The organism is Mucilaginibacter sp. P2_A5 (assembly GCF_056404995.1).
In genome coordinates, this window is the sequence record NZ_JBFUCY010000045.1 from 1 (window position 1) to 49,450 (window position 49,450).

Annotated in this window: 34 protein-coding genes and 1 pseudogene; 25 read left to right on the forward strand and 10 right to left on the reverse strand. The window is 43.1% G+C overall.

Going from position 1 to position 49,450, the window contains the following annotated elements; genetic code table 11:
* The first annotated feature begins 412 nt into the window (after nt 1-412).
* The 6 genes from AC1DXF_RS27265 to AC1DXF_RS27290 all read left to right on the forward strand — a co-directional run bounded on the left by AC1DXF_RS27265 (nt 413) and on the right by AC1DXF_RS27290 (nt 10,660).
* Nucleotides 413-712: a hypothetical protein gene (locus AC1DXF_RS27265; protein ID WP_477451849.1), complete on the forward strand. Its 300-nt coding sequence runs from the start codon at nt 413-415 to the stop codon at nt 710-712.
* 258 nt (nt 713-970) lie between these two features.
* Complete coding sequence (locus AC1DXF_RS27270) at nt 971-1,594, forward strand: TetR/AcrR family transcriptional regulator (RefSeq protein ID WP_477451850.1); 624 nt, start codon at nt 971-973, stop codon at nt 1,592-1,594.
* A 136-nt stretch (nt 1,595-1,730) separates the two neighbouring features.
* Nucleotides 1,731-4,613: a TonB-dependent receptor gene (locus AC1DXF_RS27275; RefSeq protein WP_477451851.1), complete on the forward strand. Its 2,883-nt coding sequence runs from the start codon at nt 1,731-1,733 to the stop codon at nt 4,611-4,613.
* Between the two features lie 23 nt (nt 4,614-4,636).
* On the forward strand, nt 4,637-5,455 hold the full coding sequence (locus AC1DXF_RS27280) for an SDR family NAD(P)-dependent oxidoreductase (protein ID WP_477451852.1): 819 nt from the start codon (nt 4,637-4,639) through the stop codon (nt 5,453-5,455).
* Nucleotides 5,456-5,570: 115 nt separating this feature from the next.
* On the forward strand, nt 5,571-7,247 hold the full coding sequence (locus AC1DXF_RS27285) for a TolB family protein (RefSeq protein WP_477451853.1): 1,677 nt from the start codon (nt 5,571-5,573) through the stop codon (nt 7,245-7,247).
* Nucleotides 7,248-7,291: 44 nt separating this feature from the next.
* Complete coding sequence (locus AC1DXF_RS27290; RefSeq protein WP_477451854.1) at nt 7,292-10,660, forward strand: glycosyl hydrolase; 3,369 nt, start codon at nt 7,292-7,294, stop codon at nt 10,658-10,660.
* 129 nt (nt 10,661-10,789) lie between these two features.
* On the opposite strand, the gene AC1DXF_RS27295 is transcribed toward AC1DXF_RS27290, so the two are convergent.
* Together AC1DXF_RS27295 and AC1DXF_RS27300 are read right to left on the reverse strand one after the other, a co-directional pair.
* The gene (locus AC1DXF_RS27295; RefSeq protein WP_477451855.1) at nt 10,790-11,695 is read right to left on the reverse strand and encodes a helix-turn-helix domain-containing protein; all 906 of its coding nucleotides are present in this window, start codon (nt 11,693-11,695) and stop codon (nt 10,790-10,792) included.
* 237 nt (nt 11,696-11,932) lie between these two features.
* Complete coding sequence (locus AC1DXF_RS27300; protein WP_477451856.1) at nt 11,933-12,637, reverse strand: SDR family NAD(P)-dependent oxidoreductase; 705 nt, start codon at nt 12,635-12,637, stop codon at nt 11,933-11,935.
* A 294-nt stretch (nt 12,638-12,931) separates the two neighbouring features.
* On the opposite strand from AC1DXF_RS27300, the gene AC1DXF_RS27305 reads away from it, so the two are divergent.
* The 7 genes from AC1DXF_RS27305 (at nt 12,932) to AC1DXF_RS27335 (ending at nt 20,987) form a co-directional block, all read left to right on the forward strand.
* Nucleotides 12,932-14,155 (forward strand): efflux RND transporter periplasmic adaptor subunit, encoded by a 1,224-nt coding sequence (locus tag AC1DXF_RS27305; RefSeq protein WP_477451857.1) that lies wholly within the window; start codon nt 12,932-12,934, stop codon nt 14,153-14,155.
* A 41-nt stretch (nt 14,156-14,196) separates the two neighbouring features.
* On the forward strand, nt 14,197-17,358 hold the full coding sequence (locus tag AC1DXF_RS27310) for an efflux RND transporter permease subunit (protein WP_477451858.1): 3,162 nt from the start codon (nt 14,197-14,199) through the stop codon (nt 17,356-17,358).
* Nucleotides 17,359-17,391: 33 nt separating this feature from the next.
* Entirely contained in the window at nt 17,392-18,789 is a 1,398-nt protein-coding gene (locus AC1DXF_RS27315) for an efflux transporter outer membrane subunit (protein WP_477451859.1), read from the forward strand.
* Between the two features lie 59 nt (nt 18,790-18,848).
* Nucleotides 18,849-19,310 (forward strand): hypothetical protein, encoded by a 462-nt coding sequence (locus AC1DXF_RS27320; RefSeq protein ID WP_477451860.1) that lies wholly within the window; start codon nt 18,849-18,851, stop codon nt 19,308-19,310.
* A 41-nt stretch (nt 19,311-19,351) separates the two neighbouring features.
* Nucleotides 19,352-19,957, forward strand: a complete 606-nt coding sequence (locus tag AC1DXF_RS27325; RefSeq protein ID WP_477451861.1) for a TetR/AcrR family transcriptional regulator — start codon at nt 19,352-19,354, stop codon at nt 19,955-19,957.
* A 250-nt stretch (nt 19,958-20,207) separates the two neighbouring features.
* A complete protein-coding gene (locus AC1DXF_RS27330; RefSeq protein WP_477451881.1) occupies nt 20,208-20,645 on the forward strand; it encodes a peroxiredoxin family protein in 438 nt (145 codons plus the stop codon).
* A 195-nt stretch (nt 20,646-20,840) separates the two neighbouring features.
* The gene (locus AC1DXF_RS27335) at nt 20,841-20,987 is read left to right on the forward strand and encodes a hypothetical protein (protein WP_477451862.1); all 147 of its coding nucleotides are present in this window, start codon (nt 20,841-20,843) and stop codon (nt 20,985-20,987) included.
* Nucleotides 20,988-21,420: 433 nt separating this feature from the next.
* Here the strand turns inward: AC1DXF_RS27335 and AC1DXF_RS27340 are convergent, their stop codons facing one another.
* The 7 genes from AC1DXF_RS27340 to AC1DXF_RS27370 form a co-directional block, all read right to left on the reverse strand.
* On the reverse strand, nt 21,421-22,233 hold the full coding sequence (locus tag AC1DXF_RS27340; RefSeq protein WP_477451863.1) for a 5'-nucleotidase, lipoprotein e(P4) family: 813 nt from the start codon (nt 22,231-22,233) through the stop codon (nt 21,421-21,423).
* Nucleotides 22,230-23,468 (reverse strand): alkaline phosphatase family protein, encoded by a 1,239-nt coding sequence (locus AC1DXF_RS27345; RefSeq protein ID WP_477451864.1) that lies wholly within the window; start codon nt 23,466-23,468, stop codon nt 22,230-22,232. Before AC1DXF_RS27345 ends, AC1DXF_RS27340 begins: the two co-directional genes overlap by 4 nt.
* A 136-nt stretch (nt 23,469-23,604) precedes the next feature.
* A complete protein-coding gene (locus AC1DXF_RS27350) occupies nt 23,605-25,107 on the reverse strand; it encodes a SusD/RagB family nutrient-binding outer membrane lipoprotein (protein ID WP_477451865.1) in 1,503 nt (500 codons plus the stop codon).
* Between the two features lie 4 nt (nt 25,108-25,111).
* On the reverse strand, nt 25,112-28,630 hold the full coding sequence (locus AC1DXF_RS27355; protein ID WP_477451866.1) for a SusC/RagA family TonB-linked outer membrane protein: 3,519 nt from the start codon (nt 28,628-28,630) through the stop codon (nt 25,112-25,114).
* A 300-nt stretch (nt 28,631-28,930) separates the two neighbouring features.
* On the reverse strand, nt 28,931-30,055 hold the full coding sequence (locus AC1DXF_RS27360; protein ID WP_477451867.1) for a FecR family protein: 1,125 nt from the start codon (nt 30,053-30,055) through the stop codon (nt 28,931-28,933).
* Between the two features lie 128 nt (nt 30,056-30,183).
* On the reverse strand, nt 30,184-30,759 hold the full coding sequence (locus tag AC1DXF_RS27365; RefSeq protein WP_477451868.1) for an RNA polymerase sigma-70 factor: 576 nt from the start codon (nt 30,757-30,759) through the stop codon (nt 30,184-30,186).
* A 638-nt stretch (nt 30,760-31,397) separates the two neighbouring features.
* Nucleotides 31,398-32,606, reverse strand: coding sequence for a hypothetical protein (locus tag AC1DXF_RS27370; RefSeq protein WP_477451869.1), 1,209 nt, complete (start codon nt 32,604-32,606; stop codon nt 31,398-31,400).
* A 173-nt stretch (nt 32,607-32,779) separates the two neighbouring features.
* Between AC1DXF_RS27370 and AC1DXF_RS27375 the strand changes: the two genes are divergently transcribed.
* The 5 genes from AC1DXF_RS27375 to AC1DXF_RS27395 are packed head-to-tail and all read left to right on the forward strand — an operon-like array spanning nt 32,780 to nt 38,195.
* On the forward strand, nt 32,780-34,372 hold the full coding sequence (locus AC1DXF_RS27375; protein ID WP_477451870.1) for a carboxylesterase/lipase family protein: 1,593 nt from the start codon (nt 32,780-32,782) through the stop codon (nt 34,370-34,372).
* Nucleotides 34,373-34,384: 12 nt separating this feature from the next.
* Entirely contained in the window at nt 34,385-35,248 is an 864-nt protein-coding gene (locus tag AC1DXF_RS27380) for an alpha/beta hydrolase (protein WP_477451871.1), read from the forward strand.
* A gap of 3 nt (nt 35,249-35,251) precedes the next feature.
* Nucleotides 35,252-36,547: a CitMHS family transporter gene (locus AC1DXF_RS27385; protein ID WP_477451872.1), complete on the forward strand. Its 1,296-nt coding sequence runs from the start codon at nt 35,252-35,254 to the stop codon at nt 36,545-36,547.
* On the forward strand, nt 36,548-37,882 hold the full coding sequence (locus AC1DXF_RS27390; protein WP_477451873.1) for an acyclic terpene utilization AtuA family protein: 1,335 nt from the start codon (nt 36,548-36,550) through the stop codon (nt 37,880-37,882).
* Nucleotides 37,872-38,195: an AtuA-related protein gene (locus AC1DXF_RS27395; protein WP_477451874.1), complete on the forward strand. Its 324-nt coding sequence runs from the start codon at nt 37,872-37,874 to the stop codon at nt 38,193-38,195. The genes AC1DXF_RS27390 and AC1DXF_RS27395 overlap by 11 nt, the downstream gene beginning before the upstream one ends.
* 8 nt (nt 38,196-38,203) lie before the next feature.
* On the opposite strand, the gene AC1DXF_RS27400 is transcribed toward AC1DXF_RS27395, so the two are convergent.
* A complete protein-coding gene (locus tag AC1DXF_RS27400; protein ID WP_477451875.1) occupies nt 38,204-38,980 on the reverse strand; it encodes an NUDIX hydrolase in 777 nt (258 codons plus the stop codon).
* 120 nt (nt 38,981-39,100) lie between these two features.
* Here AC1DXF_RS27400 and AC1DXF_RS27405 point away from each other — a divergent pair, with 120 nt between their 5' ends.
* The 7 genes and pseudogenes from AC1DXF_RS27405 to AC1DXF_RS27435 form a co-directional block, all read left to right on the forward strand.
* Nucleotides 39,101-41,605 carry a glycoside hydrolase family 2 TIM barrel-domain containing protein gene (locus AC1DXF_RS27405; RefSeq protein ID WP_477451876.1) on the forward strand — a complete coding sequence of 835 codons (2,505 nt, stop codon included), beginning with the start codon at nt 39,101-39,103 and terminating at the stop codon, nt 41,603-41,605.
* Nucleotides 41,606-41,624: 19 nt separating this feature from the next.
* Nucleotides 41,625-42,002 (forward strand): hypothetical protein, encoded by a 378-nt coding sequence (locus tag AC1DXF_RS27410; protein ID WP_477404114.1) that lies wholly within the window; start codon nt 41,625-41,627, stop codon nt 42,000-42,002.
* 35 nt (nt 42,003-42,037) lie between these two features.
* The gene (locus AC1DXF_RS27415) at nt 42,038-44,338 is read left to right on the forward strand and encodes a beta-glucosidase (RefSeq protein ID WP_477451877.1); all 2,301 of its coding nucleotides are present in this window, start codon (nt 42,038-42,040) and stop codon (nt 44,336-44,338) included.
* 4 nt (nt 44,339-44,342) lie between these two features.
* Nucleotides 44,343-46,721, forward strand: a complete 2,379-nt coding sequence (locus AC1DXF_RS27420) for a glycoside hydrolase family 3 C-terminal domain-containing protein (RefSeq protein ID WP_477451878.1) — start codon at nt 44,343-44,345, stop codon at nt 46,719-46,721.
* A gap of 5 nt (nt 46,722-46,726) precedes the next feature.
* Nucleotides 46,727-47,533 carry an SDR family NAD(P)-dependent oxidoreductase gene (locus tag AC1DXF_RS27425; RefSeq protein WP_477451879.1) on the forward strand — a complete coding sequence of 269 codons (807 nt, stop codon included), beginning with the start codon at nt 46,727-46,729 and terminating at the stop codon, nt 47,531-47,533.
* A 123-nt stretch (nt 47,534-47,656) separates the two neighbouring features.
* Nucleotides 47,657-48,436: a DUF3667 domain-containing protein gene (locus AC1DXF_RS27430; RefSeq protein WP_477451880.1), complete on the forward strand. Its 780-nt coding sequence runs from the start codon at nt 47,657-47,659 to the stop codon at nt 48,434-48,436.
* Between the two features lie 757 nt (nt 48,437-49,193).
* A pseudogene (locus AC1DXF_RS27435) lies at nt 49,194-49,450 on the forward strand (hypothetical protein); the annotation flags it as partial.

A 49,450-nucleotide genomic window follows, 5' to 3' on the forward strand; every position in this document is an offset into this window, starting at 1 on the left:
GAACTTTTTATACGGCTTTTTATACGGCCTTTTCTCATAGTCTTATGCAGGATAACAGAAACTCAGTCTGCTTCCTTAAGTACTGTCCGGGCTTGGTAAAAAGAAACTAAAGGCAGGTTTATCTTGCGGCCGACATCCGCGTTGCGGTGTCTGTAGGCTCCCGTCAAAGTGCTGCCCTTAGTCCTGTTTATTAATATTTACAAAGATATGAGGCTCCAGCCTTGTGGCCCGCTGATAGGTAAACGCCATGCTAAGTAATAAATATGCAAATCCCGGATGTTCGTTTCATCCGGGATTTTGTATTTTTAACGTATGAGCCGGAATCATAAGTCAAAAATCCTGAAGGAGCATGTTTTGTAAGTTTTGCCACGTTGTTTTGGGTAGATGTGTTTGTTCGGTTGCACTACTTTGATTGTTTGGTGAGAAACCTCAACTTATAAAAATCGGTTTCAAAAATATTCTTCAGAAAAGCCCTGACTATCAAAGATATTACGAGATTAAAAAAAGCGGACCAGATAAGTGGCAGCAATTGGAGCGCTTTATGCCTGCTTTAACTAATGTTTTTGATGTCTATGAAAAGGCCAAGATTTCGGTCAAAATTCTGCTTGATCCCCCTTTTGCTTATAACTCACTGAAAGCCAAAGAAAAAGGGCTGCTCTTTGTAGAACAACCCTTAGTGTCTTCGGGGCAGAATCCCTTTAGTAGCCCGTAGGGGAAATTCTAGAACACTTATTCGAGTTTTTAGGGGCGATTGAGCCAATATTACATGACCAGACCAAATAAATATTAAGATGACCAATCTATTGCGTTATCAGGTGAGTTTGATACACGCGGCTTTCGCCACATAAGATTTTCAGATGAACCTGAATTAGTATAAATAAAAATCATGGAAAATTTGTTTTTATAAATATTTTCCATTTACTTTGATGGAAAATATTTCTCTAAGTATATTTTCCGACCAATTATAATTATGAAAACCGAAATTCTTGAAGTTTCACTTCGGCAATTCCTGCAATCCGGAATCCGGGACACCTCCATTCAAAAGATTGTGGATGGCCTCGGCATTTCAACCAAAACGTTTTATAAATACTTTAAAAACAAAGAGGAACTTTTAGCTGATGCTCTGGAGCTGTTCTTTAACCAGCAGTACCAGGATTTCAGGAAATTAAACGTAGCTCAAAACGCCGCTGCGCGCTTTTTTGATATCTGGTTAACATCTATTGACGTTTCGTACCGGGTTAACAAAATTTTCTTCCATGACCTGTATTACTACTATCCGGACTTAGCCGCTAAGAGCAATGCGACCAACAGCGGAAGGTTTACGCCGGAGTTCTTAAATGTTATTAACCGGGGTATTCAGGAGGGGCTTTTCAGAAAGGATATTGTACCCGAAGTTGTCCTTGAAAGCATTTTTGTATTGTATACCGCTGTTGTCCGTGAAGAGCATTTTAAGAGATTTGACCTGACGCCTTATGATTTGCTGCTAAACACTATCACCTTGGCTGTCAGAGGTATTTGTACCCCTCTGGGAATTATTGCGCTTGATGAACAGATCAGTATAAGAAGTATACAGGCTACAAATAAAGAATCATAAAAGAGTATTCACTTAACCCGATAATATGGATAAATAAACACTCAAAAAAAATACCGGTAATGCGGCAAACATTACCGGCGATATTTTTAATCAACCAAATAACCGATTATTTTATTAATTAAAATTCCCTAAAATTATGAAAAAAACACTTACTCACAAACGTGTTTGGTGTGAACTCGCGAAAAAAATACTGGTGCAGGCGGTATTCTTAATGTTCTGCTGTATTCCGGTATTCGCCCAGCAACAGGTAAAAGGTACAGTTGCTGATGAGAAAGGCAATCCACTGCCCGGGGTAACCATCCATGTAAAAGATGGAAAAAGCAGTACGACTACGGACTCCAAAGGAGCGTTCTCCATTTCAGTGCCTTCCTCTTCTTCTGTATTAGTATTTTCTATGGTCGGATTTAAGAGCGCTGAACAAACCGTTAAAATCGGTAGCTCGATGACTATAACGCTTATAGATAACGTAAGTGAGCTGCAGCAGGTTATTGTAACCGGTGTATTTGATTCAAGGAAACGGCTCGATGCGTCTATCGCGATCTCAATAATCAGCGCTCAGCAAATAAAGATACAGACGCCCCAAAGTGCGGCCGAATTATTAAAAAATGTTCCCGGCGTTTACGTCAATTCATCTGCCGGTGAAATCCGTAACCAGGTTGCCGTCAGGGGTACACCCACCTCAAACGATGTTTCAATCGGTTATTTCTATGTTTCCATGCAGGAGGATGGCTTACCCGTTACCAATTTTACCGGGGCTAATTATGGCCCCGATTATTTTCTGCGTGCAGATGCCACAACTGCAAGGGTGGAAGCCGTTCGTGGCGGCTCTGCTTCAATTACTGGTTCTGATGCTCCTGGCGGACTTTTTAACTACACGTCTAAAACTGGCGGCAATAAATTCGCGGGCGAAGCAATAGTTAAATATGGCCTGGAAGGAAATTCTAATCCCTATTACCGTGCCGATCTCAATGTCGGGGGGCCATTAAATAAAAAGGGGGATTTGACTTATGACGTGGGTGGTTTTTACCGCTACAGCGACGGGGCCAGATATGCAGGCTACCCCCTGAATAAAGGTGGACAATTGAAATTCAACGTAGTTAAAAAGTATGGTACCGGACGGATTAAGCTATATGGTAAGTTCCTGGACGATAAGAATGGCTATTTTGACTTTCTTCCTTTTACAAGTTATTCCAACCCACAACCGGCCGCAGATTTTTCCAACAACGTTACTTTGGCCGGCCCGTCAAGTCAAACGCTCGATTTTAAGTATACCAGTGATGGCAATGTTAACCAGTTTAGGCCATCCAACCTCATTCATAACCTTGATAGGGCAATTGGGCTTGAATTCCAGCAAAACCTGGGAAATAATTGGTCGATCACGAATAATTTTAAATACAGCAATAAGGAAGCGACATGGAACGCTGCAGCGCCTCTTGGCATCCTTTCTGCTGATGGCATACTCTTTTATGGATTGCAGGGCTTAGCCGGAAAATTCGGAACCTATAATTTTACAGATCTGACCACCGGGCAAAAAATGCTCACGGTAGTACAGTCTCCGAACATCTCGCCGACAGGCCAGTTTTTAGGCATCAATTTCATCAAGACCTATAATCAGCTTCCTAACGGCCAGGTGCAATCGGCTCCTGTTTTGTTTGAATTAGCCAATGCGCTCCATAATAAAGTTAAGGAGGTGATGGAACAGTTCAGTGTTCGCAAAGTGGTTGGGAAAACAACTTTCAACGCAGGTGTTTATATCGGCCATTCCAACATCAGCTTTGTAAAAGGTTATGCAGGACAGTCCTTTACTACCCTTGAGGATAAGCCGCATCCTTTGGGTTTAACCTACACCAACTTTTCGGGAGTGGTTACACAGGTAACTGATGCAAACGGCTTTACCGCTTACGGCACGGGATATGGCAATAGTGTTATTACGAACAATAGGTTTGACGCTTTCTTCGGCCAGTCATCCCCATTAGCAGACCGCCTTACGCTTGATTATGGTTTCCGGTATAACTATAATCAATTTACCGGATCCTCCAATAATGCGGTAATTGATGCCAACGCCACTGCAGCAGGCGGTTATGATAAAAACTTACTCACCTATTATGATAATAACGTTTACGTAAGCAATACGCCGTTTCATATTAACAAAACAGTAAAAAGCTTGTCTTATTCGGCAGCATTAAATTATAAGTTTTCCGAAGAGCAAGCAATCTATGTACGTTACTCCGAGGGCCGCAAAGCGCCCGATCTCCAATCGGTGACAGCAGTAAGCTCCCAGGCACAGGCGGATGCGGTATCATTTATCCCGATCCACATAGTGCAGGCCGAACTGGGATATAAGGTTCAGAAAGGGGGATTCACCGGATATTTTACACCATTTTACAGTGACATCTCTAATAAACCGACCTTCGACTATACACAGGATGTACAAGTTAATACCTACTACTACACAAAGGCCGTGTTTAGTGAACAACGCACGATTGGCGTGGAAATGGAAAGTGTTTTTAACATAGGTAGTCATATCAATGTCCGCGGCGCTGTTACACTGCAACATGCAACTTCGGTGGTAGAAAGACACTGGAATGTGGGCAAACCAGGGCCTGCTGATGACCAGGTAGCAGAAACCCGCGGCGGAAAAGTGGGGCTGACACCTGCTGTATTGACAAGCATAACCCCTTCCTATAGGTTAAACAGGTTCATGACTTCTCTCGGGTGGAGGTATGTCGGCTCCTCGGCTGCGAATGCTGCAGATGCATTTGAAATACCCGGATACAGCACCTTCAATTACCAGGCAGGATATCAGATTTCGTCCAGACTATATGTGAATTTAAATATTAATAATGTGTTTAACTCCATTGGTGTTACAGGTTGGTATGCTCCGGGAGGATTCCCCAATAACTTATCGCCCGAGGCTTTAACGAAAGCCCAGGTTGCCGCCAATCCGAATGCAACTTATGGGGCAAGGCCAACGCAACCCAGGTCATACTTCCTGAGTCTTTCCTATAATTTTAACTAAACTTAAATATCAGCAACGAGCATATGAAAGTAAATGGAAAGGTGGTATTGATTACCGGTGGTGGCAGTGGCATTGGCCGGGAACTGGTATTGAACTTGCTATCAAAAGGAGCAAAGGTCATTGCTGTCGATATCAATTGGGCTGCTTTGCAGGAAACTTTAAAGCTTAGCGGAGCGTCTGATCCCAACTTAAGCCTTTTCGCGGCAGATATTACCGACAGTACCGCGGTTGATGAATTGGTTGGGCACGCTATTGCAAAAAATGGTCATGTAGATGCTATTATCAATAACGCCGGGATAATTCAGCCTTTTGTTGATTTAAAAGATCTTGACTATAAGATAATTAAAAGGGTGATCGACGTCAACTTATATGGGACATTGTTTGTCACCAAGGCATTTTTACCACACTTACTGAGCCGGCCAGAAGGTCATATTGTCAACATTTCCAGCATGGGTGGATTTCTGCCGGTTCCAGGCCAAACTGTCTATGGTGCAACCAAGGCAGCTGTTAAGTTGCTTACCGAAGGCCTTCACTCAGAACTACAACATACCAATGTACATGTCACCGTTGTTTTCCCCGGCGCCGTAGCTACCAATATCACGGCAAATTCAGGTGTTACGATGAATATGGTACAAAAAAGTAATCAGGCATCCGCGGAATCGAAGATACTGACACCGGAGAAAGCGGCAGAGATAATAGTCAGGGGGATAGAACATAATGAATACCAGGTATATGTGGGTTCTGATTCCAGGTTTCTGGGGATTTTCAACAGGATTAGCCCGAAAACGGCCGCCTCTTTTATCAATAAGCAAATGAAAAAGTATGGAATTACCAGTCAGTAACAAAGTATTTCATCGTAAGGCTACTTACAGTGTAGATACACTTTACTTGAAGAGGGGTAAAGTAACCATAACAGCTATCATTTATAAACATTAAAAAACTATTAAAATAACAATTATGAAAAGGTTAAACGGGCTACTACCCGGGGTAGTAATTTTAGCATTCCTTATGGGCTTTAAGGGCTATGCACAAGAAAAAAACGAACAAAGAAACTACTCCATTATACCCAAACTCCCCCCGGCCCCGAAGCCGGAACCGTTTGAGGTTACGACTATACCACTTCCGCCAGATGTAAGTGATGCTGTGCTGATTAATTATCTTCCTGATGCAAAGCATCTGATCATGGAGATTCACATGGCCGGAAAAAAAAAGGCGGACCTTGCGGTTATGTCGGATGACGGGAGCGGTTTCAGGTGCCTGACCTGTGAGTTAAAAGAAGAGATCGGCGGCGAAATGCCGGTACCTCTTCCGGATGGAAAACGAGTTTACACTCCTACAGGAATTTTGGAATGCACACCATCGATAGTGGATTGTAAAGAAGCTAAGATTCTGCCACTGGTATATCCGGAAATACCGGGTTCACGTATTCTCATGCGGATAGCTTCTAATATGTCGCCGGATGGGATCCATGTTGCGGGTACGCTTGTAACTACAAAAGGCATGCTTGTTCTGGTAAGTGAGTTAACCAGGGTTGCTGACGAAAAAGGTGAACGTTACGAACTTGCCAAACCCAAGGTAATAGTGGGAGATCAAACGGACCCTGATCCGTTCAGGCCATTCCTGCACGGTGGTGGTGAAGTAAAAAGTTTTGCAGATATGGGACGCGCTCTGATATGCAGCTCTTTATTTGAAGGCAACAACTTTGACCTGGCCAAAATTGATCTTACAACAGGTGAAGTGACCAGGCTTACCAAACATTTCAGCTATGATGAGGGCACCTATCCTTCACCCGATGGCAAATGGGTCATATTTCAGACACACAGGCAAACAACAAGAATGGATGCATTTGAATTAATCCCGCGTCCGCTTATCGCCGGCGCGCCCCAGGTACCCGGAGTGGCCGAGTCGCGGAATGCGCCATTTGAAGGTTTTGAGCCTCCTAAGCGGTTTTATGGCCTTAGTATGGTCGATCGATATGGCGACCGGGCAAGACTGCCCGAGGATGGTTACACGGGGCAGGATCTGACCATTGCCAAAGATAACTTTACGCTGTATAATCATTTTGGAAACTTAACCTGGGATCCTACCAGTACACATGGTGTATTCTGGGAGCAAAAGGATCCAAAGCAGGAAAAACCGGGAGAGCAAAGGGGCCGCCTGAGGATGATCCGATTTACTTCCAGGAAACCTACGACCCCCCTGAAACCGTTTAGTCCGGAAATGAAGTGGGCTACCGATCTGAAAGATATTAAGTGGCCTGACAAGACCATCCCAGAACAAGGAAGGCTTAAGGGCTACGTTTCAGGATATGCAGAAATAAGCACTGTAAAACCGGCGGCAGGAATACCCGGGGAGCCGCGCCGTGTTGTTAAATACTTTAACTTTTCAGATGACGGAGTATATGTTCTGAATGGGAGCGAATCCTCTACCACCGGGCCGTATGGACGTGATGTGTCCTGGGATGCAGATATCCAGGTATCGGGAAAAAGGAAAGGCTTTCTGAAGGCACAGCATGTCATATTCCGTGCCACCAGTAGGTCCTCAGGTACCATACACGCAGAACTGGGAAAACGTAAAGTTTCGGTAGATCTGGCCAAGGGATTACCTACTGGGGTACCTGGAGTGCTGCGGTAAGCGCTTTTGCCAAACATAAAACGAACTATTAAATAAATTAGTAAATGGCATTTAATATTAGGAATCTCGCCGCTAAGGTTTGTATAAGCATAGCGTTTTTAATGCCGGCTTCTGCAGCCGCACAAAGCAGAGAAGTACCTAATGACAGCCTTTACAAAGGTTTTGTACATCCGGATAATACCGCCAGGCCACGTGTCTGGTGGCACTGGATAAATGGAAACATTACCAAGGATGGTATTCGCAAAGATCTGCTATGGATGAAGCGTAGCGGAATCGGTGGCTTCCAAAATTTTGATGCAGGCGTTGTCACTCCGCAAATTGTTGCGAAGCGCTTATTATATATGACGCCAGAATGGAAAGATGCTTTCAGGTTGGCTACCAAACTGGCCGACTCTTTAAAATTGGAAATGGCCATTGCCGGCTCTCCGGGCTGGAGCGAAAGCGGAGGGCCATGGGTATCTGCTAAAGACGGGATGAAAAAGTTGGTTTGGACTGAGGTACGGTTAAAAAGGGGACAGCCTTTTACCGGCAAATTGCCCAGACCACCTGCTACGACAGGGGACTTTCAAAATCTCCCTATTCCAAAGGAAACCTCCGTCATCCGTTTAAAAACATCGGTGCCGCCGGAGTATTACGAGGATGTGGCAGTGGTGGCATACCGTTTACCAGCAGCGGATATTGCATTAAGTGATTTGGCCCCCAAAATTACTTCCAATGCAGGCAGTTTTAGCTTGAACCAACTAACGGACGGAGATTTGGAAACCACCAATCTGTTACCCTCCGATCCGGTAAATGGATATTCCTGGATTCAATATGAATTTGCGCAGGCTCAAACCATCAAAGCAGTTTCTGTGACAGGAGGCGGAAGCCGGTCACCTTTCGGACTACCCGGGCCCTCTGAAGAGCGCAGCTTGGAAGTAAGTGATGATGGTATTGCTTTCCGCAGGGTGGCTTTTATTCCACTTAGCGTTATTTTACAACAAACTATTACCATTCCGCCAACCACTGCCAAGTATTTCAGGTTAAGATTTGAAAACCCTAAAGCCCACCCCAACCTTATTGCAGCGCTGACCGGCGGTGGAATGGCTCCTAAACCGCTTGCCGGAAATGACATTGCAGAACTGGTTTTATATCCTGCCACACGTATCAATCACTTTGAAGAAAAGGCTGGTTTTGTAGCTTCTGCTGATTTAATGAAATATCCCACACCAACAACTGCGGATGCGATTGCACAAGCCGACGTAGTTGATTTAACGGGGAAGATAGATACAAACGGCACCCTGCACTGGACGCCTCCTCTGGTCGGCGGAGAATGGAAAATAGTACGATTTGGCTATTCTTTAACCGGGAAGCAGAATCATCCCGCGTCAGTGGAGGCAACAGGACTGGAAGTGGACAAAATGGATGCAAGGGCGGTGAAAGACTATTTTACGACTTACCTGAACCAATACAAGGATGCAACAGGCAGCTTAATGGGCAGCAAAGGCCTGCAATACATGATAACCGATAGCTATGAAGCGGGACAGGAAACCTGGACTCCCGGAATGATGAGGGAGTTTCAGAAGCGTAGAGGTTATAGTTTATTGCCATGGATGCCGGTGCTGACCGGCCAGGTTATCAGGAGTGCGGAAGCGAGTGAACAATTTCTATGGGACTGGCGTAAGACAATTTCAGAATTGATAACTGAAAACCATTATGACCAGCTTACCGATATTCTTGCGACTTATGGTATGAAGCGTTATTCTGAATCACATGAAAACGGCCGGTTGTACATCGTAGATGGTATGGATGTAAAGCGTACAGCAGCTATCCCGATGTCGGCTATGTGGACACCGGGGCTCGGCGGTTCTCCGCCAAACATGGCCCGGGCCGATATTCTTGAATCTGCTTCGGTTGCACACATATACGGGCAAAATCTTGTCGCTGCTGAATCGTTTACCGCAATTGGTTTTGGGGCTAATGGTGCCTGGTCGTATTCGCCGGAAAAATTAAAACCTACAGCAGACCTGGAGCTGGCCAGCGGCGTGAACCGTTTTGTGATCCATACTTCAGTTCATCAGCCGGTTGATGACAAGATTCCCGGTCTTGGCCTAAGTGTATTTGGCCAATGGTTCAACCGCCATGATACCTGGGCAAATCAGGCAAAAGTATGGACTGATTACCTCGCCCGTAGCAGTTACCTGTTGCAGCAGGGAAAGTTTGTAGCAGACGTAGTATACTACTATGGGGAAGACAATAACATTACCGGCCTATTTGGAAGCAAACTGCCGGATATCCCGACAGGATACAGTTATGATTTTATCAACCCACATGCGCTTGTTAATCTGCTGTCGGTAAAAGATGGAAATCTTATTACACCCAGTGGCATGCGTTATCGTGTATTGGTGCTTGACAGTAATGCGAGACGAATGTCGTTGCCGGTGCTTCGTAAAATAGCGCAGCTGGCGAAACAGGGGGCAGTCATCAGTGGTGTAAAGCCTGAAATAATAGCAAGTTTAAAAGATGATCCATTGGAATTTCAGCGCCTTGTAAATGAAATATGGGGCTCCGGCCGAAACAATGTGCACACTGGAAATACGATTGCCGAAGTGCTTACTTCTTTGAATATCCCTCCTGATTTTGGATACAGCCAATCGCAGGACAAGGCACAATTACTTTACATACATCGTAAAGTAACAAACGGCGATATTTATTGGGTAAATAACCGCAACGACCGCAATGAAACGATTGATGCAACATTCCGTGTTATTGGTAAGGAGCCGCATATCTGGCATCCGGAGACGGGAAAGACGGAACCTGTCTCTTATAAAATAGCAAATGGCTTTACAACCGTTTTCCTGAATTTTACACCAAATGATGCATTCTTTGTAGTGTTTCTGTCGCCGGCAAAAAAAAATGTGGTTATCCTTCCTGCAAAGATGGAAAAGGTAATAACAACAGTGAATGGCCCCTGGAGCGTTGCTTTTCAGCCTGGTCAAGGCGCACCATCAGCGGTTACCTTTGAGAACTTGATTTCTTATACAACGCATACCGACCCAGGCATCAAATACTTCTCTGGGGTGGCCACTTATACGAAGGCCATTAATATTCCTGCAAGCACACTTGTTAAAGGTGTGCCGATCCGTTTAGATTTGGGTGATGTAAAGAATTTGGCGGAAGTAATGGTGAATGGAAAATCATTGGGTACAGTTTGGAAAAGACCTTTCATCGTGGATGTAACCGGCACCTTGAAGCCAGGAGAGAATACGTTGGAAATAAAGGTCACTAATCTTTGGGTAAACAGGCTAATTGGAGACCAACAGGCTGATGCGAAGCAAAAAATAACCTACACCACAATACCATTTTACAATGCAAGTTCAAAATTGCTGCCTTCCGGTTTGTTGGGGCCTGTAAAGTTGGTATGGGTGAAATAATGGGATTAGCAAGAAAAGAAAATTGATTCATACATCAGCATTCAATAAACTCAGGGTATGATCCTATAAGGAAATACATGAAAAAGCGGAGCGTTGTGGGTATTCCTGGCACATTGGCGTTGACAAATCTTATTTTATTGCGCCCTTATACTTACTTGGATTAATGCCTGTATGTTTTTTGAAAAATTTGCTAAAGAAGAACTGATCGCTGAACTGTAGTTGTTGGGCAACAGTTGAAACTGACAGGCCCAGATCATCCAGCATTATTTTTGCCTCTATTATCACAATTTCATCAATCATTTCACCGCAGGTTTTATTCGTTAGTTCTTTCACCATTTTAGTAAGGTGCTTAGGTGTTAAATACAGCGCATCCGCATAGAATTGTACCCCGCGTTCTTCCTTGAAATGCTGAAAAAGCAATTTTACAAACGATGATAATATCTCTTCTTTTCTGGTTAGTTGTACCTGTTTATTTGGCCGGTATTTTTTAAATAAAGCAGCCACTTCAAACATAAAAATATTAAAGCCATGATGAATTATCTCCGTTTTAAATGGATGCTCATATTCCGGTTCATCCAATTTATGCAACATTTTCATTAGGCTATGTAATGCATCTGCTTCTTCCTCCTGCAGCTTTAAATAGGGATTGTTTTGCGAGGAGAAAAAATCAAAAGACGGTATATGTTTTTCGCTAAAACGGGCCTGCCCTAAAAAATCATGTGAAAAGTTAACCACTATTACAGTGAATTCATCGTTAACTTTCTGAAGCTGATGGATAACATTGAAAGGAATAATCAGAAGGCTGTTCTTTTTTATATGGTAATTAACGAGATTAACTTGAAAATGCCCTTCTCCTGTAATTACCAGCCCGATTGAAAAGTGATCGGAACGTAAAGGCTTCCCAAAATTTTCTTCTCCGGATTTCAATTGATCATTCCTGAAAATCAGAAAATCTTTAGCAAGATCCTTTCGGCCTGCATCAATGCTAACATCACTAATGGTATAAGTATGGATTGAAGGGGTGTTTGTTTTCATAAACCTAACTGGCGATTAACCCAAATAAAAACTCCAAATTAATTAAATTAATTTAGGGTTTTCTCAATCCTTATTTATAGCATTTTGATAGATATCAAAGTGTTTTAATAAGCGAATCACAAATAAGACGATAACAACAAGTTAAGTTTTTGAAGATGGCCTGATGATCATACGCAATATCTGGTCCTTTGTAATATAAGCCAGCATCCGGTTTTCTTTTGTTTCAGTTCCATGGTTTTACTGATTAATGTGTTTGTTATGCATCCATTGAAATAGCATGTCGTTGTCTTTTGTATTGCCATTATACAAATCCAGTATCAATGTTCCCAGCTCATCCGGATGGATATAATTATTTTGTGCCTCGCTTTTTTTCTTATCAGGGTCCACATACAAATGATAGTATTTCATATTGGTACCCTTTATCTCTTCATAAAACATTCTGGCCATTTCTTTTTGCATGCATAGCGATAAGCGGGCAAGTTTCGCCCCTGTGGTCTTTATAGTATGGCCGGTGAAATCGATGCTGATGAACATACCACGCCTGGATTTTTTCATACTGCTAAAGGACAGCCTCGCGGCAACAAAAAAAGCGGTTATATTTTGTTCCATACTGTGCTCCCAATCAGTAATTTCTACCTGGGTGAGCGGCTGACTGAGGGCAGAGCCTTCAAAACAGGCAATACTCAAATCTATTTTGCCAAAGCGTTCGATGATGTCATCGGTAATTTCTTTCGCCCTATAGAAATCGGGATAATTGGCCAGCAGGGTAATGATAGAGCCGCTGCCGGTAACCTCCTCAATTTGTTTGATCCATAACAGATCCTTTGCGCTTTTTGCCGGTACGATAACAATTGCATTTTCCTTCAGCAGCATTTGCGCAATGCTTATGGCTATCGCGCCCGTACTTCCCGTTAAAACCGCGACTTTATTTTTTAATGACATTTTATAAAGATTAACTGCTTGTAAAACCAATGCAAATATTGGTATTAAGAGGGTGCGTATCCATGTCTACATGTGGTAACAATATGTCTAAATGGCTCATTTTAATATGGATAAGTAGTTGATTGACAGAGAAATGTAAAAAACTTATTTCTTGACCATATTTACTGTTAATGCGACATATACACATACTTTCCCTCCATACAGACATTTTTTAACGATGGTTTAACCCTCAACTTTGTGCCATTAATTAAAAGAAAACACTTTAAATAATCACAACAATTAATGCTCATCAGTATGAAAATGTCAATAAAAACCAATACGATACTGCTAATTTTTCAATTTTCAATAGGATTAGTAGCGCTAACATCCTGCGGGGGAAGGCCGGCAGCCGGTGGCCCCGGTGCAGGCGGCCCCGGAGGACCGACCGGGCCAGCACCTTATAAATCTGCAGAAGTATATGCGGGCCCAGCCACCATTTTTTACAGCTTCCCTGCCACTATCGAAGGCGAACAGAATGTTGAAATACGCCCTAAAGTTGATGGCTTTATACAGAAAATATTTGTAGATGAAGGCGCAACCGTGCATAAAGGCCAGCCACTGTTTGAATTAAGGAACCCGCAATACGAAGCCGCTGTAAGAAGCGCTGCTGCAGCTGTTAAGATTGCAGAAGCTGATGTTCAGACTGCCGAAATGGACGTAGAAAAGGTAAGGCCCCTGGTAGAAAGAAAGATCATAAGCGATTATGAGCTAAAATCAAAGCAGTACACTTTAAACTCTAAAAAAGCTTCCCTGGCATCGGCCCAGGCCGAACTGGTTAACGCTAAAGTAAATGTTGGTTATACTTATTTAATAAGCCCGTCTAACGGCGTTATCGGAAGCATACCCTATAAAGTTGGCAGTTTGGTAAGCAGTACATCGGCAAACCCTTTGACAACGGTTTACAACACCAATAATATTTATGTATACTTTTCTTTGAATGAAAAACAATTGCTTGAATTTTCAAGAACAGTAAAGGGCACAACTATTAAAGAAAAACTGGCCACCATGGCCGATGTATCACTAATACTGGCTGATGGCACGGAGTATCCGGCAAAAGGAAGGGTTGTTACCGCAAGCGGCCTCATCAGTACTGAAACCGGGTCGGTAAGTTTCAGGGCTAATTTTCCTAATACACTTGGGTTGATACGCAGCGGCAGCAGTGCTACCATTAAAATACCCGTTAACATAGAGAATGCCCTGCTCATCCCTCAAAATGCAACTTATGATATGCAGGGTCAAAAATTTGTGTATACCCTAAGCGGTAAGGACAGTACCGTAAATACCGGGATTCACGTATCTGCAAATCCTATAGGGAATTTATATGTAGTAGAAAGCGGCCTGAAAAAGGGTGATAAGCTGGTAGTAGAAGGTGTAGGTAACTTAAAGCCGGGCATGGCTATTAAACCGCTGCCTGCTAATACCGACAGCTTGTACGCCGATGCCAGCAAACCTGTAACTACAACTACCAGCCATAAGTAGGTCAATTTACTTTAATGGTTCACTCAAAACTTTAAAATATCATGCTTAAAATATTCATCAAAAGACCGGTTTTATCTACTGTTATATCGGTAATCATAGTAATACTGGGCGTATTGGCCTATTTAGGCCTGCCGGTTACCCAATACCCCGAAATTGCCCCGCCCACTGTAAAAGTATCGGCTACTTATACCGGTGCGGGTGCGGATGTAATTCAAAGAAACGTTATTGTACCACTGGAAGAGCAGATCAATGGTGTGGAAGGAATGACCTATATGACATCTACAGCCACTAATGATGGCGATGCTACCATAACCGTGTACTTTAAATTAGGTACAAACGCCGATATCAACGCTGTAAATGTGCAGAACAGGGTTCAGCGGGCAACTAATTTATTACCCGCCGAAGTAACCAAAGCAGGTGTAACGGTGGATAAACAACAAAGCAGTAACCTGCTGATCTTCGCGCTTAAAAGTGATAATCCGTCGTACGATCAAACATTTTTAAGCAATTACGCCAACATCAACCTGATCCCGGAAATTAAACGGATAAATGGCGTAGGCAGCGTGGTTTCATTTGGTACCAAGGACTATTCCATGCGTGTTTGGCTCAAGCCGGACGTAATGGCTACCTATGGCCTAACCCCTGCGGATGTGAATAGCGCCCTTGCAGAACAAAACTTTGATGCCGCACCTGGTAAATTCGGCGAAAACAGCAACCAGGTTTTTCAATACACTATTAAATATACCGGCCGGTTGTTGGATACCGCGCAGTTTGGTAATATCATTATGCGCGCCAAAACCAACGGCCAGTTATTACGCTTACGGGATATTGCAAGGCTGGAAATGGGCTCGCTCACCTATTCATCAACCATGAATACAGATGATCAGCCCGCAACGGTTATTGCTATAAGCCAGACCGCGGGCTCCAATGCCCAGGCTATTATTAAAGATGCTATAGCCACCCTGGATAAAGCTTCAGCATCTTTTCCTAAAGGTGTAAGTTATGTGCCCTTGCTGAATGCGAATGATTTTTTAAGTGCATCCATAGAAAAAGTGGTTCATACTTTAATAGAAGCCTATATTTTGGTTTTTATTGTCGTTTTTATATTTCTTCAGGATTTTCGCTCTACCCTGATACCCGGTATATCGGTATTGGTATCTATCATCGGTACGTTTGCCTGCCTCAGCCTGTTTGGCTTTACCATTAACCTGCTTACGCTTTTTGCCCTGGTGCTGGCCATTGGTATTGTGGTAGATGATGCCATTGTTATAGTTGAAGCAGTGCACGCCAAGCTTGATGAGGGTTATAAATCGGCATACGATGCGTCTGTTGATGCCATGAGCGAACTGGGCGGCACTATTGTAGCTATTACGTTGGTTATGGCCGCTGTGTTCATACCGGTTTCTTTTATTAGTGGCAGCTCGGGTGTGTTTTTTAAACAGTTTGGTTTAACCCTGGCTTCGGCAATTGTCATTTCGGCTGTCAATGCTTTAACACTAAGTCCGGCATTGTGCGCCTTGTTTTTAAAACCACATGAAGAACATGACGGAACCAGGAAAAGCCTGCTGCAAAGGTTTTATATGGCTTTTAATACCGGGTTTGACGCCCTGAAGGGTAAATACCAAAAGTCGATAGGCTTCTTAAGTCGCAAAAAATGGATCGTTCCATCTTCGGTAGTTTTATTTACGGTGTTACTTGTTTTCTTTATGAAAACATCGCCAGGCGGTTTTGTGCCCAACGAAGATCAGGGGACCATTTTTGCCGATATCAGCTTACCTCCGGGTACATCTCTTGAAAAAACCATGGAGGTTGCCAACATGGTAGACAACATGGCTAAAAAAATACCGGTTGTTGCCAACCGGGCAAAAATAACCGGGCAAAGCATTATCAACGGCACCGGCAGTAACTTTGGGTTGATGGTGTTTAAATTAAAGCCATGGGACGAAAGAAAGGGTATAAAAGTTGATGATGTAATTGGCCAGTTATTTGGCATGACAGCCGGGATAAAAGATGCCAGGATCATTTTCTTTGCACCGCCTACTGTGCCCGGCTTTGGTAATTCAAGTGGCTTTACTATTGAGTTGCAGGATAAAACAGGTGGCAGTATAGAAAACTTCAGTAAAGTAGCCGGCGGCTTCCTGGGCGCAATAAACCAACGTCCAGAAATTTTATATGGCGCTACGGGGTTTGATCCCAACTACCCGCAATATTTGATGAATATCAATGTAGCCAAAACAAAAGAGGCCGGGATTTTAACCAGCGATCTGATGGCAACCATGCAGGGGTATTACGGTGGTATATATGCTTCTAACTTTAACCAGTTTGGCAAACAATACCGGGTTATGGTGCAAGCCGATGCTAAATACCGGAGCAATTCACAAAGCCTGAATAACATTTATGTCAGAAACGCTGCCGGTAATATGGCGCCCGTATCAGAATTTGTTACCCTTACTTCAGTTAACGGGCCGCAAAGTTTATCAAGATTCAACTTATACAACAATATATCTGTAATTGGCAGTCCAAAACCTGGCTTCAGCAGTGGCGATGCCCTTGCCGCTGTGCGGGAAACCGCGGCTAAAACCCTGCCTGCCGGTTACAGCTTTGACTACTCGGGCTTATCACGTGAAGAAGTAAATTCAGGCGGACAAACGGTTTTCATCTATATCCTTTGCGTCGTATTCGTGTTCTTTTTGCTGAGCGCGCTTTATGAAAGTTACATTATACCGTTTGCTGTACTATTCTCGCTGCCTGTGGGCTTGTTTGGCACTTATCTCTTTGCCAAAATCATGGGCATAGACAATAACATATATATGCAAATATCTGTCGTGATGCTGATTGGCTTGCTCGCTAAAAATGCCATCCTGATCGTAGAGTATGCCGTTGCAAGACGGGAGAAAGGAATGACCATCGTTGCCGCCGCAATTGAGGCCGCCACTGCACGTCTGCGCCCGATACTAATGACATCGCTTGCCTTCATCGTAGGCTTATTGCCGCTGATGCTGTCATCGGGTGTTGGAGCTGCCGGTAACCGCTCCATTGGCACCGGCGCTGTAGGCGGGATGCTGGTAGGAACCATATTTGGTGTATTTATTATCCCGGTTCTGTATATCATTTTTCAAACATTACAGGAAAAATTCGGCAGAAAAAAGAAGCCTGGTGAGGCAACCGAAAGGCCCCATCCGGCAACACCCGCATTGAATTAACGATCATTAATTATTTAAACACACTACATGTTTATGAACTTAAAATATTTTACCCGTACAGCTGCTGTAATTGCAGCGGCTGTACTGCTATTGCCTGCCTGTAAACTAAGGCAGGCTTATACACGCCCTGACGCTAAAACAGATAGCCTGTATCGGGCCGAAAATACTACGGATACAACCACCATTGCCAATTTATCATGGAAACAAATGTTCAAGGATGCTCAATTGCAGACTTTGATACAGGAAGGTATTACCAATAACTACGATTTAAAAATAGCCGTTGCGCGTATCAAACAAGCTGATGCCAATTTACGCCAGGCCAAAGCGGCGTTTTTGCCAACCTTAAGTGTTGGCCCGCAATATACCAAACAAAAAGTTGCTGCTACACAGGGTGGAAATTTGGGTTTTACGCCAGAAAATGTTTACGCGGTAACAGGCAACGCAAGCTGGGAAATAGATGTGTGGGGTAAATTAAACAGTGCCAAAAAAGGTTCGCTTGCATTGCTTTTACAGAGCTATGCCTACCAGCGCGCTGTGCAAACCAAACTGATTGCCGACATCGCCACCAATTATTATAACCTTTTGGCTTACGATAAACAATTGGCTATAACCCAGCAAACGGTAGCAAACCGTAAAGAAGATGTAGAAACAAATAAAGCATTAAAAATAGCTAACCGTGTAAATGAGGCGTCGGTTGCGCAAAGCGAAGCCAACCGTTACGCGGCCGAGGTTACCATACCCGACCTGCAAAATAATATTCGCCAAACTGAAAATGCCTTATGTGTTTTGTTAGGAAGGCATCCGGGCCCGGTGGAAAGAAACGCGCTTGATGCGCAGCAGGTAGATACCACATTGCAAACCGGCGTGCCTGCACAATTGCTTAGCAATCGCCCCGATGTACAGCAGGCAGAGTACAATGTAAGGTACTACTTTGAGCAGATCAATGTAGCCCGCGCTTACTTTTATCCTTCATTGAGTATTACTGCACAGGGCGGCTGGCAGTCATCAACCGTTGGCGATCTGTTTAAAAGCGCCACCATTTTTGGCAATGTTGTAGGGAACTTAACGCAGCCCATATTTAATAAAGGCCTTAACAAACAGCGGCTGCAGCTTGCCAAAGCACAATACGAAGAGAATGTAGCAACATTTCAGCAAACCGTGCTGGATGCCGGTCGCGAGGTGTCCGATGCTTTATACAGCTACAAGACAGTTGAAGATAAAGCCTTAACCCGTAAGCTGCAATTGGATGCCTGGTTCAGGTCGGTGGATTACAACCGCGAACTGCTTAAAAACGGTTATGTAACCTATACCGATGTATTGACCTCTGAGCAGAACTATTTATCCGCGCAGTTAAGCAGCGTAAACGACAGGTTGCAGCAACTCACATCATTAGTAACGCTGTACAGAAGCTTGGGTGGCGGATGGAAATAAGCCTGCTATAGAATAAGGCATGTTGGAGAGCTCAAATTAATTGCTTAAAACACTCTGTTATGAAACCAGAACATTATTTAACTTCTGCAGAAAGGTACCGGTACATCAATATGTCTGAGAACCTGCGGCGGTGCCTGGAAGTAAAGCTTGATGAACTTTACAAAAACCGCGAATTCGGTGGATATCTCAACATACGGTATGCTAAGCACACGCTAACAGACGAGGTGTTAGTAAGCATTGTAATCGGGAAATCCTTTAATGACGAGGTATTTGCCAGGCGTATTTGCCGGGCTGTAAAAACCTGGTATGGCATGTATTATGATGATCGCAGATCGGTACTTGAAAAGTTCCTTTACTACTGTAAGCTTTGTATTCAATATAAAGGTGTTCCCGGCGAAACTAATTTTCCATTCATTTTCACCAGGTTTCTGGTAAACGAATTTGCAACAGAGTTGAGCGATGTAAAATGGTCCCTGCTGGCCAGGTATCACCAGCAGGGGTTTTCGGCAAAAGATCATTAAGTCTGCTTTTGGATTTATGGACAATACCTCAAATCAATTTTATGGATACATCACAAAAAATTGCCGATAAAGCACATGATCTTTTTATCATGTACGGTATCCGCAGCATCAGCATGGACAAAATTGCAAGTAGTTTGGGCATCAGTAAAAAAACTATTTATCACTTTTTTAGCAATAAAGATAACCTGGTTACAGCACTTGTCGAAAAGGAAATTGCTGTCAATATTACCCGTTGCGAATCATTAAAGGCAAAAAACAGCGATGCTATATTGGAGTTGTTTTTTATTATGATCTATGCAAAAGAATTTTATAAAACACTTTATCCGGCGTTAATGCATGATCTGGAAAACAACCATCCGGATGCCTTTAAAAAATTCAATGCGCACAAGCAAGGCTATTTGACTGAAATAATTAAAGCCAATATGGCTTGCGGCGTTAAAACCGATTTGTACCAGGATGATTTCAACTTTGAGATCATTACCGAATTTCTTTTGGAAAGCTTTACTGTTATTCTGAACCCTAACCTGCCTCGTATAAGCGATCATCCGGAAATAGTGTTCGGATACCTGATCAATGGCATGCTTACTGCAAAAGGATTATCACTCCTGAATAAGTATAAACATCAGCAAGGTGGGCCTTTTACTTGATCAATACCAAATGCACTGAGTGCTGTGGCCAGGCTAAATTATCATTCCCCAAAATATCTGGTTGCCGACCGAAATATCTTCAAAAGCACGTGCGATGGCAGGGAAAATGAAACATTGTCATAATTTAATATGCATGATCTTAATTAAGCATCAGTTTAAATGTTAGTTAAGTGTTTAGCATATAGGTAATTAAAATCAGAAGCTGAAAGAAACTGCCCGGGGTAAAGAACTGGCGTCGGAAATTAAAAAGATTGAAGCCGGTTTACCGGGGAGGCTTGCTTCGGGTTTTACAACGGTTGATATTAACGGTAAGCCTTTGTCATTAGCCGATTTTAAAGGTAAATACGTAATGCTCGATTTTTGGGCAAGCTGGTGCGGACCCTGCAGGGCCGAAAATCCTAATGTTGTGAAAGCATTTAATCAATATAAAGAACAGGGGTTTACTATTTTAGGCATATCGCTTGATCAGCCGGGTGGCAAAGATAAATGGCTTAAAGCGATACATGATGATCATCTAACCTGGACACAGGTATCAGATCTTAAATCCTGGAAAAATGATGTTGCGCAGTTGTATGCTATTCAATCAATCCCGCAAAATTTCCTGGTAGGCCCTAACGGAAAGATAGTTGCCAAAAACATACGGGGCGAAGATTTGCAAAATAAATTAAAAGAGGTGCTGGATAAATAGTATGTAACGCTTTTCGGTACAAGTTGTAATTAAACAAAAAACCGGAACAGGTAACCGGTCTGCCTTGGCGGCATCGAACACGCGGCAAAAGGGAATGCAGGATAAACGCCATTAACATACTTATAATCAGCTTATAAGAAATAGAAGTTATTCCTTTGGAGTAGCTATATTGGTTTTTAACTGATATCATTAAAAATGTCAAAAAAAAGACCAGCCAAAAGAATTGCAAAAAAAGAAACATCAAAATTTGATAACAACGAAGCTGAATTAATAGATCTAATTGCCCAACTTATGTTAGAAATAATAACGGATAATGAGAATAATTTAGATTCTGAAATTTAAAGAGTATTCGGAACAAACCCCCAAAAGGGATTCGAACACCTGAAAAATAATGCAATTTATTGAATAATAGGTAGTTAATTTGATTTTTGCAAAAGTCCGACTAAAAAAAACAATTTACCGAAAAAACAAGCAAAGCTCTAACAGTCAAATTGTTAGAGCTTTGCTTGTTTTAGTAGCCCGTAGGGTAAACTAGTTTTTGTCGTAACCAGTTGATTATCAATGTTGTTTAAAACTGAAATATCCTGACTCTCCGAATTACTCACTGCAACCATTTTACCTGTTAATAGCTGTAAACCCATTACACTAACGGTAGGTAAATTTGTCGAAAATTCGATAAACACTGATCATTTTTCCGCGGTTTGAACTGACCAAAAGATTATGAGGCATTGAGTGTCAAAAAAATCGTTTTCTTATCTGAAGACATCCTGTACTTCTATTTCAGATCATCTAAAAGCAGCCGGTTCCTGGCTTCAAGTGAGTTTGCGTGTTTATTCGTCTTATATAAAACATCCTCCCAACTCCCATACATGACATTCGGAAAAACAATAAATTTATTACCAAACAGGTTAGCATTAGTTAGTGTTACGGTTGATCTTTTATATTCGGAGAGATGATCAAAAAAACGACTAAAATCGCCCAGGTTATCCCCAAGCAGTAAGGCAATCTCATAATTCTTCCGCACTATAGCACGTCGTGATTCCTTGCTGCCATCTGCATTGTTCATTAACAGAACATGGGTACTATCGGCATTAGGCAAATCCCACTTACAAAGATTTTTTTCGGTTGCTCTAAGTTCCCGTTGAAACCGGTTACTAATATAAAATACCGTTACACCTTTACTGGCCGCATATTTGAGAAAATCACTTGCGCCGGGTATAGTATCACATTTAATTTCTGCTGTCCATTTTACCCATGAAGAATCGCTGTAAACTTTTCCTTCTTTTGCCAGCCGGGTGAAGTACGGACTATTATCCAGAACGGTTTCATCAATATCCGTAACTATAGCCAATGGCAGCTTTGATTTAGTATGCAATTGCTGATCCAAACGTAATCTTGCTATATTATATGCCTGGAAACAAAGCGCCTTATATTCAGCGGCGCGTTGCTGGTATAGGGCACCCCAGGCTTCTCCGGCTGGTTGCAGCGCGAGTTCCGGCCTTGCCGAAGCTTCATGATTGCTGTTGCTGCAGGAATATAAACAAAGCAAACAAATTGCAATCCACCAAACTTTAACGTGACCTTTCATTTGCTGCCTCCCCTGGTCACCCACATATTAACCGAATTATCTTTGGCGGTAACTAATATCTTATAAAAAGATGAGGGCAGCTTTTCAACATTAATCAAAGCATGTTTCTGGTTCAGCGGATATTCACCGATTAATTGATAATGATCAATTTTCCCCTCCTTAAAATTATTGGTTGTACTTATCCATACTTTAACCGTACCTGTTGGCTGTAGCGATTTCCAGGTGAGATCTATCTGATCCTGAAAATAACTGGCGGTAAGATTCGCTATTGATATTTTGCCTATCATAGGCACGCCATCTATTTCGTGCGCTACAAATGGGGGAAGAGGCATTGCTATAAAATTGGCAATCGAAGGAAAGATGTCGACTATCGCAGGATCATAATACCGCGCATAGTTATTAAGGTGTGAATAATTACTGGCCATCCAGGTGGTGCGCTGTCTTACTGACTGCCCTCCGTGGCCGCGTCCGTCCTTCTCGTTCCGACCATGATCGGTAGTTACGATCAACAGCCAGTCTTCTTTATATTTTCTTTTGCGATAGGCAATGGCGTTCAATACCCGACCCACCTGCGCATCCATTAAACGTATAGCACTGTAATAATCAGGGCTATCGCCATATTTATGCCCCATATCGTCAGTATACTCAAGGTAAATCCATGATAGGTCGGGGCTTTGATCCCGTATTGTACGCGAGGCTTCATCAATAACCTTTTCATCAATCCTGTGCATATAATCCTTTTTGCTGTCGTGCGGAAAATTTACTGTATCCAGCTCGTATCCGTCAAAGTGTATATCCACAAGCGGCTTACCTGTCTCCGGGAAATGATCATCCACCAGCTTGGTACGGTTATCCAGCCAGCTTGAAAATACAGCAGTCTTTTTCCCGGGAAACCGGTTCTTGAATATTTTAAAGATATTCTGATAGTTGTAGTTAGGTGCCTTGATGTCGTTTTCGTCTACATTGTGCTTATTAAGCCATGTGCCTGTAAGCAAACAGTTATAGCCCACTGCCGAGATGGTTGGCGTCTCGTTAAACGTTCCCTGATTCCCTCCCACGTGCATTCTTGTATAACTGCCGGTTGCAATCATACGCTGTATATTCGGCGTATTCAACTTTTCCAGCACATCGGCTGGTATACCGTCGGCAATGATAAATACCACCTTTTTTGCCTGACCAAAAGCTGCAATGCAGCAGCAGAGCGACATAATCACTACTAATAAATTGTGTTTCATAAGACATGCTTTTTGCTTCCAGGCGGGAAGCTATAGATCAAATAGTTTTTTACGATCACTGCAATCTTAATACATCCTTATGATCGGGGGGTAGGCCGTTCATAAGGATGTATTAAAATTGTGTGAATTATTTGTTTTATTGCAACACCCACATTAAACCATTTACATCATCAGTACCATTATACTGGCTTTTAACCGCAGCGGTAACATTAGCATTATTCTGCTCAAACTCGTTGGTTGGGTACATCCAGCGTTTTGGTACTTTCCCTCCGTTCAAAGTACCGGGGCCTACATCAAATGTAGGTATGCCTGTGCGGCGCTGCTCAAAAAAGGGCTCATAATCGCTTTGCAAAAACATGGCGATATATTTTTGAGTAAGTATTTTATTAAGCGTCGAAGATGAGTTGAGCACAACTGAAGGCTGAGCCAGGTAAGCAGTTATAGCTTGATCAGAAATACCTGCTGAAGCATAAGTATTATAAAACTGCATAGAAGCTGTTATACCGTTATTATAGCATGCTGCAGCAGTTGACCCCACGCTTCCTCCTGGTCCTGCACTGATCCAGCCACGGGTTATGGCCTCGGCAATTAAAAACTCCTGCTCGGGATAGCCTATCAGCATAGTAGGTTCATTAACCATACTGTTGGCATATCTGGGGTTTATCAGCGAAGCACTATTAGCAGAATTTTGCTGTTGGGTAGCTGTTAAGCCTGCGTTCACCCCTGCATAGTTAGCAAATACACCTGCGGCTTTACCGGCAACTGGCAAGCCGAATGAAAACAGCCGGGGATCAGTCTTTGATATCAGGGTATCCGCAAATCCTTTTTCTAACGACACCAGGGTAAGCACAGATATAGAATTATAGGTAGGATAATAATTAGATGTAGCCGAAGTATTATAAACAAGCTGCGCATTATCAGGAATGCCCGTCATTAAAGGATAATTTGTTGGATTAGTGATAATGGCTTTAAATTGATCGATTACATTTAGTTTGGTATCCCCGGTTTTTTTACTTAAATGAATAAGCAGGCGGAGTTTAAACGCATTAACTGCTTTTTGCCATTGCACAGGGCTTCCGTTAAATATGATATCGCCGGTTATTTTAGTATTTGCACTTGCCGCCTGGGCCAATATAGTATTAGCCTGGTCGAGCTCGTTTAAAATACCGGCATATATATCTTCCTGTTTATCATAAACAGGTTTGGTGACATTCGATGAGGCCTGCAAAGCCCGTGAATACGGAACATCGCCAAATGTTTCGGTAAGCTGTGAAAAAAGCACGGCCCTGAAAAAGTGTGCAAGTCCGGTATATGCCGGCTGACCGGCTGTCTGGGCCAATTGGTCCATCTGTGCCACCTGCCTCAATACATCATAATTTCCGAAACTGCCTTGCGACCATCCGTAATCGACCGCTGTATTGGTTCTTTCATAATAGGTGGCATAACGTGAGGCATAACCCGAGCCATCGCTATGGAAGTTCAACTCAAACACATTAACCGAAATATTGGTAAGCAGCAACGATGCTGTAGCATTGGTTGGCTTGTTGGGGTTATTTTGATAGTAGTCATACTTTTTGCACGATACAAAAACCGCGGATATCAAAAGCATGAACAGTAATATTTTTATAGCTGGTTTCATCTGATTAAAATTTAAGATTTAAATTCACTCCAATGTTTCTGTAGCTTGGTTCAGGCAATGCAAAACCATTGTACCCGTCCGGGTCGAGGTAAGGTACTTTTGTCCATAAAAAAAGATTGCGGCCGGTGAGGGAAACAGTGGCTGTTTTAATACTCACCTTTTTGAGGAATACGGGGTTAAAATTGTAGGATAATATAACTTCCCTTAATTTAACAAACGACCTGCTGTACAGCTCTGCACCGTATGCACCCGAGCCGCCGCGATAGTAATTTCTAACCCAGTCTATATAATTAACTTTTGTTGTGCTTGGGGAAAATGTGCGGTTATCGCTTATTACGTGGCCATCCAGCGGGCTGTAGCTGATGCTGCCGTTTGTTACTACCACACCTGCAGGCTGGTAGGTCGCCTTACCCAGGTAAGCATCATCCCGGTATGAATTTACTTCAGCAACTTCATTACCTGCGTCATATAACTGGGCCTGTACGCCATCGAATATTTTGCCACCTACGCGTCCGTCAATTGAGACCTTCAAGGAGAATTGCTTATATCTAAAATTGTTGGTGATCCCAAACCCCCATTTCGGGTCAGAATATCCAAGCTTTACGTTATAAGGGGTAGCTACGGGGTTTCCATTTGAATCGTACACTACATTCCCATGATTATCGGTTTCCCATGTTCTGGCATAAATTGCATCGGTCCTGTCACCCGTTTTTATACCCCCCTGTATCGTACTGCCGCCATAATAGGCTCCCTGGTAAGTATGCTGTTCATCCCAGTTGGCTGAGATATCCCACCTGAAATTTGTACTCCTAATCGCAGCAAACTTCGCTACAACTTCAAAGCCTTTCCGGGCATAGTTACCGCCATTTACGTAATAGTAGTCATATCCGGAAGCTGTTGACAGGGGCGACAGGTTAAGCAGGTTCTTTTTATCATAATTAAAATAGGTAAGATCCAAACCAAGCCTGCTTTTAAAAAACAACATTTCTGCACCGTATTCCTGCGAAACTGTTGTATTTGGTTTAAGTGTAGTAGCTATCAGTGTTCCCGGCAAACTAAGAGACGGATTGTTGTTCCATCTTGTACCGTTATTATAGGTAGCAAGGGACGCATACCAATCGCTGTAGATATTACCTGAAATACTGATAGAATTATCAGAAACCTGCGCCCATGATGCCCTTAACTTAAAGTAAGAGATCGGCTCGGGCAGGTGAAAGATATTTGAAAATACAATCCCGGCATTGGCTGATGGATAAAAGAACGAGTTATTTGGCTTTGGCAGGTTCGAAACCCAATCGTTACGTGCGGTAACACCAAGGTAAACCATGCTTTTGTAGTCTACATCTGCATAGCCCAAAACACCGGACGACTGTTTTTCTGCCAGGGCATTATAGGCAACGGCAGGGCCGCCTGCTGATGCTGCCAGGTTATAATAATTGGGTACGGTTAAACCGCCGACTGTATTTTGAGATAAGCCAGTGGCACGATTATAACGTGTAGTACCACCTACCGAAACAGTTGCATGAAAATCTTTTAAAAAGTCTTTCTTGTAGGTGAGTAAAACATCCGAGATAATCTGAAGATTATTGTTTTGGCTCATAGAATATCCACCCTTCGGCTGCATACTAAAACTATTGTCAATAAAACTGTATGGCACTTTGCTATCGCTATATGAATTATTAGTCGACACAGCGCTCCTTACCATCAAACTAAGATTCTTGTTAAAAATATAATTTGCGTTCAGCTGGGTATTGATCACATGATTGGTATAGCTGTTCAGGTTTTCATAAGCAACAAAATAGGGATTGTTGTACCATGAATAATTGTAGTTGAACTGCTGGAAATTTTGTGTGCCGTATGCGAATGAATTGGGGCGGGGATTTGCTCCGCCCGGCTGCCAGTAGTTGCGCAGGTTTCTTATATCCACATCAGGCCCCATCCACAATAAAATATCATAGAAATAATCGGCTGGCCCTGCTCCGCCGGAAGTGCCACTTGTGGCTCCCGAGGGATAGTTGGGGCTATTTTGATAGTTGTAGGAGAGTAAACCCTGTATCTTTAATTTGTCGCTTACATTTACACTGCCCGAGAGGGAGAGCGTAGTTGAATTAAGGGACGTATTTGGCACCTGGCCTCGCTGATAAACATCCGTCAGGGAGATACGGAAGTCCGTTTTATCGGTTTTACCGGCTACGCTGATATTGTTGGTAGTGGTAAATTCCTCGTTCAAAAAGTTCGCCAGGTTATTGCTTCCCCTTGTAATAAACGGAATTGGCTTATAATGGCTCTGGTCGGTATAACCGGCTTGGGTAAATGAGTATAGTTGATTTGGATCATAAGGACTGTTATACTGTGGCACTTCCACGTATCCGCTGGGTGTTGAAGGATCCTTTTGATTCAGTTTAGGCCCCCAAACATACCCATAATTGTCTTCCCATCCGCCGCCGCCATTACCATTAATAAATGCATAATAACCATTCCAGCCCATGCCGTATTGGGTTTGTGTTTTTGGCAATCTTAAAAAGCCGGCCTGGAACTGATTGGTGGAGTTAAAAGTTACTTCTGTTCCGTTGGCGCCATCCTTGCCGGTTTTGGTAGTTATCATGATGGCTCCATTAATACCATCTGAACCATATAACGCCGCTGCCGCTGTACCTTTCAGCACAGTTACACTTTCAATATTATTAGGGTCAACACTCCAGAAATCAAAAGAATGCTTGTCCGTTGGAACTCCATCCAATACTACAAGGGCCTGTGCGCCTCGCAGTTCAACGTCAGGGCTCTCAAACAAGGTCGACTTGGTGGCGACAGACAAACCTGCAACCTTACCCACAAGGTTACTGGCTACGTTGGTTTCTGGCGCTGTTTGCAAATCGGTTCCTTTTACTTCCTGGGTCGAGTAGGATACCATTTCTCTGCTCTTTTTGATACCCAATGCAGTAACTACAACCTGGTCAAGCTTAGCAGTAATCTGTTCAAGAGAAACATTAATAACAGTTTGACCATCAATTGGAACCTCTTTGGTTTTATATCCTATAATACGAAAAAGCAGTACGTCGCCTTTTTCTGTCGAAATACTATAATGCCCATGTTCGTCTGTTGCAACAACCCTATTACCCTTTTTATTCAGCACGGTTACACCCGGCAACGGGTTTTTATTCTCGTCGGTCACCAGGCCAGTAACTACAACAGGCACCGACGCAGGAGTTATTATTTTGTCAACCCCTTGTTTTTCTTCTTTGCTTTGAAAAAAAATATTGCTATCTACAATTTTATAGGTTATAGGTAAATTCTGAAAACATTGGTCGAGCGTTTCCTTTACACTCGCGTTATTGACATCAACGGTAATAGGGACGGCTTTAACACTCTCATCATAAAAAGCAGTGTAACCTGTCTGCTTTTTAATCTCTTTCATAATATTTTCAAAAGAGGCGTTTTTTTTATGAAGTGTTACTTTTTGACCAAATCCTTTGGCGCTTGCCTGTACAAGGGCTATGACCATCAGAAGTATCGTTAGCTTCATAACCAATAGTAGTTTTTTTAATTGAATCCGTTCGCGGTAACGCGCAGGATTTCTGCGTGAACTAAATTTCATTTACATTTGTTCTGTTAGGGTTAATACTTAAAACTCAGTGCAATTTGGTTTTGTCCCCGGCCACCGGCGGGGGAATGGGTTAATCCGGACTTTGCCGTGGCTGTGCGTCAACACATCCACGGTTTTTTTTACCCATGAAACCCTTGGATTTAGCTTTGTAGTTGTATTGATTTTATCATATTTATTGGATTTAAAGGTTAATAATCAGTAGTTTATTTAATAAGGGCATCAGGTTTTAACAATTATTTTTTTGCCGTCAATTTTAAAATTCACTTTGTAATATCTGAGGATATCCAAAAGTTGTGAAGCCTTAAGGCTACGGTGAAATTCTCCGTTAAAAGACCGTTTGGATATATTTCCGTCATATTGTATTGTTACATCATACCAGCGGGAAAGCTGGCGCATAACCGTTTGTAAGTCGGCATTTTTAAAAAAGAACAGGCCATTTTTCCAAGCTATTTCTTCCGCTATATCCGCATTCTTCACTGTAAGCTTATGATCATCCTTTAGGGCAACAGCCTGTTGGCCTGGCTTTAAAAACCGTGTTGACGAACCTTCAGAAATTTTAACACTACCTTCAATCAAAGTAGTTTTCATGGCAGGCTCGTCGTCATAGGCGTTAATGTTGAACTGTGTGCCTATATCCTCTATTACCTGGCCTTTAACTTTTACTTTAAAAGGCTGCTTTGCGTTATGTACCACATCAAAATAAGCTTCACCTGTTACTGTCACCACTCGCTCTTTTCCCGAGAATGCAGTAGGGAAGGTTACCGATGAGGCCGCGTTGAGCCATATTTTTGTACCGTCAGAAAGAATAAGTGGGTAGGGCGACTGCTCACCGTTCTTAGTGGAAAGGGTATTGTATTCTATTTTAGACCGATCACCTGTTGCCTTGTAGGCGACGGCGTGGTCGGTGTTTATAGCGATAAGGGCGTTATTCTGTTGTACAAGTTTACCGTTAAGACCCTTTGTCAGAATAATTTTTTGACCGTTGGCTAATATAAGCGTGGCCTGGTCGCTACCGGGTAACAGATCGTTCTTTTTGTTTTGAGCAATCTGGTTGACCTTCTTTAGTTGATGCGGAAGGAAATAAACACCTATCGATATCACGAGCAGAATAGATGCTGCAGCTGCAATATTGTACCACAATTTTCTAACCGGGGTTTTATTATTGCGGGATTGTATTTCTTCCCACATTTCGTGGTGTATTTCTTCCAGCTCCGCCTCAGAAAATTGAATATCGTCTGTTTGATTCACCTTATGGAACCATGCCTCAACCAGTTCTTCTTCTTTTGGAGTGCAAAGTCCGGCGTAATATTTATCCAGTAAATCTTTAGCGTTAATATTTGGCATCTTTTTGATCGGTCTTCTGTTATATAATATAACCAAGACACACTTCCTGCAGCAATTGGGTACTGCTGCTTAAAATAAATATCAAAAAAGATCAGAATTGCGTAAATGTGGTGTATTTCGCCCTGCTCTTAGTGCAATAGCAGAATAGAAAGATATAGCATCAGGCCCAGTTTGACCCGGAGTATTTTCAGCGCCCGCTTTATATGGGTGGCTACGGTTTGTTCCGAAATATTCAATCGCTGTGCAATCTCCTTGTTTTTCAGGTATTCTTTTCTCCTTAGTTCAAACACTTCACGCATTTTAGGGGGGAGTGCTGCTATTTCTTTTTCTATAAGGGATGAAATATCTTTTTCGCGGATCAGGTAATCCGCATCCTTATTGTCTTCCATGAAACTCTGCAGAGAGCCGATATATTTATCCATGTTATTCTTGCTCCGTAAAAGGTTCAGTGCCCTGTTTCGTACACATGCATAAAGATATACGTTTAATTCACCGGTCAGCCCCAGGTTTTTCCGCACGCTCCATAAGTTAATAAATACATCCTGTACTACATCCTTCGCCTCTTCCTTATCCTGCAGTTTTTTATAAGCATAAATGAATAACAGGCGGTCATACCTGTTAAAAATCTCATTGAACGCGGCTTCATCATCTGTCTTGAGCAAGTCAGTGAGGATGGCATCGGGGTAAGAAATATAAGCGCTCACTTAAAATTTTGATACTAAATTAAAAAAGCTTTTTGTATTTCACTTACATTTAGCGGACGAGAATATTACCTCGTTGCATAAATTACCATCGTTTACAGGGATTGCTAAACCTATTATTTATAAGCGGCAAAAATAGAATAATTATATAAAGCTAATCTTTAGTTAGTATTAATAGGTACTAAATGAAGAGTAAGTTTTAAGAAAATATTTTAGCTATAAAAAACTCACTGATTTGCTCGTTTTTTTAACGTCAAAATAGGCCTATTTTGACGTTACTGAGGAGGGTAAAATGTGTAAGTAATTAAAAATCAACAAGTTTTAGTTTGTAAAATATTCAGCTTCATATTTCCCTACTAGTACAATAACTGTTTGATAATCAATTAGTTGTTGTGTTGGTAGCCCTAAAGGGAAGTTCTTTGAACACTTAATGGAGTTTTTGGAGGCTGTTGAACCAATTTTGAAAGATGAAAACAAGATTTCAAGTAGCTGAACTTTTCAAATGTAAATTATCTATTTTTTGTGGTTCGAGTCAAGCCTCAGGAAGCTTTTTAACCTATAGGTAAGAAAAAATTAACTGACTCGATATTGTCTCGTTATTACAGATCAGCATCCAAGACATTTATAATTCGAATAATACCTTAATGCGTATTGGTAAAATGTTTAGGTAGCAATAAGGATGTATCACCGGGCTGAGAAAGTAAAATACTTTTCTCATCGAGTGTTTGTTTCAATCTTTTGTCGCCAATCGTATCCAGCAGTTCATTTTTCAAATAAAAAAAGCGAATTGCATTGCCGGGTGATTGCCATTTAATTATTTTACAACTACAAGCTGCGTTTTGCGGCGTATTTATAATCTCCTCTATCCGCCCCCTTTTGCCTTGTTTGATGAAAAGCTCCCGTATGCCGATAATCCTGTTTTTTTTCCCCTGGTCAAAGTTCCAGGAAGCGGATATGACATCCACATAAGGCCTGCCTTCATCCAAACGCATCAATGATAGTTTAGGCGACTCGATGCTATCCCGGGCGTTAACGACGTGCGAGTGAATGGAAACCAGCCAGGCTGCCTCAAACTGCATATAGCCTGCATGTTCGAAATTAGACCCGTAACGGATGAATTTGAAGTAACCATCCTGGTATTTCACATCCATGATATTAGAAACAATTTTATGGAATCGCCCGGCATCATACGTCCGGGCCTGCGGCGATCCGGTATAGCACAGCCAGATTCCCTCCAGGCTATCGATCTCGGCGCCTGAGGGCCGGTAGGGCAAAATGCTTAAATCACGGAAGAGCTTTTTTTCCTTTGAATTTTCTTCAGCCCAAAGAATCCCTCCAACTAATAAAATACAACAAAGCAGGATTACAATTGCCCGGTATGTTTTGATCTTCCTTAACAGCGATAAGCTACTGCCTTCAGCAGGAAGCACATCCATATTGGGTATTTCAACAGTTGCCGCCTCATCCACTAACCCGGCATCAACTGGTTTTTGTGCAAAACCCTTTCTGCCCTGTCCATACAAATAAATGTAACAGGCATCAACCAAAAATGGGCGCGGGTTCGACACGATCCCATTCATTGCATCTTTTAACTGACCGCCGGTTATGTCATATTTGCGGAATGGGTAAACGGCTGCCGCATTGTTTTCACCCGGCGGGTAATAATTATGGAAAAGCGTTTCACTGGTATGGGGAAGGCTGTTACTGATCTCGCTTAACATGCGCGCCAGGTCTTCATAATTCTTTCTGTTCGTATTTCGCTTAATACCCTGGCCGGTTGCTGCCTCGTATTTCAGCACTACCTTTGTCAGCAGGTATACAATTTCGTCCTTTCCCGTTTTGAGCTTCATATGATTTTTAGCATTTCAGGTTTGCTCCCGGTTTCGGAAACGTTTCGGAAATCAAGCGATAAATTTATATACAATTCAGCAATCTAAAAAAAGATGGAATTGAAGATGTAAATATAGATTTGTCATTCCTGATAAAACCAATTATGATGAAAAGAAAAACAACATTTCTACTTATGTTGGCAATTTGCTTTTATAACATTTCTGCATTTTGCCAAACTGAATATCCCATAAAAGGCGGTGAGGGCATTGCTGTCACCGCTACTGATAACGGAAAAGTCAGGGGCTATATTCATAACGGAATTTTTACCTTTAAAGGCATCCCCTATGCGGAAGCGGACCGTTTTACGGCACCACGCAAACCCAAAGCCTGGAATGACGAGCGGAGCTCAATGACCTATGGGCCGGTTTGCCCCACCGATCCGACTACGACAGTGAACGATGCGTTTGAATTTGCTTTTAACCACGATCTGGGTTATTCCAATGAGCATTGTCAGACATTGAACGTATGGACGCAGAAATTAAACGACGGGAAGAAACGCCCGGTGATGGTGTGGTTGCATGGCGGCGGCTTTACGGCCGGCTCGTCTATTGAACTGCCATCCTATGACGGGGAGAATCTGGCTAAGAAAGGGGACGTTGTACTGGTTTCGATAAATCACCGGTTGAATGTCCTGGGTTTCCTCGACCTCTCAGCTTATGGAGATAAATATAAAAACTCAGGGAATGCCGGCCTGGCCGATATCGTTGCAGCCTTGCAATGGGTGAAAGACAACATCGCGCAATTTGGCGGCGATCCGGATAACGTCACAATATTCGGGCAGTCGGGCGGCGGCGGAAAGGTAACCTGTATGATGAATACGCCGAAGGCAAAAGGGCTATTTAACAAAGCCATCGTAGAAAGCGGCAGTTATATCACTTCCTTTACGGATAAATCCATTTCGCAGCGCGTTGCGGCAGCTTTGCTTGATGAATTACATTTGCAGGCTTCCCAAGTCGACTCTCTACAAAAAATACCCTATGATCAATTGAATGTCGCCGGTAACAGGGCGCTAAGAAAAGTAGGAACAGCGTTGAGAAAAGAAGGAAAACCGGCAAACGTCGGCTGGAACGCGGTATTGGATGGCGATATGTTCCCTAATCAGCCGACCGATCAGGCCGCCATGGACCTTTCAAAAAATATACCGCTACTGGTGGGTACCACTAAAAATGAGTTTGCCGCTTTCGCGCCGACCCCGAAGGACCAGACCATAGAAGATGTGAAAGCTATTTTACAGAAAAAATATGGCGACCAGACCGACGCTTATATGGCAGCGGTGAAGCAAGCTTACCCAAATACCAGCAAGCCGTTTGAATACAATGATATCGAATTCGGTTTTCGCTCATTAGCCATCAAACAAGCCGATCAAAAATCCGGGTTAAGCGGTGCGGCACCGGTTTACATGTACCTGTTTACCTGGCAGTCTCCGGTTAACGATGGCAGGTACAAAGCGATGCATTGTATGGATATCGCTTTTCAGTTTGATAATATACGCCGCTGCGAGGAAATGACCGGCGGTGGCAAGGATGCCTATGCACTTGCCACGAAAATAAGCAGTGCCTGGATCAGCTTTGCCCGCAACGGTAATCCCAACACCCCCGGTTTGCCAAAATGGCCGGCCTATACGTCTGCAAATGGCGCGACAATGATCCTGGATAACAAATGTGAAGTGCGTGATCACCCGGATGCCGAACTGCTTAAAATAGTCAACGCTCAAAAAAAACAATAAAAATTATCAACGATGAGAAGACTCTGCTATGTTTTTGCGCTCGCCATGTTTTGCAGCCCTTTATGCTATGCTTCAAAGGTGGATACCGTTGAGATACCAAGCGCGGCCATGAATAAAACTTACAAAGCGGCCATTGCATTACCAGATAGCTATAGCAAAAGCAAAAAGGATTTCCCCGTACTTTACCTGCTGCACGGCGGCTTCGGGCATTTCAACGACTGGCTGCTCAAAACACCCGATAAGATGCTGGTGCGCAACCTGGCTGACCAATACAATATGATTATTGTGATGCCGGAAGGGGAAATATTCAGCTATTATATTGATAGCCCGGTTGATCCAAACAGCAAATTTGAAACCTATATTATCAAAGAGGTCATCCCGTTTATCGATAGCAGGTACCGCACTGTGAAAGATAAAAAAGGCCGGGTGATCACCGGCTTATCCATGGGCGGTTATGGTTCGCTTTACCTTTCTACCCGCCATCCCGAGTTGTTTGCGGCGGCCGGCAGTATGAGCGGGGCGCTCGACCCGAATATGACCACCTGGAACCTGACCCCCGAACGGTTTAATGGTCTAACAAAATTTCTGGATAAAATAATGGGGCCGATGACGCCGGATAGTTACCTGCCTTATTCTGTGGTAAATATGGCTGATCAAATCAGAAAAAACGGATTGCCCATCGTAATGGATATCGGTGTAGAAGATTTTCTGCTTGAACCCAACCGCGAATTGCACCGGCGCCTGTTATATAACCATACCCTGCATGATTATACAGAACGGCCAGGCGGCCATACCTGGGAATTCTGGCAGGATGCCTTGCCTTACCAGGTTTTGTATTTTAGTAAACGTTTAAAAGCCAATGGCGTAATACTTTAATCCATGCTATCCATCCTCGGCTTTTTAACCATCTGTGTCTTTTTAGGGTTGATCCTGACCAGGCGCCTGTCGGTATTGCTTTCTTTAATCCTGGTACCGGTTTTATTTGCATTGATCGGTGGTTTTGGGGCGAAAGAGATAGGCGAAATGGTACTGGGCGGGATCAAACAAGTAGCACCCACCGGCATCCTGTTGATCTTTGCCGTATTATACTTTAGCCTGATGATCGATACGGGGTTATTTGACCCGGTGATCAGGGGCATTATTAACCTTGCCAAAGGCGATCCGTTGAAAATTACCCTGGGAACCGCTATTTTGGCTATGCTGGTTCACCTGGATGGAGACGGTACGGCCACTTTTATGATCACCATCACTGCTTTATTCCCTATTTACAAAAAGTTGGGAATGAAGAAGCTGATACTCCCCTGCATCGTCGCGCTCAGTGCGGGCGTTATGCATTTGGTGCCCTGGTCGGGCACTGTAGCCAGGGCTTTAAACGTGATGAAAACTGACCCTGCGCATTTGATCATTCCGATTCTGCCGTCCATGATCGGCGGAATTCTTTGGGTGTTATTTGTGGCATTTTGGCTTGGCAAAAAAGAGCGTAAGCGTTTAGGCGTTGTTCACCTCGATTACGATCACCAACAGGAACTTTCTGACGAACAAAAAGAAAGCCGCCGGCCCGCTTTATTCTGGTTCAATGCGGTTCTGACCATTATTTTGATCGGAGCGCTTATTTTGTCGCTGGCGTCCCCATCGGCTTTATTCATTATCGGTTTTGCCGTAGCGATACTGGTTAACTATCCCTCGCAGGCCGAACAAAGAAAAAGGATACAGGCACATGCAGCCAACGTGTTTTCGGTTTCTATCATCGTTTTTGCAGCCGGGGTATTTTCCGGTATACTCACCGGAACCAAAATGATCGACGCTATGGCATTATCGATAGTTTCCATCATTCCCAAAGAGCATGCGGGTTATTTGCCGGCATTGGTCGGCGTGACCAGTATGCCATTGAGTTTGGTTTTTACCCCCGATGCCTATTATTTTGGCGTAATCCCGGTTTTAAAAACGGCGGCCACCCATTATGGCATAAATTCCATGGAAATAGGTCGGGCAGCAATTTTAGGGCAGATGACGACGGGTTTCCCGTTAAGCCCCTTAACCGCTTCAACTTTCGTTTTGGTAGGATTGTCGGAAGTGGAACTGGCAGACCATCAAAAATTTACTTTTAAATGGGCTTTCGGTACCACTATAATTATGACCATAATAGCAATAGCATTTGGCGCAATAAGCATATAAATGAAACAGAGAGATAAAGTCCGTATAGGTTGTGGCGCAGGTTTTTCGGGAGACAGGCTCGAGCCTGCTGTGATTTTAGCCGAAAAGGGTGATTTGGATTACCTGGTGCTGGAATGCCTGGCCGAACGTACTATTGCCCTGGCACAAAAACGAAAAGCAGCAGATCCTGCACAAGGTTACGACCCGCTATTGGAACGTCGTATAGAATTACTGTTACCATTGCTCAAAAAAAATAAAATCCGCCTCATCACCAATATGGGGGCGGCAAATCCGGTCGCGGCAGCGGGTAAAATTATTGAAATAGCAAAAAGACAAGGTATCTCCATCAAGGTAGCGGCAGTTATAGGGGACGATGTTTTAGAATCTATCAGCGGCGATGAGATCGCTATGGAAACAGGCAATCCTATTTCCCGGTCAGGACAAGTCATTTCAGCCAATGCCTATTTAGGTGCGGATGCTATTTTACCGGCGCTGGAAACAGGCGCCGATATTATCATAACCGGGCGTGTTGCCGATCCGTCCTTATTTGTCGCGCCGTTGGTACATGAGTTTGGCTGGTCTTTGGATGATGTGGATATTATTGCCAAAGGAACGGTGACCGGGCACCTGATGGAATGCGCGGGGCAAATTACAGGTGGCTATTTTGCCGATCCGGTTAAAAAGCCAATCGAGAATATGAGTACATTGGGCCATCCTTTTGCAGATGTTTGGCCGGACGGCAGTGCAACTATAAGCAAAGTGGATGAGACGGGAGGCAATATAACCTTAGCGACTGTTAAAGAACAACTGTTGTATGAAGTAACAAATCCTCATCAATACCTGACGCCCGACGTATCAGCAGATTTCACTACGGTATATTTGAAACAGGATGGAAAAGATCGTATCAAGGTGACTGGCGGCAATGGCAACAAAAAACCATCGACACTAAAGGTTAGTATTGGGTATAAAGCAGGTTTTACAGGAGAAGGCGAAATTACTTATGCTGGTGCAAATGCATTGGAAAGAGCCCGGTTAGCGGGTGAAATAATTCAGCAAAGATTAATTAATCAATTCCCCGATCTGAGAATCGACTTTATCGGCCATACGTCGGTTCATTTCACTTCACTGGCAAATGGCTATCAGCCTTATGAAGTACGTTTACGCATAGCCGGCAAGGCCAATACCGCTAATGAAGCAGCCACTATAGGCGAAGAAGTGGAAGCACTTTACACCAATGGCCCGGCTGGTGGCGGAGGAGTTCGGAAATATGTAAATGAAGTGATTGGTATTGTATCGATTCTGATCGACAGAAACAAAACAAAGCCATCAATAAAAGTGAAAAGTTATGAGCATTAAACTTTATGATATAGCGCACAGTCGCGCGGGAGATAAAGGCAACACATTGATTTTATCGCTGATACCTTATGAAGAAAAGGATTATCAACTGCTGCGCAATTTGATAACTGTCGATAAAGTAAAAGAACATTTCAAAGAGATCATACATGGAGAAATTGTTCGGTATGAGCTGCCCAATATTTCAGCCCTGCAGTTTGTATGCCTGCAGGCTTTGGCAGGCGGGGTTACTACTTCCTTAGTGATGGATACCCACGGCAAAACCCTAAGTTATGCACTGCTGGAGATGGATCTTGAATTGCCAGAAACTACCTGATATTAGCTTTAAAACACCAACGCCACCCCGCTTTTTAGTCCTTCCTGATAATGTTCCTTATCAAACTTGTAAAGGAAGGGCGACCGATGCTTTCCTATTTTGCGGGTTTCGTCTAATTTAGTAACGATTTTAGTCAGCAACAGTTTTTTGGTGAAGTTACGATCATCAAGTGATTTACCCAATATGGTTTCATAAAGGCTGTGGATCTCGGGTAAGGTGAATTTCTCGGGTAATAACTCGTAGCCGATTGGAAAGTGGGCGATGTGCAACCGCAAAGCAGACAATGCTTCATTGATGATATGCCCGTGATCAAACATCATGGGCGGCAGTTCATTAACCGGCCACCATCTGGAATCTGCCTCCAGTTCGCCTTTCGTGGATTCTACTTTCGAAAACTCGGTAAGCGTGTAGAACGCTACGGAAACAAAATAGTCAAAGATCCATGAATCCGCCGGAAGTTCAAACCCTGTTATTTTCTTGATATATTGGGGTGTAAAGCCATTATCGATTACACGTTGAGGGTTCCCGAACGAACCGAATTGCTTCAGGTAAAGACCTTTGATACCAGTGCGGTCAAAAGCAATTCTGCTGGCGGCATCTTCGATGGACTCTGTTTTTTTGATGTATCCACCCGTCACTGTCCATTTTTCTAAGGTGTAAGGTTGTTGCAGCAATACTTTCAACTCTTTTTCGTGATACCCAAAAATTACATTGTCTACAGCTACGTTCCGAAGGAATTGGTCGGAATATTCGGAGAAAGTGGCGAAGTCTGGGGGTATAATCATGATTCAAATTTGCTTTCCAAAGATACAAAAATTATTAATTCCGTTAAAAATACGGAATTAATTTGGATATGTGAAACCGCCACCATATCTTTATTCCGTTTTTAATACGGAATTAAAATTATGAAAAGCATCCAATTCTTTTTTATCTTACTTGCCTTGCTTTTGTCAGTTGGAATTACCCGCGCTCAGGACAGCGGTGAGATATCATTTGACAACAATTGGCGTTTCAGAAAAGACACCTTAAATGGTGCGCAAAATCCGGCGTTTAACGATTCGGGGTGGCGTATTTTAAACTTGCCGCACGACTGGAGCATTGAAGATCTCCCAAATCAAAAAGAAGGTGAAGTTCAGGGACCTTTTACCAAAACATCTGTGGGCAAAGCCGCGACAGGATTTACCGAAGGTGGGACCGGCTGGTATCGTAAAACTTTTACTTTAAACAATAATTACAAAGGAAAAAAAACATATATCCTGTTTGACGGCGTCTACATGGATGCAGACGTCTGGATCAACGGGCACCATTTAGGCAATCATCCTTACGGCTATACGTCATTTTCTTATGACCTTACTGATTATTTAACAACCAATGGCAAATCAAATGTAATTGCAGTACGGGCTAAGAATTTAGGTAAGAATAGCCGCTGGTATTCAGGCTCGGGTATTTATCGTCACGTCTGGTTGTTGGCTGTCAACCCAATCCATACAAAACTTTGGGGGAATTATATCACGACACCCGAAGTCTCAAAGGATAAGGCAACAGTAAAAGTTCAAACTTCGATAGAAAACAAATCATTAAAGCAAAAGACAGTAATTGTAAAACTCGATCTGCTTAATCCTTCAGGCCAGGTTGTGGCTTCACGGAAAATGCCTCTGACTGTCCCGGCTAATAGCAGCGCTGACTTAACTCAAAAGTTGATCGTTATCAATCCGAAATTGTGGGGATTGGATAATGCGTTATTATATAAGGCCAGGGTAACGCTGAGCGCTGACAACAAAACAATCGATCAGACGATCACGCCTTTCGGTATTCGCAGCCTGCAATTTGACGGGCAAAAGGGCCTCCTGCTTAACGGACAAGTGGTAAAATTGAAAGGCGGATGCATTCATCATGATCTCGGCCCATTAGGGGCCGCAAGTATAGACCGGGCTGAAGAACGAAAAGTGGAACTGATCAAAAAGGCGGGTTATAATGCATTGCGCATGAGCCACAATCCCCCTTCGCCGGGTTTACTCAATGCCTGTGATCGCCTGGGAATGCTGGTTCTCGATGAGGCATTTGATATGTGGGAACTACCTAAAAACCCCCAGGACTATCATCTTTATTTTAAAGATTGGTGGCAAAGAGATTTAACCTCAATGGTTTTGCGGGACAGGAACCATCCATCAGTGATCATGTGGAGCATAGGTAATGAAATTTACGAAGCCCCTGATACATCGGGTTACAGGATTGCAAAAAGACTATCGGATGAAGTACGGTTACTCGACCCAACCCGACCCGTAACAGATGCCATTGTTTTCCTGCCACCATATACCAAAAAGCCGTGGAAGAATTACGAGCCCCACGTGGCTAACCTTGATATCGATGGCTACAACTATTTCCTCGATAAATCGATCTACTTTCAGCGCGACAGTGCGACGCTTCATCGTTTTGAAACGGAGCGGGCCAAACACCCGGGAAAGCTGTATTTGGCAACAGAATATTTACCAAATGGTGCTTTGGAGAACTGGGACGAAACGGAAAAATACTCCTGGTTCCTGGGCGGTTTTTCCTGGACAGCGATGGATTATATCGGGGAGGCGGGAATTGGAAGATCGGTTTTGGTGCCAGAGTCAAAGAAAGTGCCGCAGGGGATGATGGGAATGGGGCTGTTCTATCGGAATAACTGGCCGGTATTTAATGCCTATTGTGGTGATCTCGACCTGATTGGTAACCCGAAAGCGGCTTTATATTATAAGAATGTGGTTTGGAGAAACAGCCCGGTGGAAATGCTGGTGCATCGGCCTGTTCCTGAAGGCCAAAAGGAAGTGATAGCAACCTGGGGTATGCCAGATGAACTAAAGTCATGGAGCTGGCCAGGGCAAGAGGGAAAAAAATTGCAGGTAGATGTCTACAGCAGGAGTAAAACGGTGAAGCTTGAACTAAACGGAAAAGTCATTGCAGAGCAGACCATTCCCGAAGGATCGATCACCGCCACTTTTCAAATCGAATACCAACCAGGAATATTGGTAGCAAAAACCTTTGATAACGGTAGAGAAACGGGGTCAAGTGTTTTATCAACTGTCGGCAAGCCGGTTGGCATCCGCCTTATTGCAGACCGCAAAAAGCTGAGGGCCGATCAGAACGACCTTTCTTTTATCAGTGTAGAAGTTGTCGACAACAAAGGGAATGTGGTGCCTTCAGTTGATGACACAGAAATCAATTTTAAACTTTCGGGCAATGCGACGATTGCTGCTGTTGGGAACGGTAACCCATCGGATATGTCCAGTTTTCAGCAGCCGCATAAAAAGGCTTACCAGGGCAGGGCACAGGTGATCCTTAAGTCATCATCGAAACGAGGCTTTGCGACTTTAACAGCCTCGGCTCCCGGATTAAAAGAAAATACTATTCAAATAAAAATCAATTAAACATAAAAAATAAAAAATCATGAAAAAGTTAAGCTTCATTTTTACAGTAATCATCGGACTATTTATCTCCGTAAATGTTAACGCTCAAACCAAACCGGATTATTATCCAGGCAAGTGGAATGTCCTTGTGATGGGCACCCCTAACGGCGACTCTAAGATGACTTTCATTCTCGAAAGGAAGGATGGCAAGTTAACCGGCGCTGTGCAGGATTCAACCGGTAAGGAAATAACTAAAATTACTTCCATAGAAGAGAAAGATAAAACCGCAACCTTAGCATTTACTGTCCAAAGTTATGATGTTACACTTTCGCTTGATCCGGTAGATGACGACCATGTAAAAGGCAGCCTGATGGGCATGTTTGATGCTAAAGGAGTACGTGTAAAGGAAAATAAATAACCTGAATAATTTAACCATATTCCTAAGTAGTTACCATGAATACTGTACAGTTTCGTCAAGTTATTGCCGTTGCCTTTTTATTGGTTGGCCATACCGCATTTTCACAGAAAAAGTTACCCCAACTGGGGCATGCCCCGGTTAGTGAGATCGTTAAGTTAATGACACTTGAGGAAAAAGCGTCTGTAGTCGCCGGAACCGGCATGCGCTTCCAGGGCCACGGCACCGTCATTGGAGAAGCAGACGGACGTGTACCGGGTGCTGCCGGAAATACCATGAGCATTAATCGTTTCGGCATTCCGGGTACGGTTCTTTCTGACGGGCCCGCCGGGGTACGTATCGATCCTTTTCGCAAAGGTGACAGTACGAAATCTTATTATGCGACGGCCTGGCCGGTTGGCACCTTACTGGCTTCTTCATGGGACACGGCTTTGGTTAAAAAGGTTGGTGTAGCGTTTGGTAACGAAATTAAAGAGTATGGCGTAGATGTGATCCTGGCACCAGGTATGAACATTCAGCGCAACCCATTGAATGGACGCAACTTCGAATATTTTTCGGAGGACCCCTATGTTTCCGGATATATGGCTGCGGCTATGGTAAATGGCATCCAATCAAACGGGGTAGGAACCTCTATAAAGCATTTTGCAGCCAACAACCAGGAGAGCAACCGTAATGCGGTAAATGCAATCATCAGTGAGCGGGCGCTTAGGGAATTATACTTGCGAAGTTTTGAGATCGCTGTTAAGCGGTCGCAGCCAATGACGGTGATGAGTTCCTATAATAAGATCAATGGAACGTATACTTCTGAAAGCAATGACTTACTGACAAAGATACTGCGTGAAGAATGGGGATTTAAAGGCATGGTAATGACGGACTGGTTCGGCGGTAAAGATCCTGTTGCTCAAATGAAAGCCGGAAATGACCTGCTTGAACCAGGTACACCCGGGCAGCAACAAGCTATTATTGACGCCGTAAAAAATGGAACGTTAGACGTCAAAGTGCTCAATCAAAATGTGGAGCGGGTATTATTGTACATCCTTAAAACTCCTTCATTCAGAAAATATCAATATTCTAACACACCCGATCTTAAGTCACACGCAACCTTATCCAGGAATGCGGCAGCAGACGGCATGGTACTATTAAAAAATGACCATTCCGCTCTTCCGCTAAACAAAGGCCAGAAAGTGGCATTGTTTGGTATTGGATCTTACAAACCGGTGATTGGTGGAACAGGAAGCGGAGCCGTTGTGGTAGCTTACACTGTTGCTCTTGAAAAAGGCCTTTCCCAAATCGGCTATGTGCCCGATACAGCTTTGAAAACAATTTACGTTGCCCAGATCAAAGCCGACCTGAAAACGCATCCCGAAAAAAACATGGTATTGGGTAGCCCGCATTTGGTGCCGGAGCCTGAATTAAGAGCGACAGATATCAGCTCAGCAGCAGACCATGATGATATCGGTATTTTTACTATCAGGCGGAACGCCGGTGAAGGTGCTGACCGAAAAGTGGAAGATTTTTATCTTTCAGAAGCCGAGAAAACACAACTAAAAGCTGTGGGTGATGCTTTCCACGCCAAAGGGAAAAAGCTAATAGTTGTATTGAATATTGGTGGCGCCATAGAAATGGAAAGCTGGAGCAAAAATGTTGATGCCATTTTATTAGCCTGGCAACCCGGACTGGAAGCAGGAAACGCTATTGCCGATGTTTTGAGCGGAGGGGTTGATCCATCAGGCAAGCTGGCAACAACTTTCCCTGTTAAATATGAAGATGAGCCATCTGCAAAAAGTTTTCCGGGTACACCCGCTAACCGCCCGGTTGAAAGTATATACGACGAAGGAATATATGTTGGCTACCGGTATTTTAATACGTTCAGCGTAAAGACCTCGTATCCGTTTGGCTATGGCCTAAGCTATACCAGATTTGCCTACAGTAATCTAAAATTGAGTGCGGCTACCTTCAGCAAAAAACTAACTGCTACAGTTACTGTCACCAATACTGGGAAAGTTGCGGGTAAAGAGGTTGTGCAACTTTATTTAAGCGCCCCGCATAAAACATTGGACAAACCTTCAGAGGAATTGAAGGGATTTGGCAAAACAAGGTTACTTCAGCCTGGTGCATCACAAACACTCACTTTTACAATTGATCCTAAAAATCTTGCTTCTTTTAATACTGAAAAGTCAAGCTGGATAGCTGATGCCGGAAAGTATACCGTAAAGATCGGGGCTTCGAGCGAGGATATCAGAATGACTAAGCCATTTGCATTAGCTAAAATGCTGATCGTTGAAAAGGATCATAAAGCAATTGTTCCACAGGTCACCATCAATGAATTAAAAAATTAAAAAAATGACACCATCAAAAAAATTATCCCCCAATATCCTCTTGCTTTTATGCGTCTGCGGATTTTCGTTATCAGTTCGGGGACAGCAATCGACAAAGTTGCCACAGTTGGGAAAGTCTTCTGTAAAGGAAGTGATTGCCGCTATGACGCTTGAGGAAAAAGCCTCGTTGGTTGTGGGTGGAGGACTCAATATCCCTCCTGCGATGAGGAAGAATAAAATGTTTGCTGGCATGGTTGCACAGGCGGGTACTTTAGCAGCAAATACGGTTAATCCCGTACCAGGCACTGCCGGAAACACGATTGCGATACCAAGGCTGGGCATACCTTGTATTGTGGTAAACGATGGCCCGGCAGGCTTACGCATGATAGGGGGCTTTGGGGGGCAGAAGTATGAATGCACGGCGTTCCCGGTAGGTACGCTGTTAGCATCAAGTTGGGATAAAGACCTGATTTTTAAGACCGGGCAAGCGTATGGCAATGACGTATTGGAATATGGGGTCGATATATTGCTCGCACCTGGCATGAACATACAGCGAAATCCGTTATGCGGCAGGAATTTCGAATACTATTCTGAAGACCCATTGTTATCAGGTATGATTGCTGCCGCCATGGTAAACGGTATTCAGTCGCAGGGTGTAGGCGTATCAATAAAACATTTTGCTGCGAACAATCAGGAGACTGACCGGCAAACCGTAAATACGATTGTAAGCCAACGGGCACTTCGCGAGATATATCTTGAAGGTTTCAGGGTCGCATCCAGGGAATCACACCCATGGACCGTCATGTCTTCCTACAATTTACTAAACGGAAAATACACATCCGAAAACTACGATCTACTGACAACGATTTTAAGAAAAGAATGGGGTTACCGTGGGCTTGTCATGAGTGATTGGGGTGCCGGAAAAGACGCGGTTGCACAGATGAAAGCAGGTAACGATTTGCTGATGCCCGGCCCTAACCAGGTTAGCACCATAATACAAGCTGTTAAAGATGGCAAATTGGATGAAAAAGTATTGGATAGAAATGTTGAAGATATCCTTAACCTTATTGTCAAAACTCCCCGTTTCAAAAACTACAAGTATTCAAATAAACCTAATACTGTAGCAAATGCTGCAATGTCGCGAAAGGCAGCTACCGAGGGAATGATCTTACTGAAAAACACCGATAGTGCGCTTCCGTTTACCGAAAAAACAAAAAGTATTGCACTGTTTGGCAATACGTCCTATCAGGCTTATTTAGGCGGCTCAGGAAGCGGCTATGTCGCGGTAGCTTATTCCGTAAACCTGGTAGATGGTTTGAAGAACGCTGGTTATGTGACCGACGAAACCCTGAAAGAAAAATACAAGACCTATATGACGGAAAATGCTCCCAAAGGTGGCGATATGATCGCGAACATTATGGGTGGCAAAAAACGTGCGGCTGAGATGCCTGTAACGGATTCGCTGGCTGAAGAAATGGCTGGGAAATACGATATAGCGATTTTTACACTTGGGCGCAACTCGGGAGAGGGTGAAGACAGAAAGCTGGATAACGATTTTAATCTTTCAGCGATAGAATCAGCTTCGATAAACACCATTTGCAAGGCATTTCATGCCAAAGGGAAAAAGGTTGTTGTAGTGCTTAATATCGGCGGGGTTATAGAAACAGCCAGTTGGAAAAGCAACCCTGACGCCATATTGCTCGCCTGGCAGCCAGGTCTTGAAGCGGGAAACGCTATAACAGATTTACTCAGTGGCAAAGTAAATCCTTCAGGTAAACTGGCGCAAACGTTTCCTATATCTTATGCCGATGTTCCATCGGTGAAGAACTTTCCCGGTATTGAAGTTAAAGATGATTCGACCATAAAAAGAAAAGTGGTTTATGAAGAAGGTATTTATGTAGGTTATCGCTATTATAACACCTTTAAGGTGAAACCTGCCTATGAATTTGGGTATGGTTTATCTTATGCCAATTTTACCTATAGCAATCTCAAATTGAGTTCAACTTCATTCACAGGCAAGATCACGGTAAGTGTTGACGTAAAAAATACAGGAAAAGTTGCCGGGATGGAAGTTGTACAGGTTTACCTGAAAGCACCCAAAGGAGATTTGGATAAACCTGCGGAAGAATTGAAGGCGTTTGCTAAAACCGGATTATTAAAACCAGCCGAATTGCAGACACTCACTTTTACTATTAATGCTAAAGACCTTGCTTCGTTCAACACAGACCAATCGGCCTGGGTCGCGGATCCAGGACAATATCAGGTAAAGATTGGCTCGTCGAGTGAGAATATAAAATTGACACGATCATTTGTGCTGGCCAAAAAGTTGGTTGTCGAAAAGGTTCACAAGGCGCTTTCGCCGCCGATGGCATTTGAGGAACTTAAAAGTAAAAACCCAAAATAACGAAAATGAAAGCTGAGAACAAAACGATAATAGTTACCGGGGGCGGCAGCGGTATGGGCCGCGAACTCGTACTGAACCTGCTGGCAAAAGGTGCAAAAGTAGCCGCGATAGACATCAACGAAAAGGCTTTGCAGGAAACTGCAGCATTGGCGGGGGACAGGAATGTAAATTTAAGCCTGTTTGTGACCGATATTACCAACAGAGCGGGGGTGGAAGGCTTATTAGAGAAAGTGATAAGCAAGTTCGGCGCGGTGGACGGTATTATTAACAACGCCGGTATCATTCAGCCGTTTATCAAAGTAAATGACCTCAGCTACGAGGTGATCGACCGGGTGATGAATATCAACTTTTACGGTACGCTTTATTTGATTAAGACTTTTCTGCCACACCTGCTTACCAGGCCTGAAGCGCATATTGTCGACATATCCAGCATGGGTGGGTTTTTACCGGTCCCGGGCCAAACCATTTACGGCGCATCCAAGGCAGCTGTAAAATTGCTGACAGAAGGGTTGCATTCCGAATTGTCGGGCACGAATGTAAGAGTGACTGTAGTATTTCCAGGCGGTGTTAGCACCAATATCATGTCCAATTCGGGCCTTGCCGACCGAATGTCTTCATCTGCAGAAGGGGCGCAGAAGATTCTTTCTGCCGATAAGGCCGCAGCAATGATTATCGCGGGGATGGAGCAAAACCGTTACCGGGTGTTAGTGGGCAAGGATGCTAAAATGTTGGACCTCCTTTATCGCTTGAACCCTGCGTATGCGGCAGGACTGATCGCAAAGAAAATGGGGGCATTACTTTCCTGGAAATAAGGATAATTCATATTCGATCATTGGATACAAAGAAGCCGTGCTTACCGGATGTGACCATTAATTAACTCAATACAAAATCGTAAGTTTAAGCATTGTTAACTCAAAGCTGAACAAAGAAAGCAAATGGGAAAAACGTTGAAAAAAACTGCTCATAAAATAAATACTACGATTATTTGCAAAAATTGTGGTGGCCAGGTATCGGGCAATTTTTGCAGTAGTTGTGGACAACGGGCAGACACCCACCGACTGAACATGCATTTTATTTTGCATGAGCTGCAACATGGACTGTTTCATTTTGACAAAGGGGTTTTGTACACTGCTAAGCAGCTTCTGACAAGACCCGGTCACACTATCCGCGAGTTTTTGGAAGGAAAAAGAGTCAGGCATTTTCAGCCACTATCCTTTGCTATTGTGCTTGCCACTTTTTATGGATTACTCTGGCATTACTTAATTTTCGACCGGCTTCACGCGAGTCTAATTGACCCCAGAAACGACATAACCAGGGCTTCCGGGAAAATCATTACCTGGATAACTGAGCATTTTGCTTTTTACGGTCTGATCCTGATCATAACCAGCACCATGGTTTCCTATGTCATTTTTAAAAAACGAAAATATAATCTTGCAGAACACCTCGTTTTGAATACATACTTAATGGGATTGTTTTTAATTGTTAGCCTGCTCGTTTTCCCCATTGTTTATATTTTCGGTAACGCTTTAACTCTCCAATATGGCATAGTTCAACAGGGTTTTCTACTCGTTTTAATGTGCTGGTGTTATTCCCAGTTCTTCAACAATACTTCGAAAGCTAAGGTAATCGGCCTCACTTTTATTGCCTTTTTGGTCATTTCAGTTTTAAACTTGGCTATTGGATATTTTGCCGGTTGGATAGTAGCGCAATTTTAGGGGCAGAAATAAAAAATGAAGTATTACAAAACCAACGATAAAAGATTTCTAAAAATGGCTTCAATATTCATTCGGTTTTGTGGCAAAGTGGATCCAGGGGGGGATTGGTCCTCGGAATTTCATTTGAAACTCGTACCAAATCTGCAAACTAATAAGTAAATGATTCGAGTTTAGTCTTGCTGGGGCTCGAGGCAGATAGGAGAACCCTATGGGACTCGAAACGTCATTAAGCAACTTTTAATTCGCTTAAAATCTTTAATTGCTCTACTAAGTTGTTCGAATTATGTCCAGTCTGGAGGTCATCAAAACTTCAGCCGCACCGAAATTACTGAGGGAATTTTATAAAGCCCTTTATAAAGTCGTTGAGGGCTTTATAAGGAAGAAATTGGACCTATTCCGAAGCCAGCAAAAAGCCTCTTGGAATATCTACATAAGGATAGGCTAATTACAACAGACCTCGAACTAACTACCCTGGACTTTATTTCTTTGGGTTAATTATATTAGCCTTTAACAAATCTTATTAAAATAAAAAAAAAGACCAGCCAAAAGAATTGTAAAAAAAGAAACATCAAAGATTGATAACAACAAGGCTGAATTATTAGATCTAATTGCCCAACTTATAGTAGAAATAATAACGGATGATGATGAAAATGATAAAGATTTAGTCCCGGAAATTTAAAGAGTATTTGAAACAAATCCCCAAAAGGGGATTAGAACACCTAAAAACAATTCAAATAGTTGATTAACAGAGTGTTGGTTGATTGCTAGAAAAGTCTGGGATCAGTCCAAAAAGTTGGGGGAAAAGAAAAAAAGTATTTGTTTTGCGGTCAGAAAAACGAATACTAAAGCATTGCAGTCACCCCACGAAACCCTTGTCCGGCTGATCTTACCTGAAGGCCTTTTAGATTATTTTGAATTGATCAGTGTAGCTCAACTGAGCTCAGGACTTAACATTTACCTGGAAGAAAAGAATATTCCACCTGCCGGTTATGAAACGGTTAAGCTGGAGTCCAA

Excerpts from the sequence above, each read along its gene's own strand:
- AC1DXF_RS27270 (WP_477451850.1), top strand. The coding sequence starts at position 971 with ATGAAAACCGAAATTCTTGAAGTTTCACTTCGGCAATTCCTGCAATCC.
- AC1DXF_RS27275 (WP_477451851.1), top strand. The coding sequence starts at position 1,731 with ATGAAAAAAACACTTACTCACAAACGTGTTTGGTGTGAACTCGCGAAA.
- AC1DXF_RS27280 (WP_477451852.1), top strand. The coding sequence starts at position 4,637 with ATGAAAGTAAATGGAAAGGTGGTATTGATTACCGGTGGTGGCAGTGGC.
- AC1DXF_RS27285 (WP_477451853.1), top strand. The coding sequence starts at position 5,571 with ATGAAAAGGTTAAACGGGCTACTACCCGGGGTAGTAATTTTAGCATTC.
- AC1DXF_RS27290 (WP_477451854.1), top strand. The coding sequence starts at position 7,292 with ATGGCATTTAATATTAGGAATCTCGCCGCTAAGGTTTGTATAAGCATA.
- AC1DXF_RS27295 (WP_477451855.1), bottom strand. The coding sequence starts at position 11,695 with ATGAAAACAAACACCCCTTCAATCCATACTTATACCATTAGTGATGTT.
- AC1DXF_RS27300 (WP_477451856.1), bottom strand. The coding sequence starts at position 12,637 with ATGTCATTAAAAAATAAAGTCGCGGTTTTAACGGGAAGTACGGGCGCG.
- AC1DXF_RS27305 (WP_477451857.1), top strand. The coding sequence starts at position 12,932 with ATGAAAATGTCAATAAAAACCAATACGATACTGCTAATTTTTCAATTT.
- AC1DXF_RS27310 (WP_477451858.1), top strand. The coding sequence starts at position 14,197 with ATGCTTAAAATATTCATCAAAAGACCGGTTTTATCTACTGTTATATCG.
- AC1DXF_RS27315 (WP_477451859.1), top strand. The coding sequence starts at position 17,392 with ATGAACTTAAAATATTTTACCCGTACAGCTGCTGTAATTGCAGCGGCT.
- AC1DXF_RS27320 (WP_477451860.1), top strand. The coding sequence starts at position 18,849 with ATGAAACCAGAACATTATTTAACTTCTGCAGAAAGGTACCGGTACATC.
- AC1DXF_RS27325 (WP_477451861.1), top strand. The coding sequence starts at position 19,352 with ATGGATACATCACAAAAAATTGCCGATAAAGCACATGATCTTTTTATC.
- AC1DXF_RS27335 (WP_477451862.1), top strand. The coding sequence starts at position 20,841 with ATGTCAAAAAAAAGACCAGCCAAAAGAATTGCAAAAAAAGAAACATCA.
- AC1DXF_RS27340 (WP_477451863.1), bottom strand. The coding sequence starts at position 22,233 with ATGAAAGGTCACGTTAAAGTTTGGTGGATTGCAATTTGTTTGCTTTGT.
- AC1DXF_RS27345 (WP_477451864.1), bottom strand. The coding sequence starts at position 23,468 with ATGAAACACAATTTATTAGTAGTGATTATGTCGCTCTGCTGCTGCATT.
- AC1DXF_RS27350 (WP_477451865.1), bottom strand. The coding sequence starts at position 25,107 with ATGAAACCAGCTATAAAAATATTACTGTTCATGCTTTTGATATCCGCG.
- AC1DXF_RS27355 (WP_477451866.1), bottom strand. The coding sequence starts at position 28,630 with ATGAAGCTAACGATACTTCTGATGGTCATAGCCCTTGTACAGGCAAGC.
- AC1DXF_RS27360 (WP_477451867.1), bottom strand. The coding sequence starts at position 30,055 with ATGCCAAATATTAACGCTAAAGATTTACTGGATAAATATTACGCCGGA.
- AC1DXF_RS27370 (WP_477451869.1), bottom strand. The coding sequence starts at position 32,606 with ATGAAGCTCAAAACGGGAAAGGACGAAATTGTATACCTGCTGACAAAG.
- AC1DXF_RS27375 (WP_477451870.1), top strand. The coding sequence starts at position 32,780 with ATGTTGGCAATTTGCTTTTATAACATTTCTGCATTTTGCCAAACTGAA.
- AC1DXF_RS27380 (WP_477451871.1), top strand. The coding sequence starts at position 34,385 with ATGAGAAGACTCTGCTATGTTTTTGCGCTCGCCATGTTTTGCAGCCCT.
- AC1DXF_RS27385 (WP_477451872.1), top strand. The coding sequence starts at position 35,252 with ATGCTATCCATCCTCGGCTTTTTAACCATCTGTGTCTTTTTAGGGTTG.
- AC1DXF_RS27390 (WP_477451873.1), top strand. The coding sequence starts at position 36,548 with ATGAAACAGAGAGATAAAGTCCGTATAGGTTGTGGCGCAGGTTTTTCG.
- AC1DXF_RS27395 (WP_477451874.1), top strand. The coding sequence starts at position 37,872 with ATGAGCATTAAACTTTATGATATAGCGCACAGTCGCGCGGGAGATAAA.
- AC1DXF_RS27400 (WP_477451875.1), bottom strand. The coding sequence starts at position 38,980 with ATGATTATACCCCCAGACTTCGCCACTTTCTCCGAATATTCCGACCAA.
- AC1DXF_RS27405 (WP_477451876.1), top strand. The coding sequence starts at position 39,101 with ATGAAAAGCATCCAATTCTTTTTTATCTTACTTGCCTTGCTTTTGTCA.
- AC1DXF_RS27410 (WP_477404114.1), top strand. The coding sequence starts at position 41,625 with ATGAAAAAGTTAAGCTTCATTTTTACAGTAATCATCGGACTATTTATC.
- AC1DXF_RS27415 (WP_477451877.1), top strand. The coding sequence starts at position 42,038 with ATGAATACTGTACAGTTTCGTCAAGTTATTGCCGTTGCCTTTTTATTG.
- AC1DXF_RS27420 (WP_477451878.1), top strand. The coding sequence starts at position 44,343 with ATGACACCATCAAAAAAATTATCCCCCAATATCCTCTTGCTTTTATGC.
- AC1DXF_RS27425 (WP_477451879.1), top strand. The coding sequence starts at position 46,727 with ATGAAAGCTGAGAACAAAACGATAATAGTTACCGGGGGCGGCAGCGGT.
- AC1DXF_RS27430 (WP_477451880.1), top strand. The coding sequence starts at position 47,657 with ATGGGAAAAACGTTGAAAAAAACTGCTCATAAAATAAATACTACGATT.